At 46.4% G+C, this 57,671-nt stretch carries 54 protein-coding genes (1 of these 54 only partly in view); 36 read left to right on the top strand and 18 right to left on the bottom strand.

From position 1 onward, the window contains the following. A protein-coding gene (locus AC0VYQ_RS12830) for a methyl-accepting chemotaxis protein (RefSeq protein WP_475403715.1) crosses the window boundary here: on the bottom strand, positions 1-1,487 show its 5' portion. 763 nt of this gene lie to the left of the window's left edge; only the first 1,487 of its 2,250 coding nucleotides appear in the window; the start codon lies at positions 1,485-1,487; its stop codon lies off the left edge, out of view. A gap of 174 nt (positions 1,488-1,661) precedes the next feature. Between AC0VYQ_RS12830 and AC0VYQ_RS12825 the strand changes: the two genes are divergently transcribed. After that, the gene (locus AC0VYQ_RS12825) at positions 1,662-2,084 is read left to right on the top strand and encodes a CBS domain-containing protein (protein WP_029331512.1); all 423 of its coding nucleotides are present in this window, start codon (positions 1,662-1,664) and stop codon (positions 2,082-2,084) included. Between the two features lie 83 nt (positions 2,085-2,167). Here AC0VYQ_RS12825 and AC0VYQ_RS12820 read toward each other — a convergent pair. Then, a protein-coding gene (locus AC0VYQ_RS12820; RefSeq protein WP_475403374.1) for an IS3 family transposase occupies positions 2,168-3,495 on the bottom strand; the annotation gives its coding sequence in 2 pieces (ribosomal slippage) (positions 2,168-3,126 and positions 3,126-3,495; 1,329 coding nt in all). 208 nt (positions 3,496-3,703) lie between these two features. Here AC0VYQ_RS12820 and AC0VYQ_RS12815 point away from each other — a divergent pair. Beyond that, complete coding sequence (locus tag AC0VYQ_RS12815; RefSeq protein WP_475403714.1) at positions 3,704-6,502, top strand: putative bifunctional diguanylate cyclase/phosphodiesterase; 2,799 nt, start codon at positions 3,704-3,706, stop codon at positions 6,500-6,502. A 184-nt stretch (positions 6,503-6,686) separates the two neighbouring features. On the opposite strand, the gene AC0VYQ_RS12810 is transcribed toward AC0VYQ_RS12815, so the two are convergent. Then, a complete protein-coding gene (locus AC0VYQ_RS12810) occupies positions 6,687-8,393 on the bottom strand; it encodes a M3 family oligoendopeptidase (protein WP_475403713.1) in 1,707 nt (568 codons plus the stop codon). Positions 8,394-8,569: 176 nt separating this feature from the next. On the opposite strand from AC0VYQ_RS12810, the gene AC0VYQ_RS12805 reads away from it, so the two are divergent. From AC0VYQ_RS12805 to AC0VYQ_RS12770, 8 genes are all read left to right on the top strand, one after another. Continuing rightward, a complete protein-coding gene (locus AC0VYQ_RS12805) occupies positions 8,570-9,073 on the top strand; it encodes a PTS sugar transporter subunit IIA (RefSeq protein ID WP_088837825.1) in 504 nt (167 codons plus the stop codon). Positions 9,074-9,731: 658 nt separating this feature from the next. Continuing rightward, on the top strand, positions 9,732-10,493 hold the full coding sequence (locus AC0VYQ_RS12800) for an ABC transporter ATP-binding protein (RefSeq protein WP_475403712.1): 762 nt from the start codon (positions 9,732-9,734) through the stop codon (positions 10,491-10,493). Then, positions 10,480-12,396 carry an ABC transporter permease gene (locus AC0VYQ_RS12795; protein ID WP_475403711.1) on the top strand — a complete coding sequence of 639 codons (1,917 nt, stop codon included), beginning with the start codon at positions 10,480-10,482 and terminating at the stop codon, positions 12,394-12,396. Before AC0VYQ_RS12800 ends, AC0VYQ_RS12795 begins: the two co-directional genes overlap by 14 nt. A gap of 81 nt (positions 12,397-12,477) precedes the next feature. After that, a complete protein-coding gene (locus AC0VYQ_RS12790; protein WP_029331504.1) occupies positions 12,478-13,164 on the top strand; it encodes a response regulator transcription factor in 687 nt (228 codons plus the stop codon). After that, the gene (locus AC0VYQ_RS12785; protein ID WP_475403710.1) at positions 13,161-14,153 is read left to right on the top strand and encodes a sensor histidine kinase; all 993 of its coding nucleotides are present in this window, start codon (positions 13,161-13,163) and stop codon (positions 14,151-14,153) included. Before AC0VYQ_RS12790 ends, AC0VYQ_RS12785 begins: the two co-directional genes overlap by 4 nt. After that, positions 14,146-14,910: an ABC transporter ATP-binding protein gene (locus AC0VYQ_RS12780; RefSeq protein ID WP_475403709.1), complete on the top strand. Its 765-nt coding sequence runs from the start codon at positions 14,146-14,148 to the stop codon at positions 14,908-14,910. Before AC0VYQ_RS12785 ends, AC0VYQ_RS12780 begins: the two co-directional genes overlap by 8 nt. 19 nt (positions 14,911-14,929) lie before the next feature. Continuing rightward, positions 14,930-16,807: an ABC transporter permease gene (locus AC0VYQ_RS12775; RefSeq protein WP_251137129.1), complete on the top strand. Its 1,878-nt coding sequence runs from the start codon at positions 14,930-14,932 to the stop codon at positions 16,805-16,807. A 25-nt stretch (positions 16,808-16,832) separates the two neighbouring features. Then, complete coding sequence (locus AC0VYQ_RS12770; RefSeq protein ID WP_088837819.1) at positions 16,833-17,462, top strand: helix-turn-helix domain-containing protein; 630 nt, start codon at positions 16,833-16,835, stop codon at positions 17,460-17,462. Between the two features lie 57 nt (positions 17,463-17,519). Here AC0VYQ_RS12770 and AC0VYQ_RS12765 read toward each other — a convergent pair whose 3' ends face one another. The 3 genes from AC0VYQ_RS12765 to AC0VYQ_RS12755 all read right to left on the bottom strand — a co-directional run bounded on the left by AC0VYQ_RS12765 (position 17,520) and on the right by AC0VYQ_RS12755 (position 20,104). Next, entirely contained in the window at positions 17,520-17,954 is a 435-nt protein-coding gene (locus AC0VYQ_RS12765; protein WP_475403708.1) for a hypothetical protein, read from the bottom strand. A gap of 64 nt (positions 17,955-18,018) precedes the next feature. Then, positions 18,019-19,221 carry an ABC transporter permease gene (locus tag AC0VYQ_RS12760; protein WP_475403707.1) on the bottom strand — a complete coding sequence of 401 codons (1,203 nt, stop codon included), beginning with the start codon at positions 19,219-19,221 and terminating at the stop codon, positions 18,019-18,021. Next, entirely contained in the window at positions 19,211-20,104 is an 894-nt protein-coding gene (locus AC0VYQ_RS12755) for an ABC transporter ATP-binding protein (RefSeq protein ID WP_475403706.1), read from the bottom strand. The genes AC0VYQ_RS12760 and AC0VYQ_RS12755 overlap by 11 nt, the downstream gene beginning before the upstream one ends. Positions 20,105-20,363: 259 nt before the next feature. On the opposite strand from AC0VYQ_RS12755, the gene AC0VYQ_RS12750 reads away from it, so the two are divergent. Continuing rightward, entirely contained in the window at positions 20,364-20,972 is a 609-nt protein-coding gene (locus AC0VYQ_RS12750; protein ID WP_475403705.1) for an alpha/beta hydrolase, read from the top strand. A 52-nt stretch (positions 20,973-21,024) separates the two neighbouring features. On the opposite strand, the gene AC0VYQ_RS12745 is transcribed toward AC0VYQ_RS12750, so the two are convergent. After that, complete coding sequence (locus AC0VYQ_RS12745) at positions 21,025-21,492, bottom strand: hypothetical protein (RefSeq protein WP_475403704.1); 468 nt, start codon at positions 21,490-21,492, stop codon at positions 21,025-21,027. 430 nt (positions 21,493-21,922) lie between these two features. Further along, on the bottom strand, positions 21,923-22,663 hold the full coding sequence (locus tag AC0VYQ_RS12740) for an SGNH/GDSL hydrolase family protein (RefSeq protein ID WP_029331492.1): 741 nt from the start codon (positions 22,661-22,663) through the stop codon (positions 21,923-21,925). A 43-nt stretch (positions 22,664-22,706) separates the two neighbouring features. On the opposite strand from AC0VYQ_RS12740, the gene AC0VYQ_RS12735 reads away from it, so the two are divergent. From AC0VYQ_RS12735 to pgmB, 3 genes are all read left to right on the top strand, one after another. Next, on the top strand, positions 22,707-23,774 hold the full coding sequence (locus tag AC0VYQ_RS12735) for an acyltransferase family protein (protein ID WP_475403703.1): 1,068 nt from the start codon (positions 22,707-22,709) through the stop codon (positions 23,772-23,774). Between the two features lie 51 nt (positions 23,775-23,825). Beyond that, positions 23,826-24,158: an Asp23/Gls24 family envelope stress response protein gene (locus AC0VYQ_RS12730; RefSeq protein WP_475403702.1), complete on the top strand. Its 333-nt coding sequence runs from the start codon at positions 23,826-23,828 to the stop codon at positions 24,156-24,158. Positions 24,159-24,346: 188 nt separating this feature from the next. Then, the gene (gene pgmB, locus AC0VYQ_RS12725; RefSeq protein ID WP_475403701.1) at positions 24,347-25,009 is read left to right on the top strand and encodes a beta-phosphoglucomutase; all 663 of its coding nucleotides are present in this window, start codon (positions 24,347-24,349) and stop codon (positions 25,007-25,009) included. 335 nt (positions 25,010-25,344) lie between these two features. On the opposite strand, the gene AC0VYQ_RS12720 is transcribed toward pgmB, so the two are convergent. Next, complete coding sequence (locus tag AC0VYQ_RS12720; RefSeq protein ID WP_475403700.1) at positions 25,345-26,865, bottom strand: N-acetylmuramoyl-L-alanine amidase; 1,521 nt, start codon at positions 26,863-26,865, stop codon at positions 25,345-25,347. A gap of 301 nt (positions 26,866-27,166) precedes the next feature. On the opposite strand from AC0VYQ_RS12720, the gene AC0VYQ_RS12715 reads away from it, so the two are divergent. The 6 genes from AC0VYQ_RS12715 (at position 27,167) to chrA (ending at position 34,509) form a co-directional block, all read left to right on the top strand. After that, a complete protein-coding gene (locus AC0VYQ_RS12715; protein WP_475403699.1) occupies positions 27,167-27,568 on the top strand; it encodes a Rok-like winged helix domain-containing protein in 402 nt (133 codons plus the stop codon). 210 nt (positions 27,569-27,778) lie between these two features. Further along, positions 27,779-30,172, top strand: coding sequence for an accessory Sec system translocase SecA2 (gene secA2 / locus AC0VYQ_RS12710; RefSeq protein WP_475403698.1), 2,394 nt, complete (start codon positions 27,779-27,781; stop codon positions 30,170-30,172). After that, positions 30,165-30,971: an SLAP domain-containing protein gene (locus AC0VYQ_RS12705; protein ID WP_475403697.1), complete on the top strand. Its 807-nt coding sequence runs from the start codon at positions 30,165-30,167 to the stop codon at positions 30,969-30,971. The genes secA2 and AC0VYQ_RS12705 overlap by 8 nt, the downstream gene beginning before the upstream one ends. Positions 30,972-31,063: 92 nt before the next feature. Beyond that, complete coding sequence (locus AC0VYQ_RS12700; RefSeq protein ID WP_088837805.1) at positions 31,064-32,107, top strand: glycosyltransferase family 4 protein; 1,044 nt, start codon at positions 31,064-31,066, stop codon at positions 32,105-32,107. Between the two features lie 59 nt (positions 32,108-32,166). Continuing rightward, complete coding sequence (locus tag AC0VYQ_RS12695) at positions 32,167-33,288, top strand: DUF418 domain-containing protein (protein ID WP_475403696.1); 1,122 nt, start codon at positions 32,167-32,169, stop codon at positions 33,286-33,288. Positions 33,289-33,342: 54 nt separating this feature from the next. Continuing rightward, a complete protein-coding gene (chrA, locus tag AC0VYQ_RS12690; protein ID WP_475403695.1) occupies positions 33,343-34,509 on the top strand; it encodes a chromate efflux transporter in 1,167 nt (388 codons plus the stop codon). 202 nt (positions 34,510-34,711) lie between these two features. Here chrA and AC0VYQ_RS12685 read toward each other — a convergent pair whose 3' ends face one another. The 3 genes from AC0VYQ_RS12685 to AC0VYQ_RS12675 form a co-directional block, all read right to left on the bottom strand. Beyond that, positions 34,712-35,152, bottom strand: coding sequence for a GNAT family N-acetyltransferase (locus tag AC0VYQ_RS12685; protein WP_475403694.1), 441 nt, complete (start codon positions 35,150-35,152; stop codon positions 34,712-34,714). Then, positions 35,127-36,164 (bottom strand): LCP family glycopolymer transferase, encoded by a 1,038-nt coding sequence (locus AC0VYQ_RS12680; protein WP_475403693.1) that lies wholly within the window; start codon positions 36,162-36,164, stop codon positions 35,127-35,129. The genes AC0VYQ_RS12685 and AC0VYQ_RS12680 overlap by 26 nt, the downstream gene beginning before the upstream one ends. Positions 36,165-36,250: 86 nt before the next feature. Then, the gene (locus AC0VYQ_RS12675) at positions 36,251-36,889 is read right to left on the bottom strand and encodes a YigZ family protein (RefSeq protein ID WP_475403692.1); all 639 of its coding nucleotides are present in this window, start codon (positions 36,887-36,889) and stop codon (positions 36,251-36,253) included. A gap of 88 nt (positions 36,890-36,977) precedes the next feature. Here AC0VYQ_RS12675 and AC0VYQ_RS12670 point away from each other — a divergent pair, with 88 nt between their 5' ends. From AC0VYQ_RS12670 to AC0VYQ_RS12605, 14 genes are all read left to right on the top strand, one after another. Continuing rightward, positions 36,978-38,150: a sensor histidine kinase gene (locus AC0VYQ_RS12670; RefSeq protein WP_475403691.1), complete on the top strand. Its 1,173-nt coding sequence runs from the start codon at positions 36,978-36,980 to the stop codon at positions 38,148-38,150. Beyond that, complete coding sequence (locus AC0VYQ_RS12665) at positions 38,147-38,842, top strand: response regulator (RefSeq protein WP_088837798.1); 696 nt, start codon at positions 38,147-38,149, stop codon at positions 38,840-38,842. Before AC0VYQ_RS12670 ends, AC0VYQ_RS12665 begins: the two co-directional genes overlap by 4 nt. Positions 38,843-38,976: 134 nt before the next feature. Next, a complete protein-coding gene (locus AC0VYQ_RS12660; protein ID WP_214810553.1) occupies positions 38,977-39,822 on the top strand; it encodes a DegV family protein in 846 nt (281 codons plus the stop codon). A gap of 140 nt (positions 39,823-39,962) precedes the next feature. Beyond that, positions 39,963-41,177, top strand: coding sequence for a helicase-related protein (locus AC0VYQ_RS12655; protein WP_475403690.1), 1,215 nt, complete (start codon positions 39,963-39,965; stop codon positions 41,175-41,177). Between the two features lie 272 nt (positions 41,178-41,449). Beyond that, positions 41,450-41,812, top strand: a complete 363-nt coding sequence (locus AC0VYQ_RS12650) for a ComF family protein (protein WP_235195245.1) — start codon at positions 41,450-41,452, stop codon at positions 41,810-41,812. 261 nt (positions 41,813-42,073) lie between these two features. Continuing rightward, positions 42,074-42,235: a hypothetical protein gene (locus AC0VYQ_RS12645; protein WP_159173375.1), complete on the top strand. Its 162-nt coding sequence runs from the start codon at positions 42,074-42,076 to the stop codon at positions 42,233-42,235. A 36-nt stretch (positions 42,236-42,271) separates the two neighbouring features. Then, complete coding sequence (gene flgM / locus AC0VYQ_RS12640) at positions 42,272-42,520, top strand: flagellar biosynthesis anti-sigma factor FlgM (RefSeq protein WP_088837793.1); 249 nt, start codon at positions 42,272-42,274, stop codon at positions 42,518-42,520. Positions 42,521-42,609: 89 nt separating this feature from the next. Beyond that, a complete protein-coding gene (locus AC0VYQ_RS12635) occupies positions 42,610-43,017 on the top strand; it encodes a flagellar protein FlgN (RefSeq protein ID WP_088837792.1) in 408 nt (135 codons plus the stop codon). 12 nt (positions 43,018-43,029) lie between these two features. Then, positions 43,030-44,568: a flagellar hook-associated protein FlgK gene (flgK, locus tag AC0VYQ_RS12630; RefSeq protein ID WP_475403689.1), complete on the top strand. Its 1,539-nt coding sequence runs from the start codon at positions 43,030-43,032 to the stop codon at positions 44,566-44,568. A 24-nt stretch (positions 44,569-44,592) separates the two neighbouring features. After that, positions 44,593-45,570 (top strand): flagellar hook-associated protein FlgL, encoded by a 978-nt coding sequence (gene flgL, locus AC0VYQ_RS12625; RefSeq protein WP_475403688.1) that lies wholly within the window; start codon positions 44,593-44,595, stop codon positions 45,568-45,570. 14 nt (positions 45,571-45,584) lie between these two features. Beyond that, complete coding sequence (locus tag AC0VYQ_RS12620; RefSeq protein WP_475403687.1) at positions 45,585-46,163, top strand: DUF6470 family protein; 579 nt, start codon at positions 45,585-45,587, stop codon at positions 46,161-46,163. A gap of 4 nt (positions 46,164-46,167) precedes the next feature. Next, positions 46,168-46,608 carry a flagellar assembly protein FliW gene (gene fliW / locus AC0VYQ_RS12615; RefSeq protein ID WP_475403686.1) on the top strand — a complete coding sequence of 147 codons (441 nt, stop codon included), beginning with the start codon at positions 46,168-46,170 and terminating at the stop codon, positions 46,606-46,608. After that, the gene (csrA, locus tag AC0VYQ_RS12610) at positions 46,608-46,832 is read left to right on the top strand and encodes a carbon storage regulator CsrA (protein ID WP_214807180.1); all 225 of its coding nucleotides are present in this window, start codon (positions 46,608-46,610) and stop codon (positions 46,830-46,832) included. The genes fliW and csrA overlap by 1 nt, the downstream gene beginning before the upstream one ends. A 136-nt stretch (positions 46,833-46,968) precedes the next feature. Then, positions 46,969-47,793, top strand: coding sequence for a squalene/phytoene synthase family protein (locus AC0VYQ_RS12605; RefSeq protein ID WP_475403685.1), 825 nt, complete (start codon positions 46,969-46,971; stop codon positions 47,791-47,793). Positions 47,794-48,745: 952 nt separating this feature from the next. Here the strand turns inward: AC0VYQ_RS12605 and AC0VYQ_RS12600 are convergent. The 5 genes from AC0VYQ_RS12600 to AC0VYQ_RS12580 form a co-directional block, all read right to left on the bottom strand. Continuing rightward, positions 48,746-48,919 (bottom strand): hypothetical protein, encoded by a 174-nt coding sequence (locus tag AC0VYQ_RS12600; protein ID WP_157898495.1) that lies wholly within the window; start codon positions 48,917-48,919, stop codon positions 48,746-48,748. A 62-nt stretch (positions 48,920-48,981) separates the two neighbouring features. After that, positions 48,982-49,878 (bottom strand): alpha/beta hydrolase, encoded by an 897-nt coding sequence (locus AC0VYQ_RS12595; RefSeq protein WP_088837787.1) that lies wholly within the window; start codon positions 49,876-49,878, stop codon positions 48,982-48,984. A gap of 32 nt (positions 49,879-49,910) precedes the next feature. Next, positions 49,911-50,792: a YitT family protein gene (locus AC0VYQ_RS12590; RefSeq protein ID WP_214892589.1), complete on the bottom strand. Its 882-nt coding sequence runs from the start codon at positions 50,790-50,792 to the stop codon at positions 49,911-49,913. Between the two features lie 86 nt (positions 50,793-50,878). Further along, positions 50,879-53,704: a sensor domain-containing protein gene (locus AC0VYQ_RS12585; RefSeq protein WP_475403684.1), complete on the bottom strand. Its 2,826-nt coding sequence runs from the start codon at positions 53,702-53,704 to the stop codon at positions 50,879-50,881. 192 nt (positions 53,705-53,896) lie between these two features. Then, positions 53,897-55,036, bottom strand: a complete 1,140-nt coding sequence (locus AC0VYQ_RS12580; protein WP_475403683.1) for a hypothetical protein — start codon at positions 55,034-55,036, stop codon at positions 53,897-53,899. A 131-nt stretch (positions 55,037-55,167) separates the two neighbouring features. Between AC0VYQ_RS12580 and AC0VYQ_RS12575 the strand changes: the two genes are divergently transcribed. Beyond that, positions 55,168-55,830, top strand: coding sequence for a response regulator transcription factor (locus tag AC0VYQ_RS12575; RefSeq protein ID WP_088837783.1), 663 nt, complete (start codon positions 55,168-55,170; stop codon positions 55,828-55,830). Further along, the gene (locus AC0VYQ_RS12570) at positions 55,827-57,089 is read left to right on the top strand and encodes a HAMP domain-containing sensor histidine kinase (protein ID WP_475403682.1); all 1,263 of its coding nucleotides are present in this window, start codon (positions 55,827-55,829) and stop codon (positions 57,087-57,089) included. Before AC0VYQ_RS12575 ends, AC0VYQ_RS12570 begins: the two co-directional genes overlap by 4 nt. Before the next feature lie 48 nt (positions 57,090-57,137). Here AC0VYQ_RS12570 and AC0VYQ_RS12565 read toward each other — a convergent pair whose 3' ends face one another. Then, entirely contained in the window at positions 57,138-57,641 is a 504-nt protein-coding gene (locus AC0VYQ_RS12565; RefSeq protein WP_088837781.1) for a hypothetical protein, read from the bottom strand. Positions 57,642-57,671: the final 30 nt, after the last annotated feature.

The raw sequence follows: 57,671 nt of genomic DNA, 5'->3' as shown, positions 1-57,671 counted from the left end.
AGGAATTCGGACGTGTTCTGAATTTCCTGTTCGAGTGAATCGGAGTGTTGTAGTAAGTCGGTAATCGTTTGTTTCGTCAGTGAGCTACCGCGCGTTGCGGCATCGGCGACGGATGCGACTTCAGACAACGTCGTAGCGGCCGCTTGTTGCATCGCGACGGAGCGTTCCTTGACACCGTAAACGGCATGCGAAGAGCGTTCCGCCTGTTTCGTTTGCGTTTCACCGGCGGCTGCAATTTCTTCCATCGTTTGACCGATTTGTTGTGACGCATTTTGGACGTGGGTCGCATTTGCTGATAAGTCCTGTGACGCATCACGAACGGTGCCAGCTGATTGTGTCATGGCCGTAATCGTTTGACGCAACTTTTGACGCATCGCATCGAAATTCTCATTGAGGTCAGAAAGTTCATCGCGAATAAAGCGTTTTGGACGTTTTGTCGTCCGTAAATCACCGCTTGCGATCGCGAGGGCTTCCGTCCGAAGTGTCGAGAGGGGACGGTTGATTGAGCGGCCAATTAACCAGGCAATCAATGTCGCTAGCGCAATCGCGACGATAAAGTTGATGAGCGACTGTTCGAGCATGGCATCTTTAGGAGCATACAGAGATGCATAATCCAGTACGACCGCTAGCTTGAAGCCTGTTTTAGAAGAGAGTTGCCAGATGACGACTGATTTTTTCCCCGCAACATCCATGATGGCGGAACCGGATTCTTGATCAATCATCTGTTTCGGTGCACTGAAATAAGACTTTCCTTCTTCACGGAGTTGGTCGAGACTTTTAAAGAAGTAATTTTTATTCGGGTGCGTGACGACTTTTCCGTCTTTTGTATAGCTGAATACGAAACCTTCCTGTCCGATCTCGATTCGCTTCATGTCTTCTGAGAGGCGGTTGATGCTTTTATAGACAGACAAGACACCCTTGATGTTTGCTTGATCATCGAGTGTCGCTTTTGAGAAACTGATGATGGATAGTTTCGTCGCTTCGTCATAATACGGTTCGCTCATGGCGACCGTACTTGAATTTTCAAGCGCTTGTTTATACCAAAGGTCGCTTCGTGGATCATAGCCGGCAGGGACGTCTTGCTTCGGCCAGTTCAAGTAGCCGCCTGACGTATCAGCGTATTGGAGAAAAGAATTTTCGATTTTCGATGAACCGTATTTTTCGAGGACGCTGTAAATGTCTTTTGCTTTTTGAGACGGTTCGTCCGTCAGATCAGGAAGATCTTTTGGATCAGTATAGTTCGGCAGTGAGCCACTCGCCCGCGTGAACGGGAGTCCGGCGAGTAAAGACGTATCTTTTTTTGTATCGTCGATGATCCGCGAGAAGGATTGCTCGAGTTGCTTTAATGCCGTTTGCGACGTTGAATCGACAAGATTTTCAACAGTTTGGCTTGTCTGGTTGTATGAGAACCAGGTTGAGACACCTAACGTAAGCGCAGGTAATAGAATGAGACCGATGAAAAGACGGCGTGTGATGGGAAGGCGCATATGTAATTCTCCTATCTAAATAATCTATAAAATCTGTCTATTCTGATTATCGGACGGGTAAACTTAAATATGAAGGAATTATGGTGAGATTTTCATGATTTGAGAAATGAATCGAACGGAAGTTCATGATAAAATAGGGTAGATGTCACAGAGTGACTAGGGAGGAACTTAGAAATGAATATTGCTTTTTTCTTATTGCCAAAAGATGAAGTGAAATACTTAGATCCTGAGTCGACGGTCAGGCAAGCACTTGAAAAGATGAAGCATCATCGGTTCACGTCAGTGCCGCTCGTTGACGATAAAGGAAAATATGCAGGAACTCTCACGGAAGGTGATGTGCTTTGGGCACTTGAAAAAAATCTGGAGCATGCGGATTATGATCATGTACTTCAAACACGTCTGACAGACATTAAACAACGTGTTCGTTATAAACCCGTTTCGATCACAGCACAAATGGAAGAAATGATTGAGGTCATCACTGATCAAAACTTCGTGCCCGTCATTGATGACGGCAAACACTTCATTGGAATCATTCGTCGACGCGACATCATCGACTATTTCGCTAAAAAGGTAGAGCGAGAGAATGTCCAATATTGAAGAATGGATCAAAAACGCTTTTGTCCCGAAAATTGAACTGAGCCCTAGAGTTTGGACAGTTTAATAAAAGCACCCTTAACGTATTAAGCTGCTATGAGATGGCTTCGGTATTGTACCGGAGTCATCTTTTGTAGTTTCCATTGTCTTCGTTCGCTATTGTAATAATCAATGTAAGCATCGACCATGGCACAGACCTCATCGAGGTCAGATGCTAATTTATAATCGACATAATCTTTCAAGTGCCCAAAGAACGATTCGATCGGGGCATTATCCAGGCAGTTTCCTCTACGGGACATGGATTGAAGCATTCCCATCTCACGGATGCGTGTTTGATAAGCAGGATGCGTATAATGGAATCCTTGATCGGAATGTATCATGGCTTCCGGGTGTATATTCCCTTGAAGTCGTTCTGCGAGTTTATTCGTTGTATGAAGGACTAGTTCCATATGGAGGCTTGTAGATAGATGATGTGCCATAATTTCACGTGTAGCGACATCCTTCACACAAGAGAGATAAACAGTTTGACCAGATCCAATACGGAGATAAGTGATGTCTGTGACGAATACCTTACCAGGCTCATCTTGATCGAACCGACGGTTCAAGTGGTTCGGTACAGTCTTATGTTCATATGTCGCTTTAGCGATTTTACGATAAGCGTTCTGCCTACGGATTTTCGTCACGATTCCAAACTTCCTCATGATACGCAAAATACGTTTATGATTCATCGGTCCACCAATGACATCAAGCATCTCCATGTAAAGACCACGATAGCCGATTTTTCCCTTGTGACGATCATGAACACGTTTTAGAAGTAGGTAGTCCGCATAGTCGCGTTCTTCCCGAAGGGAAACACTATCCGTACGTGCGAGCCAGGCGTAATAACCACTGCGGCTCACTTCAGCGAGCGTACATAGGTCCGTCACGAATCGGCCCGATGATTGTTTCCGTAAGACAATATTGATTGCCTGATAGCGCTCAGATGCGGTTAGTTTCGATACTTCGCCTCTCTTTCGAGAGCGTCGAGCTTTTTTAGTAATTCGTTCTCCGCTGTGAGGTACTTGATTCGTGCTTCAGCTTTCGCAAGGCGTCGTTCGACGGAATCATCTTTTTTCGGTCGACCTCCAAGATTTGATTTTCCACGTCTCTCATTCAAGAGTCCTTCTTCTCCATAAATGCGATAGGTCTTCCGCCATCGTTTCAACGCTTCGTTCGTTGTTCGCTTACCGATCATGTCCAGGTCAAAGCCGCTTTCTTCAAAGATTTGTATCGGTCGCTTACCAGCTAAATTCTCACGTACAGCGTGAATCTTAAATTCTCCTTTATATTGAATCGTACGATCTGATACCGAGGCTACGTGAAGATTCGCTTCAAGTTGTCTGATTTGATCTGGATTGAAGGTACGTCTGTTCATGAATAATTCTCCCGTCTAAATTGAATAGATACAGTATATCGATATCTTTAAACACAAAAAACCCCGAATGGGGTCTTTTATCAAGTGTCCACCATTCAGGGTTCAGTTCAAATAAACGGGCGAAAGCGTTTTTATTGACCTCTTTTCGCTTCACGAATTGTTTCTTTTAGACGATATATAGACATAATGACAATTTAGGGAGGACGATGTGTTGCGACTTTTACCACCAGTCTTCATCGTAGAAGCATTTCGGAAACGCTCCTACTATAAAACGTTCTCATGGATGATTTCGATTATCGGGTTGTTAGCCGTGTTGATTGCGACGCAGCAACTCTTAAAAAATGTAGAAGAAGGTTACAGTTATAAACGTGCGAGCGGCGTGATGGATGTATTTGAACAAGTCAATCAGGCGGAACGCGATCTTACATACTATTATTATTTATCATTGAGTTCACGGGTCGATGACTCGTTGACGCAACGAATCGAGTGGTCGGAAAAGGTCGATGACGAGCTCGTGGCGCTGAGCAAACGTTTAGAGACAATGCCAACATCAAGTTCTTTGAAAGAGGACGTATTAACCGAAATCGACGAGGTTCGAAAAAACGGTTATGTCGCGAGCAATCGATTTTTTACGGCCGTAGCAAATTATAAAAGTGAAATCTTATTTAATCAGCTATCGCTCAGTCAAGATACCGGGAAATATTATTCCTTGTTTTCTAACCTGTTCTTAATGGAACGGGATTTCGGAAAAGCAGGACAGAGCCTGCTTAGTGCAGATCAAGACAAACAATTGGATGCATACGAGTTATCAAGAATACGGCAAATGCGTCAAGATTTGGCAGTGAGAAATGATACGGTGACGAAAACGCTTTCGGCAACGATTGATGCTGAAGACGGAGCGTCGAGACTTGATATTAATACGATGAAAAGTGAGATGGCGGCATATTTTGGTGTGATCGATACGACGTTGAGTGAACCCGCACTTCGCGAATACGAAACGTTAGAGCGTATTTCAGATCGCTATCAAGGCAGCATGTACCGTTTGTTTAATCGAGCAATTTCAGACGTACAAACGGAAATGACGGACCGGGGAAATGATGTCATTCGAAATGCGTGGTTGATGTTCGTTGCGACGTGCTTCATCATTTTCGCTTTACTCTTACTGACGCTCTCGCTGTTACGTGCTTTCCGAAAAGACTTAGTCATGTTACAGGAAGAAGCAAACGTATTTGCTGAAGGACAGCAACAATCGTTTTATCAAGTGCCGGAACGCAATGATTTTCAACCTGTCGTCCATGCTTTTCGGACGATGACGGCAATCATCTCAGGACTACTGGATTACAATGACCAAAAAACGCTCGAAATCAAACAGAGAAAAGCAGAAATTGAATCCTTATTTTCACAAAATACAGATCCGATCATTGCCTTAGCAGCAGACTTCAAGTTATTGCATGGGAATGACCAGTTCCAGAAGCTCGTCGAGACGACAGAGTTCGTGACGATCGAAGAACTGATTCACCCAGCCGATTTGAACCGGGTGCGTCGTGCCTTAAATCGGGCAATCGAAGGGCATAGTCAAACGATTCGTTGTAAGATGATTTTCGAAGCGGACATCCGGAATATGTTCGTCAACATCATTTATGTGCCGACGAAAAGCGAGAACGGGATTGCACTTTATTTGACGTGTCACGATGAAACGGATCAATACAGACGAGAAGAGCGGATTACGCAACTGGCGCTGTATGACGTCTTGACAACGCTATTGAATCGAAATGGTTTCGAACAAAAGATGACGGAAGCATTGGCAGGGTTACAGCCCGGCGAACTCGTCACAGTCAGTGTACGCCAGTTTAGACGCATCAATGATGCGTACGGGCATAGCGCGGGTGATTTGATTCTAAAAGAAGTAGCGAACCGTTTACGCCGTCACTTCATCGGGACAGGTTCACCGGCACGAATCGGTGGAGATGAATTTGCTGTCTTGATTTCGCAGCAAGGCATCGTTGATTACCATGAGCTAAAACGCGTCATGGAGTTGCCGTATTACGTAAACGGTGAAGAAATCCATGTCAGTATCAGTATGAGTATGGTCCGTTATCCGAACGATGCAGTTGCCGTGACCTCGCTCTTGTCATCTGTTGATATCGCGATGCAACATGCGAAACGGGATCAAGCAGGGGAGCCCGTTTGGTTCGAATCATGGATGAGTGAAGAGTACCGTGAATCGGTCGTTCTCGAAGCAGAGTTGCGCGAAGCGATCGTCAAAAATGAGCTTCAGTTATTTTATCAGCCACAAATTAACTTAAAGACAGGACAGGTCGAAGGCTGTGAAGCGTTACTCCGTTGGTTCCATCCTGAACGAGGCATGATTAGCCCGGCCGTCTTCATTCCGATTGCCGAGCGCTCGATGCTGATTGAAGAAGTCGGCATGTGGGTCGTTCAGGAAACGGTCAACCAAATTAGACGCTGGGAGCAGACGCCACTTGCGATGCTTGGTGTTTCAGCTAACTTATCAGTGAAAGAACTTGCTTCCGGTCGCATCGTCGACTATTTGGCGGATATCAGAAATGAACATCCGGGAATTGAGCGGCGGATGGAGTTAGAAATCACGGAATCGTTTGGTGTCTTTTCCGATAAACGCGTCTTTGATGCCCTCGAGTCGCTACATGCAATGGGTTATCAATTGGCAATCGATGATTTTGGAACCGGCTATTCTTCTTTGTCTTATTTAAGTCGCCTTCCGATCCAACGTCTGAAAATCGACCGCTCCTTCATTAGCGGGGAAGATGCATGTTCGAATGCACCATTGATCGAGACAATCATCAAGCTTGCGCATACGTTGAAGTACGACGTAGTCGCAGAGGGAATTGAACAGTTGGAACAAAGCGAGAGTTTACGAAAGCTCGACTGTGAATATGGACAAGGGTTCTACTATTCCCGTCCGATTCCGGCAGATGAATTTGAAGTTTGGTTCATGCAGCATCAGGAAACATTGAAATCTTCATGAGACAACCGAAGCGGAGAGTGGGTACTTCGTTCGTTTCGGCTGGGATTAACGTAAACTACGCGTACACAAAAAAAGCTCCGTTTTCCTGTCCATTGAACTGACAGGAAAACGGGGCTTATGTTTTTTGCTTGAGGACAGCACGCTTGCGAACGAGTGATTCCTGTTGCTGTCAGGCATGTTTTAGTTAGACACGATCGAGTGCTAAGTCGTCTGCTTGTTCGAGATAGGCTTTGATTGGTGCGACCGCTTCGTCAACTGTTCCGTCAGCGAAAGGTGACTTCAAGCCGGCGCGTTCGACAAGTGAAAGGAAGCTTTCTGATCCGCCTGCTTTACAGAGCGCGAGGTACGATTTCCAAGCGGCTTCGCGGTCCTGTTCCATCCATGCATAGAACTGGAAGGCGCAGACTTGAGCGAGCGTGTAATCGATGTAATAGAACGGGCTGCCGAAGACATGGCCTTGCTGATGCCACCAAGCACCTGAATCGAGGTAGTCATTCTCCTCGTAGTTGCGATGTGGGAGGTATTTCTTCTCGATTGTCCGCCACGCTTGACGACGTTCAGCCGGTGTTAGCTCGGGTTTGCTGTAGATGACGTGTTGGAACTCGTCGACTGCGACTCCATATGGTAAGAAGGTAACACCGCCAGCCAAGTGGCTGAATTTATACTTCGATGTTTCTTCACCGAAGAATTCTTCCATCCATGGGTACGCGAAGTATTCCATCGACATCGAATGGATTTCGCATGCTTCATATGTCGGGAACCCGTACTCCGGTGTCGTGAAGTGACGGCTCTCATAAACTTGGAAAGCATGACCGACTTCATGCGTCAAGACGTCGATATCTCCCGACGTCCCGTTGAAGTTTGAGAAGATGAACGGAAGTTTTTCGTCAGCGATGTAGGTACAATACCCACCGCCTGCTTTACCTGGCTTCGCCGTCAAATCAAGGGCACCACGCTCGATCATGTAATCAAAGAACTCATTTGTTTCAGGCGACATCTCGCGGTACATTTTTTTTCCGCCTTCGATGATGAAAGCTTCCTCGCCTTGCGGTGTAGCGTTTCCTGATTTAAAAGCAAATCCTTCATCGTAGTAGTAGAGTGAATCGACACCAATCCGGCGTTGTTGACGTTCTTTTAGTGACGTCGCAATCGGAACGATTGTGTCAAGGATTTGCTGGCGGTAATCTTCGACCATCGACTGGTTATAATCGACGCGAAGCATCCGGGCATAGCCGAGTTCGACAAATGATGGGAAGCCGAGTGTCGTTGCGATTTCAGTCCGGACATGGACGAGTTTATCGTAAATCGTATCGATTGCTTCGCCGTGTTCTTCTAAATAACCGTAGCGTGCTTCTGAAGCCGCTTTACGAACCGTGCGGTCAGGTGACTGCAAGTAAGGACCGAACTGAGACAAGTTCAACGTTTTGCCATCAAATTCGATTTCTGCTGAAGACATCAACTTCGTGTATTCACTCGAGAGACGATTTTCTTCTTGAAGCTTCGGAATGATTGCTTCTGAAAAAGTTTTTAAGCTGGCTTCTGCTAAGAGGAAGAGTTGTTTGCCCCAAGTCGTTTCGAGCTGTTCACGGAGCGCATGCGCCGTCAACACATGATAGTAACTCGAGACGTAGCCCTGATAGACGGGGCCTGCTTCATCAAAAAAACCTTGTTCCGTTTCGTAAAATGCGTCGCGCGTATCAATCGTATGACGAATCTCGACGATTTGGCTCGCTGTTTCGAATTGGTTTCTAAGGGTATTAATCTCAGTGATGGCTGCGTTTGCTTGTTCGACTTGTGTGGCTTCTTTTAAACGAGAAATTGCGTTTTGCATGGTGGTTTCTAAAACATTCAGATCAGGACGGACATATGTAAGTTCTGAAAATGGTAACATGTAAGCGCCTCCTTTTGATTTCTAACTATTATCACACAAAAATACTTGCAAAACTAGAGGGACAAACGTATGCTTTTTGTGAGAACGTGAGCGAGTCGTTCATAAACACGCTCCTATAAAAAAATCGAATTTTCTTCAATGAAGAAAAACGATCAAGAAAGTAGAGGGATAGTATCATGGGATTCTTTAAAAAATTGTTTGGTGGCAACGAAGCAGGAAACGCAAAAATCACTTCTGCACTTACAGGTAAAATCGTCAGCATCGAGAACGTACCCGATCAAGTCTTCTCACAAAAAATGATGGGAGACGGAGTCGCAATCGAACCGACTGAAGGTAAAGTGGTCGCACCGATTAACGCAACAGTCGAAACGATTTTCCCAACAAAACATGCAATCGGTCTTAAAGGTGAAGATGGTCTCGAACTATTAATTCACGTTGGTTTAGATACAGTTAACCTTAAAGGTGAAGGTTTCACAGCACATGTTCAATCTGGTGATAAAGTCAAAGCGGGCGATGTCCTCGTTGAGTTCGATTTAGATTACATCCGTGCGAACGCACCATCGACGGTTACACCAATCATCGTCACGAACCACGACCAATTCACACTTTCTGCTGTTCCTGCTGAAGGTACTTCAGTAGTGGCAGGCGAAACAGAATTGTTCAAGGCAACACATAAATAATTTCTGATGGCGTACGCTGTTTCGCGCCTCATCTGAACTCCCTCATCTTACGAGATGAGGGAGTTTCAGCGTGTAGATAAACGCTTATGAAGCGTGAACATGCGATAACAAGAGGCAATCCGTTCGCGCTTCCCTGTCTCACCTCGTCTTCAAAGCGGCAATCGGTCGCGCCACTACAGCAAAGTTGCAGGGTCGCGACCGACTGCTTTTCGCTTTAAAAGCGATTCGAGACGGATTGCGCTCTAAACCTTCTGTATGCCCGGTTTTCCGTCACGGTATTACCTAAAAAGCGTCATGTTTCGTTGACTCCTACGGGAAAAAGTGCGTTTTTAACGCACTTTCAGAGGAAGGCAAGACCCTGCTCGTTGTCCGCGAGGACCAAGGAGCAACGGCTTGCGCCTCGCCCGAGGAAAGCAACGAAAAAAGACGCTTGATCTCCGATAGCACTTTGTCTACAGTCTGAAACTCTCTTATCTTACGAGATGAGGGAGTTTTTAATATGCCGAAAAAGGAGTATCCGGCCGAAAAAGCTTCTCCCTGTTTCATACTCCGACCAAACCTTACTGTTTTGTAAGTCGATTGAAAGTTAACGCAATCCCTCAAAACGTGAACGCTCGGTAGACTGAAGGTAACGAATCGACTTCAGGAGGAATAGAATATGAAAACAATCTTAAATGCAGAGAACATCACGAAGGTATACCAAACCAAAATGGCGCGGCATGAAGCACTAAAACCGACATCATTGACGGTACATGAAGCGGAGTTCGTCAGCATCATGGGTCCTTCAGGAGCTGGTAAATCAACACTGTTGAATCTTTTATCGACGATTGATCAACCGAGTGAAGGTATGATTTCGATTAATGGTGAAGATGTCACGAGCATGACTGAAAAACAATTGGCACGGTTTCGTCGGGAACGACTGGGTTTCATCTTCCAAGACTTTAACTTACTCGACACGATGACGGTCGAAGAAAACATTGCCCTTCCGCTTGCGCTGGCACGTGTCGACAAAGCGATGATTGTGTTGCGTGTTGAACAAGTGGCGCGGCAACTTGGAGTCGAAGATTTGTTGAAGAAACGTCCGGTCGAACTTTCAGGTGGTCAAAAACAACGCGTCGCAGCAGCACGTGCAATCATCCACCAACCATCACTCCTCTTAGCCGATGAGCCAACGGGAGCACTCGATTCAAAGTCAGCGACAGGGTTACTCGAAGCCCTCGAGACGCTGAATGAACAAGGGGCAACGATTTTGATGGTGACCCATGATCCTGTCACGGCGTCATACGCGGAACGCATTGTCTTTGTCAAAGATGGAGAGCTGTTCCGAGAAATCCATCGGTTTGGGACGCAAAAGGAATTTTTCGAACAAATCATGGAAGTCCAACGCGAACTCGGGGGTGCAGCACGTGAGTTTGTCTAAATTAGCTTTTCGTAATTTAAAGAACATCCGGCACAATATGATGTATCTAGGTGCCGTCACATTCGCGATTTTGATTTATTACACGTTTTTAGCGATTCGTTCGAACGAAGCGATGCTGAACGCAAATGAGATGTACGGTAAGCTCGGGACGGTCTTTACGGGATCGAGTATCATCTTGGCCGTGTTCTCGACGATTTTCATTTGGTATTCGAGTGACTTTTTCTTACGACGTCGTAAACAAGAACTTGGTTTATATGCGTTACTTGGACTCGAGCGAAAACAAATCGCTCAACTGATCTTTATTGAAACGATGGGATATGGAATGGTCGGATTGATCATCGGGACCGCTCTAGGGACGGTTGCTTCAAAATACTTTGTTCAACTGCTTGCGCATGTCATGGCAATCGATATCGAAGCGACGTTTACGATCAGCCTCGCTGCAATGGGTCAGACGATTGCCGTGTTTTTGGTCATTTTTTTATTGATTGCTCTGCGATCGGCACGAACAATTTATCGCTTCACCTTGATTGAACTATTCAAAGCAAACCAACAAGTCGAAGTGATTCCGAAAGTCCATCCGATTCTCGCAGTCCTTTCTCTTCTATTGATTGGATTCGGTTATTACCTGACGGGGCAGCCGCTGCTCGATCACTTTACTGTAGTCGCGCCACTCTTGATAGTTTGTATCATCGTCGGAACATTCGGGACGATGAGTTACTTTACGATTTTCTTGTTGCGTGTTCTCAGTAAACAGGCACGTCACTTCGAAGGAACGAATTTGATTTTACATGGTCAATTGCTGTCACGCGTCAAGTCGAATGCTGTCATGTTATCAACGATTACTGTCATCACGGCAGTCACACTGACGACGGTCGGAACAGCGACATCGATTTACTATTTCATCGATCGAACGGTCGAGCAACAAATGCCATACAGTTTATCGGTTGCGAGTAAACGACCGGAGGCAGAGCAATTGATTAAGGAATCGAATCAAACCATCGAACAGCGGACGATGGTCAACGTCAAAAATGTCGACCATCAGATGGAAGAGTTACCAAATCCGTTATATTTGACGAAGTACTACCGGACATATGCGATGGACGGTTCAAAAGGACAATTCAGCTACATCAATTATTCAGACTACGGCAGACTAGCGAAGGCGAACGGAAAACGTGTCTTACCTGAGCCGCAACAAGGTGAGGCGATTGTCCTCGAGACATTCAAAGGAAACGACTTGTTGCAGGAACGAGTCAAGTCACCCGTTGGAATCAAGATAAACGACATCCATTCGTCCTTTCGCATCACGGGTGAAACGGATTTACCGATCGCTCAACTCTATGAGAAACAACGATTGGCGTTCGTCGTTTCGGACGATGCCTTCGCGATGATGCCGGAGCGTGCATGGATGCTGACGAATTATCAATTTTCAGATGAACGGACGGATGACGGGTTGATGAAGAAACTCGAGGCACTTTACGGAAAGCAGGCGGAAACGGACATGGCGGCCTATTATCCGGTCTACGCGATAACGACGGCGACGACAGGGCTGCTCGCATTTGCTGCCGGGTTCCTCGGACTCGTCTTCCTGCTCGCGACAGGTTCAATCATCTACTTCAAGATGCTTGCGGAAGCAGAAGAATCAAAGCACCGTTTTGCGATCATTCAAAAGGTTGGGGTGGCGCAAGGCGAACAGGTGAGTATCATTCGTCGCCTCGTCGGATTTGTCTTCTCCCTACCGTACCTCCTTGGACTCATTCACAGCATCTTTGCGATGCAAGTCCTCCAAAAACTACTCAACTACAACATCGTCATGCCGACAGTCCTTGCGATTGGCTGTTATACGGTCGTCTACTTTGTGTATTACTTCATGACTGTCCGAGCGTACCGGCGGATTGTGATGTGACGACGGTGACTGGAAACGAATAATCGTTTCCAGTCCTTTTTTTGTTCGGTATGATAGATAACGAAGGAGATGAATCATTCGATGGAAACAATTTTATTAGTGGAAGATGATCAAAAAATCGCGGAGTTACTTCAAGAGTTGCTCGAACGGTATGATTTCCGTGTCATTCACGAAGATGGATTTGGTGATGTCGCGGCACGTTTTGAAGAGACGAAGCCGGATGTCATCCTGCTTGATGTGAACCTTCCGAAGTTCGACGGCTTTTATTGGTGCCGGCAGCTTCGCTTAAAAACCCGTGCCCCGATTTTGTTCATTTCGGCGCGAGTCGGAGAAATGGATCAAGTCATGGCACTTGAATATGGGGCGGATGACTACATCGTCAAACCGTTCCAAGGAGCCGTTGTCATCGCGAAAATCAAAAGTCAAATTCGGCGGGCGTACGGGACGTTATCAAGTGAGAATGATGAACGGACCGTCGTGAAGGCGGGCATCACGTTGTATTTAGATCGGTATATCGTCGAACATGGTGATCAATCGATCGAACTATCGAAAAAAGAGGGTTTGATTTTAGAAATGTTACTGACGGCTAGCCCGCGGATTGTCAGCCGGGGAGACCTGCTCGAACGAATTTGGGATGATGAAGCCTTCGTCGATGAAAATACATTGAACGTCAATATTACGCGTGTTCGTAAACGTTTGACAGAAATCGGCGTGTCAGGGCTTGAGACGGTCCGGGGAGTCGGGTATCGCCTGGTGCTTGAAAAATGAAACTGTTTTTTCGTTATACGATTCCAGGACTGCTGTTTTTCATCGTTCAACTGGTCGGCTTATTTCTCGTCTTATGGTTATACGATCTTTATCAACCCGCAGCGTTTTTCTATATCATCTTACTTGATACAATCGCGCTCATCATTTATTTAAGCTATCGCTTTTTTAGTATGTTGCCACTGCTTAAACGATTACAAAATCCGATTACCTCGGTTGCAGAACCGATTCGCCCCGGCAGTGAGGAACCGATCGCTGCAGCAGTCGAACAATTTTTAGAACGGCAACAAACGATTTTTCGAAACAGTTTGTTTGCTGAACGGCGGAAAGAAAAAGAACGGCACCGGTACGTCGATCAGTGGATTCATCAAATGAAGACGCCGCTCTCGGTCATCGAACTGATTCTTGAACATCCGGGTGAAGATTACCGGACAGATCTGCGGCACGAAGTCGAACGACTACGGACAGGTCTTGATCAAATGTTGTATTCGTCACGCCTCGAAGCAATCGAGACGGATTTGAAGGCGGAGCAACTTAATCTCCGTGTCCTCGTCATGGACATCATCAATCAAGAAAAACGACTGTTTGTCAAAAATAAAGTCTATCCGAAGCTTGAAATCGAACCGTCCTTATACGTGTATACAGATGCTAAATGGTTCCGCTTTTTGTTACTTCAACTGTTGACAAACGCTGTCAAATACACGACGGGACATGGTAAAGAAGTCCTGATTCGGGCGATGGAACGCGACGGACAAGTCGTGCTGATATTGATTGATGATGGAGTCGGCATTCCGAAGCGTGACTTGCCGCGTGTCTTCAACGCCTTCTTCACGGGTGAAAATGGACGGCGTTACGGAGAGTCGACCGGAATGGGACTTTATTTCGTCTGGCAGGTCTGTACGAAACTCGGGCATGAAATTGAACTGGACAGTCTGGAAGGCCAAGGGACGACGTGTCGATTGAAGCTTGTAGGAGGACGAACGGATGATTGAAGTCAAACAGCTTGGGAAAGTATATGCAGGAAAAGTAACGGAACAACCGCTGACGGATTTGAATTTCCGTGTCGAGGAAGGCGAGATGGTCGCGGTGATGGGACCGTCCGGAAGTGGCAAGTCGACACTGATCAACTTACTGGCGACGCTCGATCAACCGAGCTGGGGTTCGATTTTGATGGAGGGCATTGATACATCGACCTTCAAACGAAAAGAAACGACGCGCTTTCGGCGTGAGACACTCGGAATCATTTTTCAAGAGTTCAATCTACTCGATTCGTTGACGCTTGGTGAAAACATGCTCGTTCCGTTGATGCTGTCTGGGAAAAAGACGAAGCGCGCGCGAGAGGAGATGCTCCACCTTGCAAAGCGTCTCCAAATCGATGAGCTACTCGACAAACAGGTGGATGAAGTATCCGGAGGACAACGCCAACGCGCTGCGATTGGGCGTGCTTTAATTCATGCTCCGCGTTTGATGTTGGCCGACGAGCCGACCGGTGCACTCGATTTCCAAGCGACAAAACATGTAATGGAATTACTTGCTGAGTTAAATGCAGCCGGGATGACGATGGTCATCGTCACCCATGACCCGACGGTCGCCTCGTATTGTAACCACGTCCTGTTTTTAAAGGATGGTAACATTCAAACCGAGTTGTTTCGTGACGAACCGCGTCGTGTCTTCTTTCAACGCGTCATCGAGTCGCTGTCGTTATTAGGAGGGGACGAACATCAATTATCTACAATACGCCCTACGTAACATTAAGCGTTATCAACGCTTGTATTACGGATACGCATTGACGATCATCATTGCGATGACGATTTCGACGAGTTACTGGAACCTGGTGACGAGTGCATCGTTCCAAAATATCGCAAAAGTCTTAAGTCAATTGAATCAAGTCATTGAACTGACGATGATTTTTGTTTTTATCGCGGAACTGATTATTTTGTTTTTCAGTATCCTGTTCATCTATGCGACGACGTATACGATGCTTGAACACCGTAAAAATGATTTACGCGTCATGCGGACGCTCGGGAGCGGATTTTCGCACTTTTTAAAGTACTTCCTCATTGAGGTTCTCCTTGTCGGCGGATTAGCGATTTCGGCTGGGCTGTTGCTTGGAGTCGTCTTGACGAAACTGATGTTGCTGGCAATCGAAAAAGTGATGTTTTTACCACGACTCGATATTGAAATCTCTGCACTGTCGTTTTTAGTACTCATCGCCGGGGCACTCCTTGTTCTCTTAACGGCGACAGTACTCGCAATCTATCGATTCCGTCCGGATCGCCCCATTCGGACACGTTCAACATGGAGACGCCGCTTTCGTATGTCGCTGCGCGTCCTGGCGATTCTTCTGCTGTTCTACGGGTATGTATTAGCATTTGTCCAACAAACCGGATTTGTTTTGTTGTTTCCATTCGTCATTTTTATCGGTTCCTTTTTCATTTGCCGTTATGTGTTACCGACGTTGATGAAACTGTATCGTCCCCGGACGTTGTCGTTACGTAAACTCATCCTTTCTGAAATTGCGACACAGCTCCGGACGAATAGCACCCTCGTTGCCCTTGGGACGATTTTGACGTCATGTGGACTAACGGCAGTCGGGCTCGTCTTCATCTTTCAAGTAGTCGGGTTAGACTTATCTTCACAAAATCATTTTGGACTCGTCTATTATGAAGAGTCGAAAGAGCAGTCCGAACGCTTGCAAAAGATTGAAGAGACGATGGAAGCGACATTCCCGGAAAAATATCAGCAGGAAGTTCGTCTGAAAAAGAAGGGGACACGTTACGTGTTGCCTTTATCCGACTACAATCAATTATTAAACGAGCTGGGACAGAAACGACGCGAGCTGAACGACCGTGAGGCGCTTCAAATTCCAGCCCGTCCCGTTCAGTTAAAAGAACAGACACCGACGATGGAAAAAGCGCGACAGGCGATGGAACAAGCTGGATACAGATTAGTAACCCCGGCTAAACACCGCCTCTTGTTCGGTTATAACTATCGCATCGAAACGCTGTTTGTCATCAGTGATCAGCGCTTCAACGAACTGGCACAGCCCCTCGCCCGGATTCGTGTCTTTGAAACGCCAGCCTATCGGGATTACGGGACAGGGGCTTGGGATGACTGGATGTCAATCGTCCGGGAAATTCAGTCGAAATCGAAGATGACTAACGAAGCGGCGGCGCCGTATCAATTAATCAATGAAACAGAAGATGAACTCGATGGGATTCGGATTGTCCGTCTCGTCTCATTCGTCGTCATTTTACTGACGGTCTGGCTCTTCGTCATCAACGCGAGTTTCCTCCACGTCTGGATGCAGATGACGGCCGAACAAGAACAAAAACGATTGAAGACGCTGTTTGCCCTCGGTTTCGATCGTCGGAGTGTCCGAACGTTTTTACTTGTGAAATATGGAGCGGTCTTAATGATTCCATACTTGATTTCCGTATTTCATGCCTGGTTGTTGTTCCAAGCCATCATTTCCGAGGCGGGTCTTAAAATGGGTCCCCTGTTCGGTGTTTCCTTGATATGGATTGGAATCGTCACGTTTTGTTATATCGGAAGCATCTTCCCGCTCTGGGTTCGGTACCCACGACACCTGCTTCAAAAATCATGCGAAAGTTCGATGTATCCGATACCGGATTCAAGGGTATGATAAGAGCATAGCGAGGAGGGAGAATATGCTGGATCATTCACCATATCGAGGGTACGGGGACCGGATTCGGATTTTGCGGGAACGCGCCGGAATCTCGATTGATCAGTTAGCAGATAACCTGGGTGTCGCACCTTATTTCATTCGACGAACAGAATTAAGTGAGGTCTACCCGACGAAAGCCTACATCGAGTCGTTAGCAGAAGTTTTACAAATCGATTCGAGTTATTTGGCGCGGCATATTTGGACAGGGGAATCGTTGAAGTTCGTCATGCAGGACAGCACACCGCTCGAGGAAATGCGTTTAGCGTACGAACAGACACTGGGTCAGGATGAGTCCGTCATCGAAGAACAACTCGAAGAACGGATGCGGATGTTTGACTTGATGTATGATGATGACGTAAAGCGAATTGAACAGACGATGAGTACGACGGAACAGCGTATCTTTCACGAGCTGGTCGAGTCGGTCATGGAGGCCGGAGAGCTTCGTCGGGAAGAAGCGCGGGGAACGTTTGAGATGTTCGAGGATAAACTCCCCTCGATGATTCAACTCGACGAGTATTTAGATCGTTTGACTGAGGGAGAAACGACCGAGCGAACGACGTGTTACACCCAGTATAGTAATCAGATTGAACGAATGCGCTATCATCGAAAGTGATGCGAAGTCGTTTCGTTAAAAATGCCGCCCCTTCCTGAAGAAGAGGCGGCATTTGTTTTATGATCGTCGTGGAACTTGGTGATGAGAGACTCGGCTTTTTTGACGTGTCCGCCCGATGATGAAGCCGATGATTGCGTTCGCGATGACGAGAACCCATCCGACGTATCCAAAGTTGAGCGTCAAGCTACCAAGCATAGGTTGCCATTTGAAGACCATCATGAAATCTCCACGAATCACAAACCGAGCGATACAAACGAGTAACACCGTCGTGCCGGCGATGAAGATTCCCATCCAACTTCCGAAGAGGCGGGATGATTGAATGCGGATAGCGACGAACGACCAGAAAAATAGACTGACGACAAACGTCATGCCACCATAGGCAAGGACGAGCTTCCACGTCTCGCTCGCTTGTGGAAATTTCGTAAACATGACAAGGGACGAGACGATGGCGGCAGCGGTGAATAAAATAGCTGCCCAAAAACGAGACCGCATAACGTAGTTCCTCCTAAAGTTTTTCTCACTTAACGATAGCGGAAACGCCTCATCTTGTAAACCACTACTGACGACCACTTAAAATACGTCGCAGTTGCTTGAGCGGGTTCGATCCATAGAACAGAACACCGCCTCGATAAAATTTCGTTCCGACGAACAGGGCAAGGGCGATACTCGCACCCATCAAGCCGACCGACAAGACGACTTGCCACATCGGGACGTCTGTCAGCATGACCCGTAAGAACATCAACATCGGGGTGAAGAACGGAATGAATGATAAGACGACGACCGCTTGATTCGTCGGAGCATTCAGACTGAACATCGAAATCGTGAAGGCGATGACGATCAACATGATGACCGGCAACGTCACTTGCTGCGCATCTTCGACCCGACTGACGAGTGACCCTAATGCTGCAAGTAACGTCGCATAGAGAAAATACCCGAGTAAGAAGAACAAGAATAAGTAACTGATTGTTCGGATGCCAAGTGAATCAAGTGCTAAACGATCAAACAGACTACTCTGCTTCCCACTGTAGTAACCGACGAGGATGAGGAGTGAAAGTTGAATCATACTGACCGTTGCAATCGACAGAATTTTAGCAAGCATGTGTTGGATAGGACTGACGGCAGAAATCAAGAGTTCCATGACCCGTGATGATTTTTCATTCGCAATTTCTGAGACAATCATCCCTCCGTAAATCGCAATCGTAAAGTACATCAAAAAGAGTAAAATATAGACGAGGGAAGAAGCAGCGAACAGTTCCTCTTCGCTTTTTCCGCCGGTTGACGTCAGTTCCTGCTTCATCGCGACAGGCTCGGCGATCGAGGCGAGAAGTGTAGGATCGATTTCCGCTTCGGCAATGATACGCTGATCACGCACTTGTTTCAGGGCGGCTGACAGTTGCATCTGAAGTTGCTGTTCCGGGCTTTCACTAATCAATGTGACGGCGTAAGGATCATCGGTCATCAGTGCAACGGCATCATACGTCCCTTTTTTTACGACGTCACGTGCTTCTTTTAAGGTGAAGTCTTTTTTATCGACGTCGGTTTTAATGCCACTTTCCTTTAGAACAGGAATGATGTCTGCATCAAGTGAACTGACAACGGCGATTTTAGGGTCATCTCCTGAAAACCAATCGATGATCCGTTCGATGTTCGTCAGACCGACTAAAAAGACGACAAGTAACACAGTCGAGATGAGAAAACTTTTCGACCGCAATTTTTGTAATAGACTAAAGCGATACAGGGTAATAAATTTACGGTTCATAACGTTTTCCGACCTCCTCGATGAAGATGTCCTGTAGGGAGAGTTGATCCCAGACGAAACGTTCGACGTGGAAACCTTCTGTAATTAAATGGCGAAGTAATCCGTCGGCGGCTTCTTTCGATTCGACTTGGAGCGTGTAGCCGGTGCCTTCCGTCTCGACCTGTAAAATACCAGGCAGTGCATCCCATAACAATGGTGGGGCATCAGTTGCTAACAAAACACGCGTTTTTCCGTAACCTGCCTTGATGTCTGGTAAGTAACCGGCGACAACGGGTTTTCCATGATCTAAAATCGCGACATGTTCGCATAATTCTTCGACATGATCCATCCGGTGACTTGAGAAGACAATCGTCGTCCCGTCCGTCGTCAGTTTCCGGACCGCTTTTTTAAGTTGTTCGACGTTGACAGGGTCAAGTCCGCTGAACGGTTCATCGAGAATCAACAGATCCGGCTTGTGCAGGACCGCAGAAATCAATTGGATTTTTTGCTGATTCCCTTTAGACAGCTGTTCGACACGCATCTTTTCATACTGAGGAATTTGAAAGTAATCCAACCATGCCAACAGAGACGCTTTAGCCTCTTTACGCCGCATCCCACGAAGCTCGGCTAAAAAGATTAATTGCTCGTCCACCCGAATCTTTGGATAAAGACCGCGTTCTTCTGGTAAATAGCCGATTTGCGAGAGGGGGATGGCTTTCCCTTTCCATGTGATTGATCCGGTCGTCGGCTGTAAGATACCGAGTAGCATCCGGAACGTCGTCGTCTTTCCGGCACCATTCGCGCCAAGTAATCCGAAAATCTGTCCTTCCGGAACTTGAAACGATAGCTCATCGACGGCTGTAAACTCGCCGAACTGTTTTGTGATGTTCTGTAGTTCTAGCATGTGAACCTCCTTGGCAGACTAAGTAGTCACTTCTCTTTACATTGTACCCTTACGTTAAAACTGGTTAAAGGTTCCATTTTAAAAGGTATACAATTGAGCATTTTTGTTTACTTTTAGTAATTTAGTTACTATTATCGTGTTAAAGGGAATGAACAAAAAGTGAGGAACAGCTTTATTTCCACGATCGGGGCGAATTCTTCGTAAAATCGCAACGAACGCAACATGCCGCACCAATCACAGTCAAGAAGGGGAGACTCGTATGATACATCTTTTTGAACAACCTAAAAAACAAGGCGCACCGATTTTCTTGCTTCTCCATGGCACGGGTGGATCGGAGCAAGATTTAATCGGACTCGTCCAATTACTTCATCCAGATGCCGGCTATCTCTCCGTTCGTGGAGCAGTCGCGGAAAATGGGATGCCGCGTTTCTTTAAACGCTTGGCAGAAGGCGTCTTTGACGAAGCCGACTTAGCCTTACGGACAAAAGAATTGATGGCATTCATCAAGGAAAAAAGTGAGACGTATCAATTTTCCGTTCAGGAATTAATTCCCGTCGGTTACTCGAATGGGGCAAATATCGCAGCGAACATGATGTTCGAAGAAGCCTTGTTTGCACATGCAATCTTGCTCCATCCGATGGTGCCGCGTCGTGGCGTTAAATTACCGGATAGTATGGGGGTCAACGTCTTTATCGGCGCAGGTATGAACGATCCGATTTGTGCCGCGAGTGAGACGGAAGAACTAAAAGAGCTGTTCGAAGGTGCGGGAGCACAAGTTAACGTGGCATGGTCGAATCAAGGACATCAGCTCGTCATGCCGACGATTGAAAGCGCGGCATCCTGGTTAAACAATCAATTGACACAATGAAAAAGCATCGAGAACTCAAGGGGCAGAATCCTGAGTTCTCAATGCTTTTTTCTTAAGCTGGATGGTCACTTTTCGGACGAGAATAAACAATCAAGATTCCTCGCTCAACGAGTTGCATTGCAAGTGTCTCTTTTGCCTCTTCAGAGATTTTCGTCTGCGTGATGTGTTTGTACAGGTGGCGGAGTTCGCGACGCATCGGTTTGCGGACGAGCCACATACTGTCGATGATCGAACACCACGTCAGGACGGTTTCTTGACCGATATAGAATTGCTTTTGCCGATTGAGATAACGAATCCACCATTCATCGCGAAGTATTTTTAAAGTAACGCCAGTAACAAAAATGATCAGAAGTGTCAGTGGAATTGTTTCATACAAAGGAAGACTTGTCAGGACATCACGAAGTCCTGTGACTAAGCTGAGCATCATCCAACCAATGAGCCCGATGACGAGCCAATAACCAAAGTTTAGTGTACTTCGTCGTTGCATCATGAGTTTCGGTTTCAAGAGTGGAGTGGCCATCAGAATCACCTCCTTGTGAAATAATCGAATTTTCTGACAATTTATAGTTGTCCTTCTACTATAGTTACTTTTTCCCTAAACGTCCAGTCATTAGACATGGAAAATGTGTTTCTTTCTTGACGATTTTCGTGTACGCTAAAAAAAGAAAGTGAACGGTTACATTAAAGGAGGAAAACAGATGGTGGATCAAGTCGTTTGGATCGCGGTTGGTATCGTCGCAATCGCTGTGTTCACAGCTTCAAGCGTTGCTGCGTACATGGGCGTTAAAAATCAAGAAGACTAAGAATTGGTCAGGCATCAGCTTCACCGAATCGCATCTTGACAAGCTCAAAGGACGATTCCGCTGTCGGAATCGTCCTTTTTAGATTTCGGAATACAATAAAAGCCAATCCGAATGATAAACGCATCATTCGGATCGACCGGATTTAACTTATTTATTTTCTGTGACGTCTATCTTTTCTGCATACGGTTTTAAGGCATCGCTCCACCGCAAGTAACCGCCACCGACGAGGTGCAACCCATCATACGTGAGGCGATTTTGGAGGTATCCTTGATCGTTCGTCAAGACCGGCCGTAAATCGACGAAGTCGGCATCGACCGATTCTGCGAGCTGCTTTAAATTACGGTTCAACGCTTCGACTTCACGGTTGACCCGGACGGAGTCGGAGTATTTCGGTGCGACGGGGACCGTTGACTGGATGACGACGTCGATGTTATTTTTTCGGAGTGTCGTCACGATTGTCGTCATATTCTCTGTAATCTTAGAGACGGGTGTAAAGTGCCGGATGTCATTGATACCACCCATCACGAAAACTTGTTTTGGTTCTAACTCAAGAATTAAGTCAAGTCGTGTCAAAAATCCTTCCGTCGTATCACCGGGAATCCCGAAATTAACGATCGATGAATCATTCATCAAAATCCGCCAGTCGCCAAAATGTGTCATCGAATCACCTAACATGACAGCATTCGGAGATTTTGGGTATTGATAAGTATGGAAGAGACTATTCAATCGGACATAGTTGGAGTTTTTTGTGTATTGGAATGTCGTAACAGGTTTCGAACTCATTGCAGGAAAGACGTCTTCGATTAAATCAAGGGGTTTACGTCCGAACAGTAGTGCAAGGAGAACGATGTTTATGACAACCGAGAGAATCAATAGTGCTTTTTTCATAAAACAATCGTTCCTTTCAGAGGAGTATAAGGGGTAGTGTAACATGAATCGAAATCCATGGTTCGACAATATTAAAGGATTTCTTGTCATTTTCGTTGTCATTGGTCATATGCTGACTGATATTCGGTTCGACTATGATGGCAAAGTGCTCGAGACGGTCTATTTAATTATTTATTCGTTCCACATGCCATTATTCATCATTTTGAGTGGCTACTTCTTTCGCGAAAACAAGTACTTACGGGTGATTCAATTATTTGCCGTCTATTGTGTCTGGCAAATTTTAATCGGGTCGTGGGCAACCTTCGGGGAAGGGTTACCCTTATTTTCCGGTCAAAATATTGGGACGCATTTGTTGCGTCCGTACTGGGCGCTTTGGTATTTGTTCGTCATGGTCGTCTGGTACATCGTCACACCATACGTCGTGCACTTGAGAGGGTATGTCTGGTTCGGTTTAGCGTTCGCCCTGTTATATGGCTTCGAACTTGAGAATACAGGATTCCTGGCATTACGGAAGTTAATCATGTTCTATCCGTTTTTCTTATTAGGGAACTATCTCTCGGAACACGAGTTCATCCGGATTTTTGAGATGCCAAAAAATTTCAAACGTCGGATGAACGTCCGGTTGCTGGGCGGACTCGCGTTCACTTCCGTCGTCGGTTTTTTATTGTTTCAAGCCTGGCGGGATACACCGCAAGAAGTCGTCGATCTTGCAAATGCCTTCAAACATCGTTTTCCTTACGTCGAACAATATGATAGTGATGCCTGGGTCGGGGTACTGAAGCATAGCGTCATCTATTTCTTATCGATCACGGCGTCACTCGGGTTCATGATGCTTGTGCCGATGCGCAGGCTACCACTCGTTACCCGGGCAGGGGAGCTGAGTCTCTACGTTTATCTTTTACACGTATTCTTCGTCATGGCTTGGCGACAATATGTAACGGATGCATTTGTAACAAAACCTTGGGTCGCCCTGTTAATCATTTTTGGCGTTGCGATTTTAATCGTCGGAATCATCGTTCACCCGGCGGTTGTTCGGATGTTACGTCCATTGATTGAAATCGACATCCGTCCGATTGTCGAGAAGCGGGAAGACCTTTCAAAAAAGGGTTAAATGCTATACACTTTAAAGTAGATGGATTAATAGATGAAGGGCGTGGAAAGTATGTCATATAACTTAAACAACGCGGATGGTGTCGTAAACGTTTCTCAGCAAGTAATCGAGGTCATCGCCGGAGTTGCCGTCAAGGAAACAGAAGGTATCGCATTTACGCAAGATGATTCGAAGCTGCAAGAAAAACAAATGGTCAAGCTCGTTAAGGTCGAAGATGTCGGAGGCGAGATTACGGTCAGCCTGGCTGTTCATATCAAGTATGGTATGTCGATCATCAAGACAGCAGGTAAAGTGCAAGAACGGATTGTGCAAGACATGGAAAACATGTTGGCATTCCCACCGAAAGCAGTGAATGTTCGAGTCATTGGTTTGTTAAAGGGATGATTTATATTCTGAAAAGACGACTACTGATGATAGTTTTTCATCAGTAGTTTTTTACAGAATATTTTTTGATAGCGCTTGCAAAAAAAGGTTGGAGGAGGTAAAATATTTCTTGAGGCAAGTGCAATCGTTTGCGCAAATCATTCGATTTCTTGTCTTTCATGTACGATGGATGAAAGGATGGATGTCGGATGGCACCAACGATTGAAGCGGTTATTTTTGACTTAGACGGCGTGATTACCGATACAGCCGAGTATCATTACTTAGCGTGGAAGCAACTCGGAGAGGAGCTTGAGATTCCGTTCGACCGGGATTTCAACGAAACACTTAAAGGTGTAAGTCGGACCGATTCGTTAGAGCGGATCTTGGCGCTCGGTGGAAAGCAGCATGCTTTCACGGAAGCCGAGAAAAACGCGCTTGCGACGAAAAAGAACGAGAACTACGTCGAGTTGATTCAACATATCTCAGAACAAGATATTCTTCCGGGAATTATTTCGTTCTTGGATGAAATTCGGGCTGCTGGGCTGAAAATCGGTATGGCGTCGGCTTCGAAAAACGCGCTGACGGTCGTTGAGGCACTAAAGGTCCGACACTATTTCGATGATATCGTCGATGCGGCAACAGTTGCTCAGTCTAAACCACACCCTGAAGTGTTTTTACGGGCAGCTGAAGCGCTTGACGTCGACCCGAGTCGCTGTATCGGTGTAGAAGATGCAGCAGCCGGTATTACGGCCATCCACGCGGCAGGCATGTATGCTGTCGGCGTCGGACCGGAAACGACGTTACATGAGGCAGACCATCGTGTCGATTCGACAGATTTGCTTTCCCTTGAGCAAATCTTAGCTAGTCGCTAACGACAACGTTCCATTCCCTGATGGTTCGTTGTTTCATCTGATTGATCTCTTTTCATGTGAGTCAAAAAGGACCGCTTCCCTGAGCGGTCCTTTTTGCGTGTAGACAAAGTGATATCGGGAGATAAAAGTGCCTTTTTTCGTTGCTTTTCCCGCAGGAGTCGCTGGAAAAGAGATGCGCCATTCAAATGATTTAGAGCGCGTTCTGTCTTGAATCGCTTCCAAAACGAAAAGCAAATTTCCGCGATGTGAGAGCATACTTATGTTGTCAACACATTTCAAATTGTAAGAAAAACCAAGTCCTCCTACTTATGTTTGAAGTAAGAGGACTTGGTTTTTTAGAGTGAAGAAAGAATACTATTAGCGACTGCATCCGCATACTTTTCCTGGTAATAAGATGACATGAGTTTAGCGCGATCTGAGGAGTTTGAAAGGAAACCCAGTTCAGTCAAGACGGCAGTAGCATTCGTATTACGTAAAACAGAAAGATTTCCGAACTTGATCCCACGGTCACGTAATCCGATTGTATTAACGAGGTTACGTTGGAGTTGATTAGCAAGATTGACGGAAGAGACGCCACGGTAATAGAAGTTTTCTGCGCCATATGCATCATTCGATGTAGCGGCATTGATATGAATGCTGACAAAAAGATTCGTTTTGTGAGCATTTGAAATTAAGCTACGTTCTGGTAAAGAAGGATAATAGTCATTTGTGTAACGCGTTAGTTTCACATCTACTTTGCTTGATAAACGTGATGCTACTAATTTCGCAACGGACATGACGATATCTCGTTCGTAGATGCCATACCGCGCAGCACCGACGTCATGTCCACCATGACCTGGGTCAAGCACTACTAGTGGACGGGCAGACATACTAGGTTGGAAGAGTGTAAGATATGTAGACTCAATATAACCGAAGCGACCATCTACTGTTCTTACTGCTACAAAACCGCGTGTTTTATGAAGTGAGTTCGACACGGTTACAGCTGTTCCACGTGGAAGTGTGCCAATTGATGAACTAAGTGAACTTGCTCCTGAACGGAGTGTGACTGTTGTTTTAAATGGCACTAAAACATACATTTTTGAACCAGTATAATCGACGGCATTACTCACTGGTAACGATGCAGAAGTTGAGTTCGGACTTGATTTTTTTAAGTAGCTCCCGGAAACATAACCCGTTTTGCCGTTGTAAGTGACTTTATACCAGTTGCCGATTCGATAATTAGAAGATACATTTTTTCCTTTTGGAATCGTTAAGAGTTTTTTCCCACTCACTGAAGCGGATGATCTTAGATTAAGTGAGTCAAGCGTAGTGTATGTGGTTTTAGTGAATGTCGTTCCTTTTGAAGTGGATGTTACTTTCTTTAAATAAGTACTTAAGACATAACCTGTTTTGCCGTTGTAAGTGACTTTATACCAGTTGCCGATTCGATAATTAGAAGATACATTTTTTCCTTTTGGAATCGTTAAGAGTTTTTTCCCACTCACTGAAGCGGATGATCTTAGATTAAGTGAGTCAAGCGTAGTGTATGTGGTTTTAGTGAATGTCGTTCCTTTTGAAGTGGATGTTACTTTCTTTAAATAAGTACTTAAGACATAACCTGTTTTGCCACTGTAAGTGACCTTGTACCAGTTCCCAGACCGATAATTAGAAGAAACTTTTTTTCCTTTTGGGATTGTTAGGAGTTTCTTTGACGACGTTGTAGTAGAAGATCGTAAATTAAGTGCATAGAGCGTTTGATAAGTCGCTTTTGAGATGGTCGTGCCACTTGCAGCAGAAACATCCTGCATCGGTGAAAATAGTGCAAATATTAAAACTGAAATCGTACTGAAGATAAGCAGATTAAATTGCTTTTTCATGGTAACATTTCTCCTTCTTTGATTGTATATACGATATAAAATAACTATATTACTAGGTTAATCACTTTAAAAATTATATGTTAAAAACAATAATTTCTATGTTCGATGTCGTCTCCTTTCTGTTAAGATAAAAATGGAAATCAATTAGAGGTAATAATTTGGTTAAGATTACAAAAAAGTTAAAAACTTAAGGAAATCATATATCATTTTGTAAAAATAGAGGTATAATAATTTCAAAAAACATACAATTGAAATATTTTTGAAATATTAAAGTATAATTTTAGGGAAGAGGGTAATGTGGATGCATGCTAACGAGCACATTTATAGAGAACTCATGGAAATTGAAGAAGAGTATAGACGTCTTCAAAGAAGAGCGGAATACTTGGTTGCAGAATTGAGCCGAATGAATAATGAAAGTGCGGAAGAGATTGCAGTTACTCAAGAACGCCCGTTTAAACAACGAAGAGTTAACCAACGTTATCCATTGGAAGTGTACGTACATCAAATCAGTGATCTTATGCGAGAGCGTGAATCGATGTCTGCTCGTGATATACAACTTGAACTAGAACTCCGTTATCGTCATCAAATCAGTAATATTTATCAATTGATGGCGAAAGTTGAACAAGCAAATCCTGCCATTAAAAAAGTTGGCCGTGGAATCTATACATATGATTCATCGGCAGAAGTTCCGATTTTTATGTAGTTTTATAAAAAAACGTGTCTTTATAAAAATAAAGACACGTTTTTTTGTGTTTTGTTCCAAATTAAAGTAATTTTTTAAGTAAATAAGTAAATTGTTTTTTAAAATATTGGTTTTATCTCTATCGTTCCAAATTTTAACTGATATAATGTAAAAGGAAATTTAAAATCATGTCAGCCCGATCTAAGATGGTCGTGGAGAGGAGAAATTTGTGTGCTTCAAATTATTAAAGATACCTTTAATGAACAGTCTAAGCGAATTAAAAATTATAATAAAAAAGTAAAGCAAATCAATGAATTAGAACCCCTTTATTCTTCCATGAGTGAAAAACAATTAAAGGAAACGAGTGCGGCATTACGACAGCGTGTACGTGATGGCGCATCGTTAGAAGACATTACAGTGGAGGCATTTGCGTTAGTTCGGGAAGCGAGTAAACGTGTCTTATCGATGCGTCACTATGATGTACAGCTGATTGGTGGACTCGCTTTACTAGACGGTCATATTGCCGAAATGGCAACAGGTGAAGGAAAAACGCTAGTTGCATCGTTACCAAGCTATACAAAAGCATTGTTTGGTAAAGGTGTTCACGTCATTACGGTTAACGATTATTTGGCGAAGAGGGATGTAGAACAAATCGGAGAAATTCATCGCTATTTAGGTCTGACAGTCGGGTTAAATGTATCTGACTTATTACCGGAAGAAAAACGAAAAGCGTATGCTGCGGACATTACATATGGTGTAGGAACAGAATTTGGATTTGATTACTTGAGAGATCATCTTGTTGGTCGGAAAGAAGATCGTGTTCAACGCGCTCATTATTTTGCAATTATAGATGAAGTCGACAGTATACTGATTGACGAGGCAAAGACGCCACTTATCATGGCCGGAAAAGGTTCTGTCCACGAAGGATTGCAAACAATCGCGAAAACGATTGTATCAACGTTCGAGAACGATAAAGAATATGAATATGATGAAGAAATAAAAGCAGTCTCGCTGACAGATGAAGGAATAACGCTTATCGAAGAAAAATTTGCGATCGACAATTTATTCGCAGCGGAACATCAAGTGCTCTATCACTACATCGTCCAAGCTGTACGTGCGCACGTCGTCATGCATCGTGATGTCGATTACATCGTCAAAGATGGAAAAATCGAGTTGGTTGATTTATTCACAGGACGGATCATGGAAGGGCGTAGCCTCTCCGATGGTCTCCATCAAGCGATTGAAGCAAAAGAAGGAATCGAGATTACGGAAGAAAACAAGACGACTGCTCAAGTCACGATCCAACATTACTTTAGAATGTATGAGTTGATTTCAGGTATGACTGGAACGGCACAGACGTCACGCCAAGAATTGTTGAAAACATATGGTATGGATGTTGTTCAAGTCCCGACAAATCGACCGCGGTTACGGATAGATGAGCCGGATCTGATTTATGCGACAAAGGCAGCTAAATATGCAGCGATTGCAGAATTGACGAAGGAAGCGTATCAAACTAAACAACCGATATTGATTGGGACGACGTCGATCGAACAATCGTTGATGGTCGCAAAAGCGTTAGATGGCCACAAGCTACCATATATGATTTTGAATGCAAAAACGGTCGATCAAGAAACGGAAATCATTAGAGAGGCTGGGCAAGCAGGACGAATTACGATTGCGACGAATATGGCAGGTCGAGGAACCGACATCGTACTTGATGAAACAGCGAAGTCTAATGGAGGATTGTTTGTAATTGGGACGGAACGCCATGAATCAATCAGAATTGACAACCAACTACGTGGGCGCTCTGGACGACAGGGAGATCCTGGTAAGAGTGTTTTTGTTGTCTCATTAGAAGATGATTTAGTGCGTCGTTTTGCGAAAGATCGACTTGAAAAAATTTTGAAGAAAAATAAAGTAAATGATGGACAGCCAGTGACACATAAAGATGCATACCAGCTATTGAACTATGCTCAAGAGACATGTGAAGGGACCGGTTACTCGATTCGTGAAGAACTCGTCAAACTTGATGATGTGTTACATCAGCACCGACTTGCGATTTACGCGATTCGAAATCAAGTGATTGATGCGCAAGAAATCGATACGCTCGTCCTTCCAATGGTTGAAAGAAGCGTTATTCGTTTAATCGAAGGATATCTTTCAGAAGATCTCGTTGTTGAAGAATGGCCAACATCTGAATTTGTTTTAGCAATGTCAGAATTATTGAATGTTGGCATCACATTCCCGGAAGATGTGGACAGTGTTGAAGAGGTCAAAAAAATATATGTGCAAGGTATTCGTGAAAATCAAGAAGATTTAGCACTTCAGTTGACCCATCCAGAAAGCATCGATGTAGTCCGCGACCAGTTGCTTGCGTCCATCGAAGAGTACTGGACAGAACATTTAACGACGATGAATACCTTAAAAGAAGGAATTCATCTGCGCGGTTATGGGCAGGAACAACCGGCAAGAATGTATGAAAAGGAAGGGTTAGAAATATTTAATTACACCATTGCAGAGATTGAATATCAAGTTGTCTATGTCTTACATCGATTGTCTGAATATATGTGGCATGAAGAGCAAATCAACTCGATAGAGGTGGAAGGGGATGAAATCGATGTTTAATCGTAGAAAAAATATTGTGATTGAAAAAACAACACCAGAACCAAAAGATTTTTTTAAACCAACATTAATTTTTACGGAAGACATGTTGCTTGAGAAGGAAGATGAATATTTATTCCGTTATCATGCCAACCAACTTCCTCCACTGCGTGTAAACCAATTGTCTGTCGAAGCGCTCCAAGTGGATGCTTCGAGTTACCCGGTCTCCATCATTTCTTTATTTAGAAATACGTTAGAGACATCTTTTCATATCGATGGTCTCCCTCTATTGGTTTTGGATGAGAACCAACAATTGATTGGAAGAAAAGTCTTAACGACAGAAGACATTCCAGAATTCGTCGCCATGAGTAGCATACCGTGTTGGCTAGATTTTCACGAAGACGAAATTTTTATACCTGATTCTGAAAAATTCCCGGGAAATATACAATTATTATTCAGCTTAGAAGAGACGTTCCATCTCGAAATGGATGAAGAACTGTTGTTAGAAGAGAACCGCCGTATTCAAAAAGCCTTTTATTCGACACCAACGTTGCAAACGGAAGAATTGAATGTGTTGAGCGTATCGGTCGAAAAGACGGAATCGGAAGTAATCGTCTTGTTGTTGATCCGTAATGGATACAATCGAGTCATTCATCTAGATGCTCTTCCGTTACAATTGTATTCCGGAGATATGGTCGTTAATTCTTATAGTGTAGAAGTGAATAAATCGATTGAAGCTCAGACGGCTGTATCCGTTAAAGTGCAGCTTGATGTAGCGAAAGCCTTTGATTTGGAACATCTATCTATTCGTATTTCAAAATAAGGTGTATTGCTTAAACATTTGTTTACAAAATAGGAACGGTGCATTTTCGAATTGAAATTATGATACAATTTGCGCAGGAGCGTGATGTTATTATGTTATGGACTGCGTCCATCGTCTGTTTTATCGCGGCCTTACTGATCACACCCGTCGTAAAACGCTTTGCGATTGCAGTCGGTGCCGTTGACAGTCCGGACGCGCGAAAAGTACATGTGCGAATCATGCCACGTCTAGGTGGGTTGGCGATTTATATCGCGTTCATGATTGGCTATTTTATTTTGCAACCTTCGAGTCCCTATGCGACTCATATTTTAGTCGGAGGATTCGTCATCATTTTGACGGGGGCCTTCGACGATCGATTCCAATTGAATGCCCGTTTGAAACTGATGGGGCAAATTGTTGCTGCCGTCATCGTCTTAAATGGAGGTATTCGAATCGAATTCATCAACTTGCCGTTTGATCAACAACTGTTTCTCGGTTGGTGGAGTGTGCCGTTGACGTTTCTTTGGGTCATCGGGATTACGAATGCCGTCAACTTGATTGATGGACTGGATGGACTCGCAGCCGGTGTCTCGAGCATCGTGTTGTTGACGTTGATCAGTCTTGCCGTCATCCAAGGAAATGTTTACGTGACGATCGTTGCGATTTTACTCTTGATGAGCACGCTCGGCTTTTTGTTCCATAATTTTTATCCGGCGAAGATTTTCATGGGGGATACGGGATCCTTATTCCTCGGTTACATGCTCGGGGTTTTATCGTTACTTGGTTTTAAAAACGTGACCTTGTTCTCGCTTGCCGTTCCGGTCATCTTGCTCGGGATTCCGATCTCCGACACGTTGTTTGCGATCGTCCGGCGTGTTCTTCAAGGGAAACCACCGTTCGCACCAGACAAAGCCCATCTCCATCATCGTCTGCTCGATCTTGGATTTACGATGCGCCAAGCTGTGCTCGTGATTTATGGGTTGTGTGCGATTTTCGGCATGACAGCGATTTTATTTTCACAAACCAATTCCATCGGGGCACTCGTTTCGTTAATTATGTTATTGATTGTGCTCGATATCTTAGTCGAATCCCTCGGACTACTTGGCGAACGCTATCGTCCGTTATTGAATTTACTCGAACGACTTACATCAAAATGACCAATCAGCCGCTCAAAATTTGATTTTTGGGCGGCTGATTGACGATTAAGGAGACTATTATGAATCCGATAGCGGAAAAAGAACGGATTATTTATTTGGATGTCCTCCGTGGTTTTGCACTGTGTGGGATTTTGCTCGTCAACATGCCGAGTTTTCTCGGGGAACGGTTCGTGTCCGATATGGGACAAGTCGACCGATTGCTCCGGCTTTTCTTTGATTTGTTCATTCAAACGAAGTTTTATACGTTGTTCAGCGCGTTGTTTGGTGCTGGCTTTATCCTCTTCATCGACCGGCTCCGTCAAAAAAAGCGTTCGCTGTGGATTTTTGTTCGCCGTTTGACGATTTTATTTGCGATTGGTCTCATTCATTTATTGTTTTGGGAAGGTGACATTCTCCAAACGTATGCGTTTTGCGGATTCCTTTTGTTACTCTTCGTCAAAACACGACCGCTGACCAAACTCTTCATCGGTCTTGCCCTCCAACTGTATACGGTCTCTCTCTATCTTTCAATTTATCTCTTTGCTCAATCAGAAGGCGATCGTTCCATCATTGAACCGGACGGTCGATTGACCGATCTTGTTGCTGGACGTGATCTCGGAGGTTATTTCATTTATCATGCGACCGTCCAATTGCCGGATGCACTCGGAAATACGTTGATGCTTTGGCCGGAAATTTTATCTCTCTTTTTAATCGGCGCCTATTTGATGGAACGCTTTTCAGTGCGGCCACCGACAACACGATTACTCATCGTAGGGTTCCTCGTAAGCTTGATTTTGTCACTCCCTGCACTAACGCAAATTATTCGCGTCCATCAAGGGCAGATCGCAGATGGACTAATCAATTACTTTTTCGTCTGGTTATCCGGACGGACGCTTGCCATTACTTATGCGACAGCCATCGCCTTGACCGTTCGAGCCGGCCTGCGAATGGAAGGGTTCCGCTTGCTCGGACGGATGGCGCTAACGAATTATTTGACGCACACACTCGTTTTTACAGTACTTGTTTTCTTATCCGGGACATACGGCACAATTCCGCTGTGGCAAGGGACATTAGGGGCTCTCATCTTACTAGGTTGCCAAACGTTCTTCTCGCGTTGGTATTTGCGACGACATCGTCAAGGGCCGATTGAAGCTTTGTGGAGAAAAGGGACATATGGAAAACAAAAGTCGACCGAACTGTGAGCTGTCACAAAAAATTTACAAACGTTGCGTATACTAAACGCTGGAGGTGGAGAAATGAGTAGATGGACAGAAATCTTCATCGTCTCTTTGAAGCTCGGCTTGACATCGTTCGGAGGTCCTGTCGCGCATCTCGGATACTTTTATGAAGAATACGTCAAACGAAGGAAGTGGATTGACGAGAAAGGCTACGCCGATCTTGTGGCACTTTGCCAGTTTCTTCCCGGTCCGGCATCGAGTCAAGTCGGGATGGGAATCGGGTTGATTCGTGGTGGCGTAGTCGGTGCAATCATTTCCTTTATCGGGTTTACATTACCATCGAGTCTGTTATTGATCATGTTCGCACTGCTTGCGACAACTTACGATTTGACCGATGCGGGATTCATTCACGGTCTGAAACTCGTCGCAGTGGCGATTGTTGCCGACGCTGTACTCGGAATGGGGATGAAGCTTGCTGTTGGACCCAAACGGTTAGCATTGATGCTACTTGCGCTTGCCGGTGTGTTAATCTTCGATCATCCGCTTGCACAAGTCGGTGTCTTACTACTGGCGGCATTGTTCGGATTATTCTTATTTAAAGTTGAACCACAATCTGGTCAACCGTTAGCCATTCACGTATCACGCGTGTGGAGCATCAGTGCGCTCATACTCTTTTTCGGTTTGTTGGTCGCGACACCGATTTTAGCAACGGTAGCGACGGGAAACATGCAGCTCGCGAGCATCATGTACAATGCCGGTGCACTCGTGTTTGGGGGCGGTCACGTCGTCTTACCGTTTCTCAACCAGGCACTCGTACCAGGATTTATGGACGGGACGAACTTTCTAGCGGGATATGCCGCGGCCCAGGCTGTTCCCGGTCCACTCTTTACATTTGCGACCTACCTCGGGACGGTCATTTCAGGTGTGTCGGGTGGTCTGCTCGCGACATTGGCGATTTTTTTACCCGGTTTTCTGCTCGTGATTGGCGTCGTCCCGTTTTGGGATCGCGTCCGAATGAATAAACAGGTCGGACGGATGTTGATCGGCGTCAATGCAGCGGTCGTTGGTTTGTTGTTAGCCGCCTTATATGACCCGATCTTTACATCGAGCGTCGAGACGAGTCTCGATTTCTTCGTCGCCTTCGGGCTCTTTTGTTTACTTCGTTTTTATAACCAGTCGCCGTTACGCATCGTGTTACTTGGAGCAGTGATTGGAATGGTGTTAAGCGGGATTGGTCTTACTTAAAAAAGGCAATCTACAGCCGCTTTAGAGCGCGTGATCGCTTTGTACAAAAAGTGCGAGCTTTCACGAGACTTGGATAGGTTTCAAGACGGCATGAGCGAAAAGGACGGAAATAGAAATGGCCGATGATTCCATAAAAGAGAGAATCATCGGCCATTTGATTGTTGTCGGAAACGTACGACATAAGGATTGATTTTACTCTGACTTATGAGTCAGCTCCATTGTTTCCAGTCTTACGCTTGAGGTGGACGAGGACGATGTCTTGCCGGACGGTCGTCGCGTCTTCGATGAAACCGAATTGATGGTAAAGCGCAATCGCCGGCGCGTTCATTTTTGCCGTTGAGACGAATCGCAGATCCTCTGCTGCAAGCGCATGGTGCAGTAAACGAGAGGCGACACCTTGCCGGAAAAAAGCGGGTGCGACGATCAGACGTGTAATCGTCTGATCGGAATACGTCAGGCAACCGATAAGTCCGGATTCGGACGTCAAGACGTAACCGAGAGGAGCTTCCTGCGTCAATTCAGCCGGTGTTTGGCGCAAAGGTGGAAAATCGGTCGTACCGATTAACTCCGCCTCTGTTTGATAAGCACGTTTTTGTAATGCGAACAACGCATCAAAGTCAGTTTGCTTCAGTCGACGTATCATCTGTTGCCCCTGAATCATCAGCCGATACCTCACTTGCCTGGTTCGTCGGCAGAGCGAGTTGTTCTTTTAGCATGTTTTTTGCTTCTTGAAGCGACTCTTCATCCAGCTTGTAGTAATAGCCGCCGTTGATTCGGGCATCCGATCCTTCTAAGTCGATCCGGTTGACGGTCGCGAGTGACTTGACGAACGGCTGCAGCTGGAATGCTTCCGTTAACGACATGTTCGTTTGGAAGTTATCGCCGGTCGCTTGCATCAATTGATTCAACTTTGTGATCGAACCGAGTGAAGTCGATTCATCGATGATGGCTTGTAAAATTTGTTGTTGGCGTTTTGTACGGCCGATGTCACCCTCGGGATCTTCGTAGCGCATCCGGGCATAAGCGAGTGCTTCTTCACCGGTTAATGTCTGAACGCCGGGATCGAGCTTGACGCCGCTCTGTTGATCAGATGAATCGAGTGTGTCGATCGGCAACTTGACGTCGACGTCGACTCCGCCAATTGCATCGACAATCGCGACGACACCATTAAAGTTGATTGAGCCATAATAGTCGATCGGGATATCGAGCAAGTTCTCGACCGTCTCAATCGTTGAATCGATTCCTCCGAACGCATACGAGTGATTAATTTTATCTTCATAGCCGACAGACGGAATCATGACGAGGGAATCCCGGGGGATACTCAACATGCTGACTTTCTTTTCCGCTTTATTGAAGGTGGCGACAATCATCGTGTCTGATCGTGAAGCAGTGTCACCAGGGCGTTCGTCCGTCCCGACGAGCAGGACGGAGAAATGATCTTTCGTCAAATCGACGGCCGCTGGACGTTTTTCTGATTTTTCACCACGGGATAATTTCACTTCTGTTTTGTTGGCTGTTTGAAAGGTTTTATGTGCGACGTAGGCGAACGTAGCGCCACCTGTGACTAAGACGATGAGAAATGCGGTGACGAAAATCTTAAACCAAGAGCGTTTTGACTTTCGTTTATTAGAACGAGATCGTGTAGAATCCTCCACTGTTCATTGCCCCTAACTTTACTGAATAATTAAAAAACTTTTAAATTCTTTACAAACAGTATAGCAGGTCGAGACAGAATGTCACGTCAGGTCACATCGTGCTCGATGTAGCGAGAACCATTTTCGTGTATCTTCGCTTGCCCATTCGTCAAGTTCGTCATCCACTCGATGAATGGGGCGAGATCGTTTGAATTGACGAGGACGTCGAGTTGAACATGATCGAGGTAATGGATTTGGTCGATAATGTGACGCGTCGCCCGGAGTTCATTTTCTAATTTTCCGAGCCATGTGTAATCGACCGTCACTTCAAGGAGGTCGTGGGAGACGCGTTCGATGACGCCGATTGTGTTCAATCCTTCTGAGACACTTGTGCCGTAAGCACGGATTAAACCACCGCCGCCGAGCTTGATTCCTCCGAAGTAGCGGGTGACGACGACAACCGTATTCCGGAGATTACGTTTTTTCAACACTTCGAGCATCGGAACGCCGGCCGTTCCACTCGGTTCACCATCATCATTCGCTTTTTGAATGTCATTTCGTTCACCGATGACGTACGCTGAACAATTGTGATTGGCGTCATGGTGTTGCTTTTTAATCGCCGCGATGAAGCCCTGTGCTTCTTGCTCAGAGGTAGCGCGTGCTAAATATGTAATAAATCGTGACTTTTGTATAATGATTTCATGGAAACCATTTTCTTTTACTGTATAATAATTAAATAATGACATAATCAAAAATGTCCTCCTCGTTAACTAGTTCTTTCTAGCATAACGACGAATCGGGAGAGAGACAACCACGGGGACTGGAGGGAGTAGCATGACGAATGAGATGAGGGAGCGGCTGTCCTTGAATGATATCGTACAGAACATCATTGGTGTCGTAGAAGAAAGTCGGGAAGAAATCGTTCGAATTACAGAAGATTCAAGAGAACAATACGCAGAAATCCAACAGGAGTTACGGGATTTGAAGACGCGTGTTCATGACTATATTAAAGAAGCCGAACGACTGGAACGACTGATCAAGGATTCAAAAGCACGACTCGTCGTCGTCAGCAAGAACTTCGATCATTACTCCGAACAAGACGTCAGAAGCGCCTACGAAACGGCGAATGCCCTTCAACTCGAGTCGTTCATCAACCAACGGGATGAAATGAACTGCCGAAAGCGGCGGGATGAACTCGAGCGTCGCTTAGTCCACCTCGATGAGACGATTGAGCGAGCCGATATGCTGATCAGTCGCGTCTCGGTTGTCCTGAATTTTTTGACGGACGATATGCAGGTCATGAATGAAAAGTATGAAAAGGCGATGCAAAAACAAGAGATGGGCTTAAAAGTATTTCAGTCGGCTGAAAATGAGCGACGGCGCTTATCTCGAGACATGCACGATGGACCAGCACAAACGCTTGCTCACGTTTTGATTCGTGCAGATTTGATTGAAAAGATTCACCAGCACAACGGAGCAGAAGCAGCCTTTGAAGAAATACATCGCCTCCGGACCTTGATTCGTGACGGGCTCGCGGATATTCGCCGGATCATTTATGATTTACGTCCGATGACACTTGATGATCTTGGATTTGTTCCGACACTCGAGCGTTATCTTCGTCATATGCAGGAAATTTCGAACATTCCGATTCATTTTAATTATCTTGGCGGTGGGGAGCGGATTGAGTCGACGTATGAAGTCGCTGTCTTCCGAATTGTTCAAGAAGCCGTCCAAAATGCAGTTAAGCATTCCAAAGCGAATGACATTCGTATTATCATAGAACAGTATCATCATTCTGTCCGTATTCATGTAAAGGACAATGGGATCGGGTTTGACTTTGATGAAATTTTCGCTTCGTGCGATGAGTCGTTCGGACTTGTTGGTATGCGTGAGCGAATTGAATTGATTGATGGTTCGTTTGAAATCGAAACGAAACCAGGCAAAGGAACGGTCATCAAGGTAGGGGTTCCGATCGAAGAATCCGAAGCGAGAGGGGAAACACAGTGAATAACGAGCAAGTAAAAGTAGTCATCATCGACGATCATCAGTTATTCCGGGAAGGCGTCAAACGGATTCTTGATTTTGAAGAAGAATTCATCGTTGTCGCGGAAGGGGCGAGCGGAGCGGAAGTGATTCCGCTCGTCGAAGCCCATCAACCGGATATCGTCTTAATGGATATTAATATGCCGCAAGTCAATGGTGTTGAAGCGACAAAACGTCTCATGGAGGTCCATCCGGATGTCCGCGTCATCATTTTGTCGATTCATGACGATGAGACGTACGTCATGCACGCGTTAGGCGCAGGAGCGGTTGGTTATCTTCTGAAAGAAATGGCGACGGATGAACTCGTGAATGCGATTCGTTCCGTCTATCGCGAAGGGGGATACGTCCACCCGAAAGTCACACCAAACCTTTTGCAAGAGTACCGTCGTTTGATGAAGATGAAACAAACGATGTCTTCCCAACCGATTGAAAAACGTGTCGCGGAAGCGCCGTTACACGTCTTGACGCGTCGTGAGTGCGAAGTACTGCAGTTGCTTGCTGACGGTTTCTCGAACCGGGCGATTAGTGATACGCTCTATATCAGTGAGAAAACAGTCAAAAATCATGTTTCCTCAATTTTGCGGAAAATGAATGTACCCGACCGGACAGGTGCTGTCGTCGAAGCAATTCGACGCGGCTGGGTCGTCGTCGTATAATAAAAAGACGGTTGCCAAAGCGGCGCCGTCTTTGTTTTTGTATCGAAACGAACTATGATACACTTAATAACGATTGTGACGTGTCAGAAAATTACAAGTCACGACGGAACTCTTAAAAGCGAGGAAATTCACGGATGAGCCAGATTGTGATTTTAACGGATAGTACAGCCTATCTGCCAACTACCTATTGTGAAGAAAATAATGTTCATGTCGCACCGCTCAGCGTCATTTTTGATGGTGACGCATACCGGGAAGGGTTCGATATCTCAGTCCCTGAGTTTTATGCGAAGATTCAAACGGGAAGTCTGCCAACGACTTCGCAGCCGAACATCGGTGACATCACGGATGCCTTTGAACGACTACCGGCGGGAACTGATATCATCGGAATTACGTTATCAAGCGGGATTAGTGGAACGTATCAAGCTTTACATACCATTAATATGATGGTGGATCACGTTCAAGTTCACCCGGTCGACTCACGAATTTCATGTATGCCGCAAGCATTCTTAGTGAAGGAGGCTGTCCGGATGCGTGATGCCGGGGCGACGGCAACAGAAATCGTCGCACGTCTTGAAGATCTTAAAGGGATGATTCGTGCGTATTTCGTCGTTGATGATTTAGAGCATTTACAACGGGGCGGACGTCTCAGTATGACGCAAGCCGTCGTTGGTTCTTTCTTAAAGATTAAACCGGTTCTTCATTTCGTCGATGGGAAAATCGTTCCGTTCGAAAAGATTCGGACGTTCAAACGGGCGGTTAAACGGATTGAAGAGATGATGGAAGATACGATTCATAATGAGGGTGCAGGATATGTCATCGGTGTCATCCATGCCGAAGACGATGCCAAAGCACGTGCTGAAATCGAAGTGCTCGAGCAACGGTTCCCGAAAGCGCAAATTGAAATGAGTGTGTTCGGTCCGGTTATCGGGACACACCTTGGTCCTGGTGCGATCGGGATCACGTGGTACAAAGCGGATTAATGAAATAAGTGTTGCACCGAGAAAGAACATCACTTCAATGGGATGTTCTTTCTTTTTTGACTCGTCTTTACACTGCCGGCAGGAAGCGCACGCAAGACTGACGAAAGGAAGGGGAGTCTCATCAAGAAAGGGAGTGAGTCATGGATATTCGAGGACGCCTGATTCCGAGCGATCAAGTAAAGGTTTCGCTTGGTTCGAATGAACGTCGGTACCCTGCTGTGACATGGCGGTGTCAACGATGCGGGGGACTGCCGACACGCGGACCATGTACGTGCGGGAAACACTGTTACTATTGTCGGCACTGCCTCATCTTCGGTAAATTAAGAACGTGTGATACGCTCGTCACGGATGCCCGTCCGCTTGACTCCGTCCTGCCGAGTCGGCACGAGCCGCTCGCATTAACACCCGACCAACAACGGATTGCGACGGCGATTGAACGAACGATTGAGCAACAAGGACGTTTGCTCGTCCACGCTGTCTGCGGTGCAGGAAAAACACCGATGCTGTTTCCTGGCATCGAGACGGCACTGCGTCTGAAGAAACGTGTCCTCATCACGACGCCACGGGCGGATGTCGTCCGAGAATTAACGTTACACGTCAAACGTGCTTTTTTGGACGCGCGGATCGTCTCGTTGTTCGGCGGCTCGGAGGAACGTCTTCAGCTCGGAGATATCACGATCAGTACGACCCATCAATTGATTCATTACCGTGCTTGCTTTGACGTCGTCTTCATCGATGAGGTCGATGCCTTTCCTTACAGTACGGACCGGACGCTACATCGCTACGTCAAACGGGTGATGTGCCGCTCGGCATCACTCATCCTTCTCAGTGCAACCCCTTCCTTTAGGAACAAACGCCTGCCGACCGTCCGCCTGATGCGGCGGTATCACGGCTTCCCGTTACCCGTTCCGCAACTCCACTTTTCCTATACACCAGCCCGTTTGATTGAATGGCTTCACAGTCACGCAGACAAACCACGACTCGTCTTTGTGCCGACCGTTGCCGTACTCGCGTTATGGCAGGAGCGACTCGAACAAGCGGGGTTAACGGCTGAAACGGTCCACGCGGCAGATCCTGACCGGATCGTTAAGGTCGAACGCTTTCGGACGACGGCAACGATTTTATTGACGACGACGATTTTAGAACGTGGCGTCACCTTTTCGAACGTCCAAGTCGCCGTCGTCGATGCAGACGTGTCGTTTACGGCAGCGGCATTGATTCAAATCAGTGGACGTGTCGGGCGAGATGTCGATTTCCCGAGTGGGGAAGTCATCTTTTTCGCAAATGATCGATCGAATGCGCTATACGAAGCAATCGCTGATATTCAGCGTGCGAACCGGGAGGGTTTCCGATGAATTGTCTGCTTTGCCAACAATTTTTTTTACCGAGCTGGTCATTGTCGAACGTATGGACTAGGCAAACGGTATGTCGAACCTGTAAAATAAAGTTTGTAAAAAGAGGGGAATGCACGGACTGTGGAAAACCGGGTCTCACCCTTTGTAGCGATTGTCAGCAGTGGCGGCGACTCGGTCATGATTTGAAGACGGACCCATTGTTTTTATATGAGGCAACCGCAAAGGATTTTTTGAAGCGCTATAAGTTTTTAGGGGATACGGCGCTGTTGGACGTGTTTAAAGAAGAGCTGAAGAAGGTAAAAGTGAAACAGGATTTCATTGTGCCGATTCCGCTCAGTCGAGAGCGACTGAGTGAACGGCGTTTCAATCAGGCGGAAGGCATCGCCCGGATGATGCGTGGAAAGGTCGCATTGTGTTTGGCACGTTCAGATGGTCCGGCGCAAAGTCGCAAGGCAAGGCGAGAGCGCCTGTCTCGAGCCAATCCGTATGAAGTGATCACTTCCGTCGAGGGGAAAACGATTTTACTCGTCGATGATGTGTATACGACGGGAACGACCTTGCATCAAGCGGCTTTGCGACTACGTGAAGCCGGTGCAAAAGAAATTTCTGCCGTAACTTTATTTCGAAGTGTTTAAGAATTCTTCATTTCTGCCGATATTCATAATGAGGTGAAGGAAATGGATGTATTAAACTGCAAATCTTGCGGGAAATTATTTGTTCGTCAATCTTCTGACCTGTGCATCGATTGCATTAGGAAAGATCATACTGATTTTGAGAAGGTGCGTGAGTTCCTGCGAGAACGGCGGAAAATCCGAACCTCACCTATTGATGTTGAGCAAGCGGTCGGGGTCAAACGAGAAACAGTCCTCCGGTACATTAGGGATGGGCGTTTACTGATGTCAGAAATCACACAGATGGAAATCACGTGTGAGAGTTGCGGGAAACCTTCCCGTGACGGTACGATCTGTGCCGATTGTCGTGAGAAATTACGACGCGACCTCGCCCAAGCGATGCTAGATTCTTCTGCCCCTTCGAAACCGAGAACGTATCGAACATGAATTAAGAATCTTGTAATCTAGAAAGCAGGTGTTCACATGCGAATTGATTCTACGAAATGGGTGAATATGCCTAAAGCGTACGAAAGAAATCAAGCAGTAGAAGGAACAGAAGCAAAACGTACGAATCGGCCGGATGAAGTGACGATCTCGAGTGAAGCGCGTGCGCGTTTCAATGAGACACCAACATCACGGACCGAAAAAATCGAATCCCTTCGTCAAGCCATTCAGGATGGAACCTATAAACCAGACGCGAAAAAAATCGCGGAGCGTTTTTTGAACTTGTAAGAGGGACAACTATGACAGTAGAGGCGACTCGGGGCACGGATGCGCGGGTCGCTTTTTATATGAAGAGCAAACTGTGAGGAGGCAATCGGATGGAAATTCTTGAACAACTCGTAAGTGAGCACGATGCTTTATTGGATCTTGCAAAAGAAAAAAAGACAATCTTGATTCAAAATGATATGAAGCGACTCTCACAAATCGTCAAAGAAGAACCGGTACATCTGAAACGGATTGAACAGCTCGAACAACAACGGCTTGAACGGATGGGACAGGTGACGATGACCGAGTGGTTACAAGATCACCCGGAGGATGTCGCTTCATTACGCCGCTTGTTACAGACGATCGGTCAGCTCAAACGACTGAACGACCTGAACGCTGAATTACTCGAACAATCGCTTCATTATCTCGATTGGCACTTACAATTGCTGATCCCGGAAGCCGATGATTTTACATATGGTCAGTCCGCACTCGACCGCACACACTTCAACCGGAATGCTTAAGGAGGTAGACGAATGGCATCAACTTTTATGGGGCTTGAGACTGGGCGTCGGGCTTTAACGACAAGTCAATGGGCACTTCAAGCGACAGGGAATAATATTTCAAATGCAGGAACAGCGGGCTTTTCGCGACAACGACTTGTGCAAGCGACAACAGAACAACTATCTGTATCGCTTGGTGGAGGTAAGAACGCGCAATTCGGAACGGGAGTCCGTGGCGAGTTGATCGAACGTTTACGAGACTTGATGGTGGATAAGCAATACCGGGACGAGTCAACGAAATATGCTTACTATTCGACAAAGGCAATTGCTTTTAGTCGGATGGAAGATATCATCAATGAACCTTCGGATACAGGGCTTGCGAAAACGCTCGATTCATTTTGGGCATCACTGCAAGGTCTTTCGAAAAATCCGCAAGATTCAGGTGCACGAAGTGTCGTTCGTCAACAAGCAGACACGTTAACGAAAACCTTTAACTATTTGGCTACCTCTCTTGAAAAAGTGCAAGGAGACTTAAAAAATGAACTCGATGTCTCGGTGAAAAAAGTAAATGACTTGTTGAAGAAAATCGACAATGTTAATGAACAAATTCATACGGTCGAGCCACTCGGTGTCCTCCCAAATGACCTCTACGATGAACGGGACCGTTACTTCGATGAGTTATCGACGTACGTTGATTTTAAAAAAGTACCGATTGACATCGAGGCCATTACTTTAGGACAGATGGGAAATACTTCGAAAATAGCGGAGGGACGGGTTGAAGTTACGATCATCATTCCGAATGGAACGGATGTAGAGAAAGCAAAATCATTAGACCTTAAATTTGATACGAGTACTAATGTCTACACAGGCTATGAAAATAATGGTGGAGAAGTGAAGTTCACGGAGACATCTGGATTCTCAAACGGTAAGCTGTGGGGATTGATGCAGATGTACGGATATCAAAATGATGGAGCAACAGGTGTTTCAGGTGAATATCCAAAAATGATGAAGCAGTTGGACCAAATTGCTTCAAGTTTTGCAAGTGCGTTTAACCTTGCTCACGCAGCCAATCAAACGGTCGGTAAAAATCCAGACGGAACACCGAACGTTGTTGCGGGAACGGATAAATTTTTTGTTTCTTCTAGCGGAACAGATATTTCAGCGAAAACGATTGCAGTTGGGAAAGATATTTTGGACAGCCTTTCAAACATCGCGACGTCTAAAGATGGAAACATCGGAGATAGCTCAGGGGCACTTGCCTTGGCAAATATCAAGACGCAAGCTATTTCAGGGCTAGGGACTTCACCTACAACGATCGGTTCATTTTATCAATCGATCATCGGGGATATGGGTGTTTCGACGAGTCAGACGATTGATCTCGGGAAAAACGCGAGCGTCCTGATGGAGAATGCGGATCAACGCCGGATGTCGGTTTCAGCCGTTTCACTCGATGAAGAGATGACGATGATGATTCAATACCAACATGCATACAATGCTGCAGCACGTAATATTACGACGGTTGATGAGATGCTCGATAAAATCATCAATGGAATGGGTCTTGTTGGTCGATAATGAATAGAGAAAGGGGATAACAGCATGCGCGTAACCCAAACAATGCTGACGAAGACGAATATCGGACACCTTTCGTCAAGCTATCAAAAACTGAGTACATTACAAGAACAATTGATCAGCGGTAAAAAAATTCAAAAACCATCGGAAGATCCAGTCGTTGCGATGCAAGGGATTCGGTACCGGACCGAAGTTCGAGAGGTCGATCAATTTAAGAAGAATGTTGATGAAGCAACAGGATGGATGGATTTGACGGACTCTGCATTAGATGAAGTGACATCTGCTATGCGACGCATCACAGAGCTTACGACACAAGCCGCGACCGATACGTACGATGCGACCCAGCGAAAAGCAATCCAAAGTGAAGTCGGTCAGTTGATTGAACACATCGGAACACTTGCCAATACGAAATATAATGAGAAACAAATCTTTAATGGCACGCAAACCGATCAGCCCTTCATCGATATGACGAAATTAAAAACCTTCTTAAACGATACGACGAGTATCTCTGACGTCGATCAGATTTTCACCAATGGCGCGACACCGCAAAATGGAAAAATTGAGTACGAAGTGTCTTCAGGTATTCGTGTTCAAGTGAATGTCACACCTACGAATGGGACAACCGGAGGCGTCTTCGGAAAAGAAACATTCGAAACATTGAAAAAATTAGTCAATGAGTTAGGTGGAAAAAAGGCTGATGGCAATCCAGGTGATAGTACAAATAACGGAGCTACGTTATCTGCGATGATTACGGACTTGAATAACATGTTGAATAAGACGGTCGAGACACGAGCGGACCTTGGTGCACGCGTCAATCGTCTTGAACTAAATGCCTCGCGTCTCGAAGATCAAGAAATCATCGCAAAAACGGTGATGTCAGATAACGAAGACATCGAAGCGGAAAAAGTCATCATGGAACTCAAATCGTACGAGACGCTTCACCGGGCCGCACTCAGTGCCGGGGCGCGAATCATTCAACCGACACTACTCGATTTCCTACGTTAAGGAGGTGACGGGAGATGAACCTTCCGCATCTTGAAATGCGTCAAACGTCTGCTAAAATCGGTATCAATACGACACGGGCGACACTTGAACAACACCAACAACAAGCGTCCTTGTCAATCGAGCAACCGAAAGGCGAGCTGTCGCTCGAAACGGTCGCGGCACGACTCGAAATTGATTCGTCCCAGGCCTGGATTGAAATCGGACGAATCCCGGCATTTGAATCCGTTCAGCGTTATGCTGATTACGGACGACAAATGGGACAACAAGCAGTCGGACGGGCAGCAGCTGAAGGGGATCAGTTGATGCGGATCGAACAACGGGGAGATGCCGTTGCTCGTATCGCGACGTCCCGGCAAGCACCACCGGCAGAAGTGACGACGCTCGGCTTTACGCCACGCAGTCTCGACCGGGTCAAAATCAATTACACACCGGCAGAGGTGCGTGTCAACTATACGGCGCAAAAACCGCGAATTGATGTTGAGATACATCGACCGGAATTAAACGTCACGCCAGGCACGACAGAAATTTACCTACGGGAACAAAATCAACTGGATATGTGGCCAGTCGGCGGCATATTCGATGGGGAAGGATAATCACATGCATATCGAAACAGATTTTTTTGGAATGGTTCAAATCGAGGAAAGTGAAATCATCACGTTCGCTTCCGAAGTACCCGGTTTTCCAGAGGCACGTCGTTTTATCTTATTACCGTTCGGAGAAGGCATTCCGTTCTGGTCCTTCCAATCGATTGATCAAACGGAATGCGCATTCGTCGTGACGAATCCGTTTTGGATTGATCCGGAGTATGTCTTTGAATTACCAGAATCAGCGAAAGAACAACTCGGTATCCAAGATACGGCACAAGTCGCTGTCTATACGACGGTCACGTTACGTGAGCGGTTCGAGGAGTCGACGACGAACTTACGCGCACCGTTCGTCATGGAGACGAAACGTCGGCAAGCGAAACAGGTCATCCTTGATGAAACGTATTCAAACCGGCATGTGATTGGTAGTCTAACGGAAGTAGGTGGTCGCTGATGCTCGTCTTAAAACGTAAAACGGGGGAAGCGATTCAAATCGGGGATGATATCGAGTTGACGGTTCTTGCAATCGAAGGAGACCAAATCAAACTCGGAATCGAGGCACCACGTCATATCGACATCCATCGGAAAGAAATTTATCTTGCAATCCAAGATGAAAATGCGGAAGCATCTCGAAGTACCGGATTGATGAGTCAGTTGTTAAAACAGCGTTCTGAATAATGAGGTGAACTTCTTTTGTGCGCACGCGACCAAAAGAAGTTTTTTCATTTCCACGAAAAAAATGCTCATTCCTTTCGAATCGTGTATAGTAATGTAGAGAAAAGAAACCTTTTTAGACAAAGAGGGAGTGTAAGCAATGAATGAGACGAAGCAGCTGAAAAAAGATGCGAATCGTGTACTAAAAGCGACGAGCCGAACCTTTTATATACCAATCAGTCGCCTATCGCAAGAACTGCAAGAGGCAGTCGGGTCTGCCTATCTGTGCATGCGTGCGATTGATGAGATTGAGGACCATGAAGACTTGCCGACAGACGTCAAGACGACGCTCCTTCGGGAGACGGCCCTCCAGATGCGTGGAACGTTTTCGGGAGCTGCTTATCAAGCATTGATTGCACCGTATGCAAATCAGTTGCCGGAAGTGACACTTCGTCTTTCAGAATGGATTGCCTACTGCCCGAGTGGTATCCGAGCGAAAGTTCTTGAATCGACGGCAGAGATGGCAGAAGGGATGGCCGTCTGGGCAGAACGTGATTGGACGGTCGAAACGGAAGCGGATCTTGATGAGTACACGTATTATGTTGCGGGACTCGTCGGTGTCATGTTGTCAGATATTTGGTACTGGAAAGCGGGTATCGTCACGGACAAGCAACAGGCGATTGGTTTTGGTCGGGGACTCCAAGCAGTTAACATCTTACGGAATCAACAAGAAGACGCAGAACGTGGTGTCGGGTACTTCCCACCCGGTTGGACGACGGAGACGATGTTTATGTACGCGCAGGATAACTTGGCAGAAGCGGACCGGTATCTCGCGTCGATTCCGAAAGAGACGACGATCTATGAGTTTTGTAAGATTCCACTTGCCCTCGCACATGGAACGCTGGATGCGCTCGCTCGGGGAAAAGAGAAGCTCAGTCGACCAGAAGTCTTGAAAATCGTCGGAAGTGCGGTTTTAAAACGATGATGACCTGACTAAAAGAGAAACACTTACACATGACGCTTGGCAGGATGAGGCGTGTGGGTAAGTGTTTTTTGTCGTTAGCAAGAGTCCGGAACTTTAATGTTTTGCCGCGGTTTCTGAACAGTGTAGTAGCTGGGTTTAAACGTGTAGACAACGTGTAATCGGGAGAGAAAGCGTCTTTTTTCGTTGCTTTCCTCGGGCGAGGCGCAAGCCGTTGCTCCTTGGTCCTAACGGACAACGAGCAGGGTCTTGCCTGATTTTGAAAGTGCGCTAAAAACGTACTCAGACTGTAGACAACGAACTATCGGGAGAGAAAGCGTCTCTTTTTTCGTTGCTTTCCTCGGGCGAGGCGCAAGCCGTTGCTCCTTGGTCTTTACGGACAACGAGCAGGGTCTTGCCTGATTTTGAAAGTGCGCTAAAAACGTACTCAGACTGTAGACAACGAACTATCGGGAGAGAAAGCGTCTCTTTTTTCGTTGCTTTCCTCGGGCGAGGCGCAAGCCGTTGCTCCTTGGTCTTTACGGACAACGAGCAGGGTCTTGCCTGCCTCTGACAGTGCGTTAAAAACGCACTTTTTCCCGTAGGAGTCAACGAAACGTGACGCTTTTTAGGTAATACCGTGACAGAAATCCAGACATGCAGGCGGTTTAGAGCGCAATCTGTCTCGAATCGCTTTTAAAGCGAAAAGCAATCGGTCGCGACCCTGCAGCTTTGCTGTAGCGGCGCGGAACATTGCCGCTTTGAAGACGAGGCGAGACAGGGAAGCGCGAATGGATTGCATCTCGTTATAGCATGTTCACACGTCATAAGCGTAGTCGCCGTGTTTTCTCTACTTCGAATCATTTTAGTGAAGTCGTCCCAAACAAAAAAGAGTCTAACCTACTGATACAAGATCAGCTTGGATTGACTCTTTTTTCTGGATTAAGAGATTGAAGGTACAGCGACTGTTCCTTAATTAAAGAGTTGCTACAACGTATACGATACAACCGATGGCTCCGGCGCCGACTAAAATCAATCCGGAGACGCGTGTCGATGGATTGGGAGTAGCGGAAAACTTTAAAAAGAATACACCCAGACTGACAATCACGAATGTAAGGACAAGCATCAAAAGAATTAAAAGTGTGTTCATATTTACCGTGCTCCAATCTGAATCGGCGTATGAATACTCTTTTTTCGGCAAGGTTAGTACAACTATTTGATGTCTTCTAAATAAGATAGGACCTTGTCTTCATAGGCTTTGCGGTCATGGGCATAAGACTGGACATGTCCGCCGTTTTCCGTCACATAAAGCTCAGAATGTGGCGCCGCTTTTTGAAGGCGCATGCTTTCCGTGACCGGAATCGCATCATCGTCCTTGCCATGAATCATCAGGATGGGAAGATCAATCCGTCGAATCGCTTCAATCGGTTTGACACGTTCCGGGTTCAGCCCTGTCAGTGGAGGCGTCACTTGCAGGATGACGGGTGTGAACGGGAAGTTCGGCAACCCGCTCCAGACGGGGAGGTTCGTTTCTAAATAATTTTCTAAATCACTGAACGGACTATCCGCGATGACACCGGCGACATCTGCTTTTGGAGCCGTGACAAGGGCAGTCGAAGCGCCCATTGAGATACCATAAAGAACAACCGGCTCTGAAGCACGTGATTTGGCATAGCTGACAGCTGTCAGCAAGTCATCTTGTTCTTTTGCCCCGACCGTGACACGTTTTCCTTCCGAGATCCCGGACCCGCGGAAATCAAATGTTAAGACGTTATAGCCGGCATCATGAAATTTTTTGAAGAGCGGGAAGATGGGGACATCCGTCTGTTCCCGGTTTTTCCCATAGCCGTGAGCAAAGACGATTGTCAGTTTCGCGTCCTCACTCGGAATCCACCAGCCGGATAAACGCGTGCGATCTTTTAGCGAGCGGAAGGAGACGTCTTCATAAGCCAGTTTTTCCGCTTTTTTAGGGTTCGTCGTCAATGCTTCCCGTTCCGGTTTCGTTAAGGACGAACCGACATAAGCAGAAATTCCGACGAGAGCAATCAACAAAAGAACGATGACGAGGATCAATCCCCCGATGATTTTCTTGCGATGTTTCTTCAACAACGGCGCGACTCCCTTTCTCGAACAACTGTGAATTAATGAATATCTTTTTTCTTGAAGCGGCCACCGTGGACGTCATGAATGTTGCCGATGGCGATGAAGGCCTGTTCGTCGAAGTCGCGGACGATTTCTTTTAATTTCGTTTCTTCGAGCCGGCTGATGACACAAAAAATGACTTTCTTATCATCCCCGGAAAAGGATCCTTCTCCATTTAAGTACGTCATGCTCCGACCGAGCCGGTCCATGATGGCAAGGCCGATTTCTTCGTAGTTCTCGGAAATGATCCACACACTCTTTGATTGATCGAGTCCGTCAATGACGACATCAATTGTCTTGAAGGCAATGAAATACGTAATCAGCGAGTACATCGCCCGGTCCCAACCGAAGACGAATCCGGCTGCTCCGAGGATGAAGACGTTAAAGAACATCACAATTTCACCGACGGAAAAAGGGGTCGAGCGACTGAAGGAAACAGCAAGAATCTCTGTCCCGTCAAGCGATCCACTGGCCCGGATGACGATACCGACGCCAATTCCGAGAATTAAACCACCGAAGACGGTCGCAAGGAGATCGACGTTCGTCATCGGTCCGATGCCTTCGAGTAATTTCGTCGCGACCGCCATGATGAAAATTGCATAAAGCGTAGACAGGGCAAAGGTCTTACCAATCTGTTTGTAACCAAAAAAGATGAACGGGATATTTAAGAAGAAGAGCCATAATGCGAGTGTCGTATCCGTCAGTTTTGAGCCGATGATGGAAATCCCGACAATCCCGCCATCGATGATATTATTCGGAACGAGGAATCCTTTCAGGCCGATTGCGAAGACGATGGCCCCAATCGTCAATAACAAAAGGCGGCGTACAAGTTGCCATTTTGTCGTTCGTCGGTGAGCTTTCGTTTGGGTCGCGCCACTCATCGAATTCCTCCTTTTTGAAAAGTGTTTCTGTGTTTACTATAACAAAAAAGCACTAAGGCATGCGAGAGCAACCTTAGTGCGAATGATTAGACGAGCGGGCGAATCGATTGGAAAAAACGTAAGACCAGTTCTGCTTCAGGACTCGAAGTATATTTTCCGATATATTGCCCTTGTTCGAAACCGATGACGGTCAGTGTAAAGCTGACAAGTTGTATCCCTTCGGATAAACGGACTTCGAAGGTCGCGGTATTAAGCGGAAGCGGGACCTCGGTCGAAAAGTACAAGTGGCGCGTATCCGTCTGATGCGCATGAATATCCGAGTAGTTAAAATCGAGCTCCGTCTCATGGTGCGTCAGCATTTTAATTTTTCCTTCAACAGAAAAGCTCGGGGTACTGTCGCCGGCGAGCGAACAGGCTTCGATCGGATACAAAATTTCGCGTAACAGGAAGCTTTGCATGACGTCGGTCGGAACAGGGCGACTGAACAAATATCCTTGGATATTCGGACAATTCAATGCACGGAACGTTTCCAGCTGTCGTATCGTTTCAATACCTTCTGCAACAACGGAAAGATTAAAGACGGACGCCATGTAGAGAATACTTTTGACGATGGCTTGTGCTTTCGCATCGTCCGCGATATGCGTCGCGAATTGGCGGTCGATTTTGACGACATCAATCGGATAACGCTGTAAGTAGACCATCGACGAGTAGCCTTTACCGAAATCATCTAAAGCAATCCGGACGCCGAGGTGGCTTAAATGCTCCAGCATCCGGCTTGTGTTCGGATCATCCATGATTAAGGCAGCTTCCGTGATTTCAAGTTCGAGCAAATGTGGAGACAGGCTATACTTCAACAACGCCTGTTCGATTTGACGTTCGAACCCGGGGATTAAAAAACGCTTTGGTGATACATTGACCGAAATCGGAATCAGGTTCGCCCCGGCACGGGCCCACGTCTTCATCGCCTGACAAGCTGTATCGACGACCCAGTCGCCAATCGCCAGATGCAATGAACTTTCCTCGGCAAGAGGAATGAAGTCGTTTGGCGGAATCCGTCCCCATTCGGGATGTTGCCAACGGATTAAGGCTTCAAGGCCGATGATCTTTCCTGTCCAACTGTCGACTTTCGGTTGATATTCAAGGAACAATTGATCGCGCTCAATCGCATAATGTAAATCTTGTTCGAGACGATAGCGACGATAATAATCGATGTCGAGGCTCGAAGCATAGTGATGCACGGCATTATGATCCTCGCGGCGCGAACGTCGTAATGCTGTATACGAGTGTTTTAGCAACTCGACAGCATCGCGACTGTCTTCCGGAAACCGGCTGACACCGGCTGAAATACGGGCGAATAACGCATAGGGCTCGATGAGAATCGGACGAGCCGACAGGTCGAGTAACTTTTCCGCACAAGACGTCACATCGTCCGTATAGCTGGCGGGCACGAGCAGCGTATACTCGTCGCCACCGAGGTGTCCGAGAAAGACGTCGTCCGGTTTCTCGGTCTGCAGCAATTGACTGGTTGCCTGGAGCCACTGATCTCCAGAAGCATGTCCGAACGCATTGTTGATTTCCGTGATGCGATTAAACGAGGCTGACAAAATCGAAAAAGGGCGGTCTGCTTTTATCCAGGCGTTGATTGTATCGGTCAACGCGACACGGTTCGGCAGACCGGTTACGGTGTCACGGAGTGCCAGTTGTTGCAGGCGTTCCTCGTAGTCTTTTTGAAGCGTGATATCGTGCATGATGCTGTTCGAATAAGCAATCGTCCCATCGAGATGGAAGACAGGCAGTTGCTGATCTTCAATCCATTTTAGCCGACCATCGGAAAAGCGGAGACGATACTGGAGCGTTCCAGCTTTACCGGATGTCAGTTGCTCAATAAATTGTTGCATCGCAAGGTGATCGCGTTCATCGATACGCTCGAATAACCAATCTTGACTCAAACACAAATCCTCTGGTAGTTCCTCAAAAATTTGCAAGAATCCCCGCGAATGAAATAACAGACGTCCAGTCGAGAGGTCAATTTGAGAAATCGCAGCATCGAGTGCTTCATAGATTTCACGTGTTTGATCGCGCTCGAACGTTAATTGATGGCGTGCCTCACTGACTTCTGATAAATCATATAGGACAACAGCAATCACTGTGTCGCTTTCCGATCGTCGAAATGCTTTTAATCGCAATAACTGATAGTCGTTCGCGGCATTTAAAACAGATACCTCTTGTTCGAACATCTCGACCTCACGATCGATGAGTCGTTCCATTTGAAAGCGAAGTGGATCGAAATCACGTGGGTGAATCCGGTTGTGTAACTGTTTGCGCGATAATTGCCCTAATGCGTCGGAAGACACACCTAAGTAATTCATTAAGGAGACAGACTGTTCAATCGTCTTTGAAGACGGATCGTAATGAAAGACGACGAGTTCCGGCACTTGTTCCGTCAATTCGAGTTGTGAACGGATTTGAACGACATCCTCTTCAAGCTGTTTCTCCCGTGTGATATCGCGTGCCATCCCGTACACGCCGATGACTTGATTGTCTTGAAAAATCGGCATGTTCGTAATCTTTAACGTCAGTCGATGTTGATCGTGGTGTAATCCTTGCGCCGTATAATGAACGGTTTCCCCAGCAAGGGCACGCTCGAAAAATGAAGTGACCGCATCCACTTGTTCTGGTGGATTAAACACGGCGAAGTGCTCATACAACGTTTCACTCGAATAACCGAGTATCGTAGGTAATTGTTCATTGAAATAGATGATTTCACCGAGGTGATTAAAGAAGAATATCACATCCGCATTTTGTTGGAAAAAAAATTCCGCGCTATCCGGATGTGAGAGTTCTAATCCACCAATGAACAGAGGGGATGTAGATGAACGACTTAGTCGTTGCATAGCGTCGAAAAAAGTCATGGTCAAATCTCCTCGCTAGAATGTAATTCATAATAGAACGCGTCTCCTTTCTAGTATCGGGTTAAAGTGAGAACAATTGCAATTAAAGTTCGAAGAATAGACCTATTTTTTCAAAAAAAAAGAAAGGGAATCTAAAAAAACGGATCAACACATGCAAGCACATGTCGATCCGTTAGCGTAGGGAAACTAAAGTTAGATTGCAAGATCGACAGATGTCTCGCTTGCATTCGGATCCGTTGATTGATCCGTATTCTTTTCGTTCATTCCGTGGTGACGTCCACCTTGTCCACCATCGCGTGGTCCTTGCTTAAGGTCGTCATAACTTGAGACCTGATCCGCACGTTCTTGCATCCGTTCCTTCATCGACGTCGCTTGTTTTTCTGTGATGGAACCGTCTGCTAGTTTCGCATCAATTGCAGCCGTTTGAGAGGTGAGGACCGCTTGCTCGAAGTCGTCGAAGGCGATATCGTTCGCTTCCGCAAATTCAGGAAGTGCTTGATCGGCGGCTTCGAATTTCGCTTCATCGAGTTTGAGACTCGCTAAGACCGTTGCAGTCGTGTCACCGAAGACGTCGCGTGGTCCGCCGTCACGTTTGCCTTGTCCTTGTTTTTCCCGATCCGGCAATTCGTCATAACTCGTCATGTCTGAGAACTCTTCCGTCATCCGTTCTTTAATCGACGTCGCTTGTTTTTCCGTCATCTTACCGTCTTTGACGAATTGGTCAAGTTGTTCTGATTGTGAGGCGATGACCGCTTTTTTGTAGTCGGCGAACTGGATTGATTGGGCTTTCGCGAACGCGGCGAGTGATTGGTTCGCAGCATCGAAGTCCTCTTGATTTAAGTTAAGTGCGGCAAGGACATCTGCGACGAGTTCTTTATTAAAGAAACCGCCCTTGTCACCGTGACGTTGCCCTTTAGGCTGCTGTTCTTTCAATTCGTCATAGCTCGAGACTTTGCTGAAGCGCTCCGTTTGACGTTCTAACATATCAGCGGATTGTGTTTTCGTAAGATCCCCTGACGCGACAAGACTAGCGAGTTGTTCTTTTGTTGCTGCAAGTTCAGCCGCTTTGTAGTCGGCGAACGAGATGCCTTTTTCTTCTGCAAGCTCAGCGATCGATGTCTTCGCTTCCCGTGCTGTTTGTGCCTCGTCTTCTGTGATGCCGAGTTTATCTAAGAGGATTGTAACGTCCATTTTTTTCATACCTTCGAAGTGATGACGCTCGGATTTCGTTTTCGATGCATCGCTATCATTTGTTGCAGCGAGAGCAGAAGCTCCTCCTACTGTTAATGCGCTGATTGTAAGTGCGGTGATCCATTGTTTTTTGAATTTCATGGTTGATCACTCCTTTCACCTTGTATGTTAGCGTGGATCGAAAACGAAGTTGTGAGGAAGTTGCAAAGAAATTGCCAAGAAAAGCAAATCGGCTGGAAAAGGCGGTACACTAAGCATGTGGAGGGATAACGATGAATATTTTATTGATTGAAGATGAAGTAAAGTTAGCACACGTGACAGAACGTTTTTTACGGCACCACGGATATGAAGTGACACTCGCGATGTCGATTGGACAAGCGAAGGACGCCTTAAGCAAAACGACGTTTGACGCGGTCCTCGTCGATGTTCGACTCCCGGATGGGGACGGCTGGTCGCTCGTCCCGTCGATTAAAGCGGTCGCTATGCCGCCCGTCGTCTTCATGATGACGTCGCGTGGTGAAGCGGATGACCGTGTATTCGGACTTGAGCTCGGAGCAGACGATTACCTTGTCAAACCCGTCGTCTTGAAAGAACTGACGATTCGGCTCGAGCGGGCGCTGAACCAGCGTCCGAAAGACACCGCCTTCCGGTTGGGTGATTTAACACTGGATCCGAAAGCGCGTCTCGTCAAAAACGGCGAGCAGTCGCTCAGTCTGGCGAAGATGGAGTTTGAGCTGTTGACATATTTCGTCGAACATATCGGTGAAGCACTCAGTCGCGATCAAATCCTGGATGATGTCTGGGGATATACGTTCGGTGGCGATACCCGGACCGTCGATACGCACGTCAAACAATTGCGTGATAAGTTACCGACGATCAAACAACAGTTAAAGACGGTCCACCGGGTCGGATATCGACTGGAGGCGATGGAATGAGTAAATTGATGCGGAAGTTTTTACTGGCGGTCGTCGCACCGCTCCTCGTCATGGGTAGCTTGAGTTTTATCTTGACGGCGGTGCTCGTCAATCGGTTTGCGGAAGACGAACGCTACAGTCAACTCGCACGTGAAGCAAATATCATTCAAGAAGCGATCGACGGCAATCAACCGCTTCCCCGTGACATTCAAGGTTTCATCACGATCGACGGACAAACGCAACGCCTCGGTGGACGAGGACCGCAACCGGTCAACTTACCGGCGCTCGAGAAGTTGCAGCAACAAGACGTGATTGATGTTCAGAATCAACGTTTGTTGACCTATCAGCTGAAGGAGGGGGACACGGTCATCACGACGATTCGGAATGCACCGCTCGCGAGTAGTGCGTTGAACGGTGTCTACTTGGCGATTGGTGTCGCGCTCCTCGTGACCTTGTTGCTTGCGACAGGGCTTGCTTATTATATGGGACGACAGTTCACGCGGCCGATCGTCAACTTACGGTCCGTCGCCCAGCAAATCGGAGCGGGAAAAAAAAGCGTCCCGCTACCCGAACGACCGAATGATGAAGTCGGTGAGTTGATTGCTGCCGTCGATGAGATGCAGGAACAACTCCTCCAAAAAGAAACGTTGCAAAAGTCATTCATCGCCGGTATCACCCATGATTTGCGGACGCCGCTCGCAATCATCCGCAACGAAACGGAGGCGCTCGCAGCAGGGGTGATTCCGCTAGACGAACTACCGGATGTCACGGACAGCATCATCGAGGAGACGGATCGCCTCGGCCTATTGATTGATGAGACGCTCGTCTACTCGAAGCTTGCCGGAGGGATGATGCCGCTCGAGCGGATTGAGACGCGACTAGACGACCTGGTGTTCGATACGGTCGGACGGTTGGAGGCGACGTTTGAGAAGGAGGGGGTGGCACTCGTCGCTGAAGCTGTGCCCGTCACGCGTCTTGTTGACAGGCATATGTTCGAACGGGTCCTCGTCAACTTCCTGATGAATGCCCACGCGGCAGCTCCGCCTGATAGCCGGGTCATCATTCGGCTGACGGAGACTGAATTGACGGTCGAGGACGCGGGGCGTGGCGTCCCGGAGTCCGACCGGGCGACGATTTGGGATTTGTACGTCAAACAAGACGGCAGTTCCGGGCACGGGCTCGGGCTTGCGATTAGCCGTTTGATTCTCGACAGCCATGAACTGGTCTATGGCGTTCGAACGAGTCCGCAAGGCGGAGCGTGTTTCTTTATTCGTCTATAATGTAAAAAAAGCCCCGTTCCTCGTCGAGAGGAGCGGGGCTGTCAGTGCTTATTTTGATTCGTTTTCGTGGACGAGACTCGGTTTGACGAGTGTATAGAATTCATCACTCATGCCGACGCGGCTGCCCATTTGGCAAGCGAGTTCGAGTGTCTCTTGGTAAAATTTCGCGACGAGGTTGTGGTTTTTGATGTGCATGTCCTTCATCGCTTTTTCGACGCCGAGGACGACTTTCGCGATTTGGTCATCTGCATCATTACGGACAGGGACGACGTTTTCCGGGAGGTCGACTTCTTTATCGTGTCCGTTGAAGCGGAACGAAGCGCCGAATCCAAGATGCTCGAGGAAGAAGTGCGGTAACAATTTGCCGGCGAAGAATTGATGCCATTCCGATTCTTTCATCGCGTCCATATCCCGTTTGAAAGAAGTCGTTGCGAGTGCATAGCGGTCATGTGTATCTTTCATGAACTTCTCGAGGATTGGTACCTGCATCGCGAATGAGTTCTTGAGCAGATTATCGAGCTGTTCTTGTGTTAATTGTTCTTGTTCAGCCATCCTTTTAACCCCATTTCGTTTCGTTACTCT

The organism is Exiguobacterium sp. QJM3NY_9 (assembly GCF_056173545.1).
Note: the sequence above shows the minus strand (reverse complement) of the source record. Positions and strands in the feature narration are given on the sequence as shown.

Coding starts and splice junctions, on each gene's coding strand:
- AC0VYQ_RS12585 (WP_475403684.1), bottom strand. CDS start 53,704: ATGACTTTTTTCGACGCTATGCAACGACTAAGTCGTTCATCTACATCC.
- AC0VYQ_RS12730 (WP_475403702.1), top strand. CDS start 23,826: ATGTCATATAACTTAAACAACGCGGATGGTGTCGTAAACGTTTCTCAG.
- AC0VYQ_RS12770 (WP_088837819.1), top strand. CDS start 16,833: ATGCTGGATCATTCACCATATCGAGGGTACGGGGACCGGATTCGGATT.
- AC0VYQ_RS12580 (WP_475403683.1), bottom strand. CDS start 55,036: ATGAAATTCAAAAAACAATGGATCACCGCACTTACAATCAGCGCATTA.
- fliW (WP_475403686.1), top strand. CDS start 46,168: ATGCATATCGAAACAGATTTTTTTGGAATGGTTCAAATCGAGGAAAGT.
- pgmB (WP_475403701.1), top strand. CDS start 24,347: ATGGCACCAACGATTGAAGCGGTTATTTTTGACTTAGACGGCGTGATT.
- AC0VYQ_RS12695 (WP_475403696.1), top strand. CDS start 32,167: ATGAATCCGATAGCGGAAAAAGAACGGATTATTTATTTGGATGTCCTC.
- AC0VYQ_RS12675 (WP_475403692.1), bottom strand. CDS start 36,889: ATGTCATTATTTAATTATTATACAGTAAAAGAAAATGGTTTCCATGAA.
- AC0VYQ_RS12655 (WP_475403690.1), top strand. CDS start 39,963: ATGGATATTCGAGGACGCCTGATTCCGAGCGATCAAGTAAAGGTTTCG.
- AC0VYQ_RS12825 (WP_029331512.1), top strand. CDS start 1,662: ATGAATATTGCTTTTTTCTTATTGCCAAAAGATGAAGTGAAATACTTA.
- AC0VYQ_RS12755 (WP_475403706.1), bottom strand. CDS start 20,104: ATGCTAGAACTACAGAACATCACAAAACAGTTCGGCGAGTTTACAGCC.
- AC0VYQ_RS12565 (WP_088837781.1), bottom strand. CDS start 57,641: ATGGCTGAACAAGAACAATTAACACAAGAACAGCTCGATAATCTGCTC.
- AC0VYQ_RS12800 (WP_475403712.1), top strand. CDS start 9,732: ATGAAAACAATCTTAAATGCAGAGAACATCACGAAGGTATACCAAACC.
- AC0VYQ_RS12785 (WP_475403710.1), top strand. CDS start 13,161: ATGAAACTGTTTTTTCGTTATACGATTCCAGGACTGCTGTTTTTCATC.
- AC0VYQ_RS12575 (WP_088837783.1), top strand. CDS start 55,168: ATGAATATTTTATTGATTGAAGATGAAGTAAAGTTAGCACACGTGACA.
- AC0VYQ_RS12750 (WP_475403705.1), top strand. CDS start 20,364: ATGATACATCTTTTTGAACAACCTAAAAAACAAGGCGCACCGATTTTC.
- AC0VYQ_RS12620 (WP_475403687.1), top strand. CDS start 45,585: ATGAACCTTCCGCATCTTGAAATGCGTCAAACGTCTGCTAAAATCGGT.
- flgL (WP_475403688.1), top strand. CDS start 44,593: ATGCGCGTAACCCAAACAATGCTGACGAAGACGAATATCGGACACCTT.
- flgK (WP_475403689.1), top strand. CDS start 43,030: ATGGCATCAACTTTTATGGGGCTTGAGACTGGGCGTCGGGCTTTAACG.
- AC0VYQ_RS12670 (WP_475403691.1), top strand. CDS start 36,978: ATGACGAATGAGATGAGGGAGCGGCTGTCCTTGAATGATATCGTACAG.
- AC0VYQ_RS12605 (WP_475403685.1), top strand. CDS start 46,969: ATGAATGAGACGAAGCAGCTGAAAAAAGATGCGAATCGTGTACTAAAA.
- AC0VYQ_RS12590 (WP_214892589.1), bottom strand. CDS start 50,792: ATGAGTGGCGCGACCCAAACGAAAGCTCACCGACGAACGACAAAATGG.
- flgM (WP_088837793.1), top strand. CDS start 42,272: ATGCGAATTGATTCTACGAAATGGGTGAATATGCCTAAAGCGTACGAA.
- AC0VYQ_RS12570 (WP_475403682.1), top strand. CDS start 55,827: ATGAGTAAATTGATGCGGAAGTTTTTACTGGCGGTCGTCGCACCGCTC.
- AC0VYQ_RS12700 (WP_088837805.1), top strand. CDS start 31,064: ATGTTATGGACTGCGTCCATCGTCTGTTTTATCGCGGCCTTACTGATC.
- AC0VYQ_RS12765 (WP_475403708.1), bottom strand. CDS start 17,954: ATGCGGTCTCGTTTTTGGGCAGCTATTTTATTCACCGCTGCCGCCATC.
- AC0VYQ_RS12635 (WP_088837792.1), top strand. CDS start 42,610: ATGGAAATTCTTGAACAACTCGTAAGTGAGCACGATGCTTTATTGGAT.
- AC0VYQ_RS12780 (WP_475403709.1), top strand. CDS start 14,146: ATGATTGAAGTCAAACAGCTTGGGAAAGTATATGCAGGAAAAGTAACG.
- AC0VYQ_RS12740 (WP_029331492.1), bottom strand. CDS start 22,663: ATGAAAAAAGCACTATTGATTCTCTCGGTTGTCATAAACATCGTTCTC.
- chrA (WP_475403695.1), top strand. CDS start 33,343: ATGAGTAGATGGACAGAAATCTTCATCGTCTCTTTGAAGCTCGGCTTG.
- AC0VYQ_RS12645 (WP_159173375.1), top strand. CDS start 42,074: ATGTCAGAAATCACACAGATGGAAATCACGTGTGAGAGTTGCGGGAAA.
- AC0VYQ_RS12600 (WP_157898495.1), bottom strand. CDS start 48,919: ATGAACACACTTTTAATTCTTTTGATGCTTGTCCTTACATTCGTGATT.
- csrA (WP_214807180.1), top strand. CDS start 46,608: ATGCTCGTCTTAAAACGTAAAACGGGGGAAGCGATTCAAATCGGGGAT.
- AC0VYQ_RS12705 (WP_475403697.1), top strand. CDS start 30,165: ATGTTTAATCGTAGAAAAAATATTGTGATTGAAAAAACAACACCAGAA.
- AC0VYQ_RS12805 (WP_088837825.1), top strand. CDS start 8,570: ATGGGATTCTTTAAAAAATTGTTTGGTGGCAACGAAGCAGGAAACGCA.
- AC0VYQ_RS12720 (WP_475403700.1), bottom strand. CDS start 26,865: ATGAAAAAGCAATTTAATCTGCTTATCTTCAGTACGATTTCAGTTTTA.
- AC0VYQ_RS12790 (WP_029331504.1), top strand. CDS start 12,478: ATGGAAACAATTTTATTAGTGGAAGATGATCAAAAAATCGCGGAGTTA.
- AC0VYQ_RS12810 (WP_475403713.1), bottom strand. CDS start 8,393: ATGTTACCATTTTCAGAACTTACATATGTCCGTCCTGATCTGAATGTT.
- AC0VYQ_RS12660 (WP_214810553.1), top strand. CDS start 38,977: ATGAGCCAGATTGTGATTTTAACGGATAGTACAGCCTATCTGCCAACT.
- AC0VYQ_RS12685 (WP_475403694.1), bottom strand. CDS start 35,152: ATGATACGTCGACTGAAGCAAACTGACTTTGATGCGTTGTTCGCATTA.
- AC0VYQ_RS12760 (WP_475403707.1), bottom strand. CDS start 19,221: ATGAACCGTAAATTTATTACCCTGTATCGCTTTAGTCTATTACAAAAA.
- AC0VYQ_RS12745 (WP_475403704.1), bottom strand. CDS start 21,492: ATGGCCACTCCACTCTTGAAACCGAAACTCATGATGCAACGACGAAGT.
- AC0VYQ_RS12735 (WP_475403703.1), top strand. CDS start 22,707: ATGAATCGAAATCCATGGTTCGACAATATTAAAGGATTTCTTGTCATT.
- AC0VYQ_RS12715 (WP_475403699.1), top strand. CDS start 27,167: ATGCATGCTAACGAGCACATTTATAGAGAACTCATGGAAATTGAAGAA.